This is a genomic window from Streptomyces sp. NPDC059668 (assembly GCF_042734135.1).
In the GTDB taxonomy this organism is placed as follows: Bacteria; Actinomycetota; Actinomycetes; order Streptomycetales; family Streptomycetaceae; genus Streptomyces.
In genome coordinates this window covers 55259-95689 of record NZ_JBHWEL010000029.1, presented here as the reverse complement: position 1 = coordinate 95689, position 40431 = coordinate 55259, and the positions used below count along the sequence as shown (strand labels likewise).

33 protein-coding genes and 1 riboswitch are annotated in these 40431 nt (G+C 73.0%); of the genes, 17 read left to right on the top strand and 16 right to left on the bottom strand.

Annotated features, from left to right (window positions below; all coding sequences use genetic code 11):
- Nucleotides 1-138 precede the first annotated feature (138 nt).
- The gene (locus tag ACFV2J_RS22015; protein ID WP_385096785.1) at nt 139-1551 is read right to left on the bottom strand and encodes a trehalose-6-phosphate synthase; all 1413 of its coding nucleotides are present in this window, start codon (nt 1549-1551) and stop codon (nt 139-141) included.
- Nucleotides 1552-1677: 126 nt separating this feature from the next.
- Nucleotides 1678-2622 (bottom strand): glucosyl-3-phosphoglycerate synthase, encoded by a 945-nt coding sequence (locus tag ACFV2J_RS22010; RefSeq protein WP_385096787.1) that lies wholly within the window; start codon nt 2620-2622, stop codon nt 1678-1680.
- Between the two features lie 167 nt (nt 2623-2789).
- Nucleotides 2790-2946, top strand: a riboswitch (SAM riboswitch).
- Nucleotides 2947-2963: 17 nt separating this feature from the next.
- Between ACFV2J_RS22010 and thrC the strand changes: the two genes are divergently transcribed.
- The 5 genes from thrC (at nt 2964) to ACFV2J_RS21985 (ending at nt 8704) form a co-directional block, all read left to right on the top strand.
- Nucleotides 2964-4283: a threonine synthase gene (thrC, locus tag ACFV2J_RS22005; RefSeq protein ID WP_385096790.1), complete on the top strand. Its 1320-nt coding sequence runs from the start codon at nt 2964-2966 to the stop codon at nt 4281-4283.
- Between the two features lie 123 nt (nt 4284-4406).
- Nucleotides 4407-4682 carry a MoaD/ThiS family protein gene (locus ACFV2J_RS22000; RefSeq protein WP_168528719.1) on the top strand — a complete coding sequence of 92 codons (276 nt, stop codon included), beginning with the start codon at nt 4407-4409 and terminating at the stop codon, nt 4680-4682.
- Nucleotides 4683-5136: 454 nt separating this feature from the next.
- Nucleotides 5137-5343: a cold-shock protein gene (locus ACFV2J_RS21995; protein ID WP_007493268.1), complete on the top strand. Its 207-nt coding sequence runs from the start codon at nt 5137-5139 to the stop codon at nt 5341-5343.
- 388 nt (nt 5344-5731) lie between these two features.
- Nucleotides 5732-7354: a chaperonin GroEL gene (gene groL, locus ACFV2J_RS21990; protein ID WP_385097198.1), complete on the top strand. Its 1623-nt coding sequence runs from the start codon at nt 5732-5734 to the stop codon at nt 7352-7354.
- 228 nt (nt 7355-7582) lie between these two features.
- Nucleotides 7583-8704, top strand: a complete 1122-nt coding sequence (locus ACFV2J_RS21985; protein ID WP_385440115.1) for an NADH:flavin oxidoreductase — start codon at nt 7583-7585, stop codon at nt 8702-8704.
- A 111-nt stretch (nt 8705-8815) separates the two neighbouring features.
- Here ACFV2J_RS21985 and ACFV2J_RS21980 read toward each other — a convergent pair whose 3' ends face one another.
- The 3 genes from ACFV2J_RS21980 to ACFV2J_RS21970 all read right to left on the bottom strand — a co-directional run bounded on the left by ACFV2J_RS21980 (nt 8816) and on the right by ACFV2J_RS21970 (nt 11486).
- A complete protein-coding gene (locus ACFV2J_RS21980; protein WP_385087716.1) occupies nt 8816-9403 on the bottom strand; it encodes a hypothetical protein in 588 nt (195 codons plus the stop codon).
- 58 nt (nt 9404-9461) lie between these two features.
- Nucleotides 9462-10409 (bottom strand): N-acetylmuramic acid 6-phosphate etherase, encoded by a 948-nt coding sequence (gene murQ, locus ACFV2J_RS21975; RefSeq protein WP_385087714.1) that lies wholly within the window; start codon nt 10407-10409, stop codon nt 9462-9464.
- A gap of 153 nt (nt 10410-10562) precedes the next feature.
- A complete protein-coding gene (locus tag ACFV2J_RS21970; protein WP_385087712.1) occupies nt 10563-11486 on the bottom strand; it encodes a MurR/RpiR family transcriptional regulator in 924 nt (307 codons plus the stop codon).
- A 55-nt stretch (nt 11487-11541) separates the two neighbouring features.
- Here ACFV2J_RS21970 and ACFV2J_RS21965 point away from each other — a divergent pair, with 55 nt between their 5' ends.
- Both ACFV2J_RS21965 and ACFV2J_RS21960 read left to right on the top strand, forming a co-directional pair.
- Complete coding sequence (locus tag ACFV2J_RS21965; protein ID WP_385087710.1) at nt 11542-11937, top strand: hypothetical protein; 396 nt, start codon at nt 11542-11544, stop codon at nt 11935-11937.
- Nucleotides 11934-12200 (top strand): DUF4031 domain-containing protein, encoded by a 267-nt coding sequence (locus ACFV2J_RS21960; RefSeq protein ID WP_385087722.1) that lies wholly within the window; start codon nt 11934-11936, stop codon nt 12198-12200. The genes ACFV2J_RS21965 and ACFV2J_RS21960 overlap by 4 nt, the downstream gene beginning before the upstream one ends.
- Nucleotides 12201-12293: 93 nt before the next feature.
- Here ACFV2J_RS21960 and ACFV2J_RS21955 read toward each other — a convergent pair whose 3' ends face one another.
- The 3 genes from ACFV2J_RS21955 to ACFV2J_RS21945 are packed head-to-tail and all read right to left on the bottom strand — an operon-like array spanning nt 12294 to nt 15306.
- A complete protein-coding gene (locus ACFV2J_RS21955) occupies nt 12294-13397 on the bottom strand; it encodes a GNAT family N-acetyltransferase (RefSeq protein ID WP_385440108.1) in 1104 nt (367 codons plus the stop codon).
- A 20-nt stretch (nt 13398-13417) separates the two neighbouring features.
- Complete coding sequence (locus ACFV2J_RS21950; protein ID WP_385087720.1) at nt 13418-14623, bottom strand: Cmx/CmrA family chloramphenicol efflux MFS transporter; 1206 nt, start codon at nt 14621-14623, stop codon at nt 13418-13420.
- Between the two features lie 17 nt (nt 14624-14640).
- A complete protein-coding gene (locus ACFV2J_RS21945) occupies nt 14641-15306 on the bottom strand; it encodes a hypothetical protein (protein WP_385087708.1) in 666 nt (221 codons plus the stop codon).
- Nucleotides 15307-15451: 145 nt separating this feature from the next.
- Here ACFV2J_RS21945 and ACFV2J_RS21940 point away from each other — a divergent pair, with 145 nt between their 5' ends.
- On the top strand, nt 15452-16147 hold the full coding sequence (locus ACFV2J_RS21940) for a copper homeostasis protein CutC (RefSeq protein WP_385087706.1): 696 nt from the start codon (nt 15452-15454) through the stop codon (nt 16145-16147).
- Between the two features lie 451 nt (nt 16148-16598).
- Here ACFV2J_RS21940 and ACFV2J_RS21935 read toward each other — a convergent pair whose 3' ends face one another.
- On the bottom strand, nt 16599-18692 hold the full coding sequence (locus ACFV2J_RS21935) for a HelD family protein (RefSeq protein WP_385087704.1): 2094 nt from the start codon (nt 18690-18692) through the stop codon (nt 16599-16601).
- Nucleotides 18693-19036: 344 nt separating this feature from the next.
- Here ACFV2J_RS21935 and ACFV2J_RS21930 point away from each other — a divergent pair, with 344 nt between their 5' ends.
- Both ACFV2J_RS21930 and ACFV2J_RS21925 read left to right on the top strand, forming a co-directional pair.
- Complete coding sequence (locus tag ACFV2J_RS21930; protein ID WP_356802157.1) at nt 19037-19231, top strand: hypothetical protein; 195 nt, start codon at nt 19037-19039, stop codon at nt 19229-19231.
- 164 nt (nt 19232-19395) lie between these two features.
- The gene (locus ACFV2J_RS21925) at nt 19396-20715 is read left to right on the top strand and encodes a glycosyltransferase 87 family protein (protein WP_385087718.1); all 1320 of its coding nucleotides are present in this window, start codon (nt 19396-19398) and stop codon (nt 20713-20715) included.
- Here the strand turns inward: ACFV2J_RS21925 and ACFV2J_RS21920 are convergent.
- Nucleotides 20673-22316 (bottom strand): DNA repair helicase XPB, encoded by a 1644-nt coding sequence (locus ACFV2J_RS21920; protein ID WP_385087702.1) that lies wholly within the window; start codon nt 22314-22316, stop codon nt 20673-20675. The genes ACFV2J_RS21925 and ACFV2J_RS21920 overlap by 43 nt on opposite strands.
- Before the next feature lie 57 nt (nt 22317-22373).
- Nucleotides 22374-24983 (bottom strand): helicase-associated domain-containing protein, encoded by a 2610-nt coding sequence (locus tag ACFV2J_RS21915; protein ID WP_385087700.1) that lies wholly within the window; start codon nt 24981-24983, stop codon nt 22374-22376.
- Nucleotides 24984-25607: 624 nt separating this feature from the next.
- On the opposite strand from ACFV2J_RS21915, the gene ACFV2J_RS21910 reads away from it, so the two are divergent.
- Both ACFV2J_RS21910 and ACFV2J_RS21905 read left to right on the top strand, forming a co-directional pair.
- The gene (locus ACFV2J_RS21910) at nt 25608-26720 is read left to right on the top strand and encodes a hypothetical protein (RefSeq protein ID WP_385092330.1); all 1113 of its coding nucleotides are present in this window, start codon (nt 25608-25610) and stop codon (nt 26718-26720) included.
- 93 nt (nt 26721-26813) lie between these two features.
- Nucleotides 26814-27440: an HAD family hydrolase gene (locus ACFV2J_RS21905; protein WP_385092333.1), complete on the top strand. Its 627-nt coding sequence runs from the start codon at nt 26814-26816 to the stop codon at nt 27438-27440.
- On the opposite strand, the gene ACFV2J_RS21900 is transcribed toward ACFV2J_RS21905, so the two are convergent.
- On the bottom strand, nt 27416-27682 hold the full coding sequence (locus tag ACFV2J_RS21900; protein WP_385092327.1) for a hypothetical protein: 267 nt from the start codon (nt 27680-27682) through the stop codon (nt 27416-27418). The genes ACFV2J_RS21905 and ACFV2J_RS21900 overlap by 25 nt on opposite strands.
- A gap of 189 nt (nt 27683-27871) precedes the next feature.
- On the opposite strand from ACFV2J_RS21900, the gene ACFV2J_RS21895 reads away from it, so the two are divergent.
- Nucleotides 27872-29494, top strand: a complete 1623-nt coding sequence (locus ACFV2J_RS21895) for a recombinase family protein (RefSeq protein WP_385092324.1) — start codon at nt 27872-27874, stop codon at nt 29492-29494.
- Nucleotides 29495-29885: 391 nt separating this feature from the next.
- A complete protein-coding gene (locus tag ACFV2J_RS21890; protein WP_323138390.1) occupies nt 29886-30269 on the top strand; it encodes a cold-shock protein in 384 nt (127 codons plus the stop codon).
- 38 nt (nt 30270-30307) lie between these two features.
- On the opposite strand, the gene ACFV2J_RS21885 is transcribed toward ACFV2J_RS21890, so the two are convergent.
- Genes ACFV2J_RS21885 through ACFV2J_RS21870 form a run of 4 tightly spaced genes read right to left on the bottom strand, consistent with a single transcriptional unit; the run spans nt 30308 to nt 33882 of the window.
- Nucleotides 30308-31168 carry a 1,4-dihydroxy-6-naphthoate synthase gene (locus tag ACFV2J_RS21885; RefSeq protein ID WP_385092321.1) on the bottom strand — a complete coding sequence of 287 codons (861 nt, stop codon included), beginning with the start codon at nt 31166-31168 and terminating at the stop codon, nt 30308-30310.
- Nucleotides 31158-31886 (bottom strand): futalosine hydrolase, encoded by a 729-nt coding sequence (locus ACFV2J_RS21880; protein ID WP_385440098.1) that lies wholly within the window; start codon nt 31884-31886, stop codon nt 31158-31160. Before ACFV2J_RS21880 ends, ACFV2J_RS21885 begins: the two co-directional genes overlap by 11 nt.
- 26 nt (nt 31887-31912) lie before the next feature.
- Nucleotides 31913-32398: a DUF2771 domain-containing protein gene (locus ACFV2J_RS21875; RefSeq protein ID WP_385092315.1), complete on the bottom strand. Its 486-nt coding sequence runs from the start codon at nt 32396-32398 to the stop codon at nt 31913-31915.
- Between the two features lie 59 nt (nt 32399-32457).
- Complete coding sequence (locus ACFV2J_RS21870; RefSeq protein ID WP_385092312.1) at nt 32458-33882, bottom strand: MFS transporter; 1425 nt, start codon at nt 33880-33882, stop codon at nt 32458-32460.
- Nucleotides 33883-34336: 454 nt separating this feature from the next.
- Between ACFV2J_RS21870 and ACFV2J_RS21865 the strand changes: the two genes are divergently transcribed.
- The 3 genes from ACFV2J_RS21865 to ACFV2J_RS21855 all read left to right on the top strand — a co-directional run bounded on the left by ACFV2J_RS21865 (nt 34337) and on the right by ACFV2J_RS21855 (nt 40313).
- Entirely contained in the window at nt 34337-35263 is a 927-nt protein-coding gene (locus ACFV2J_RS21865) for a DUF3027 domain-containing protein (protein WP_385092309.1), read from the top strand.
- An 851-nt stretch (nt 35264-36114) separates the two neighbouring features.
- Nucleotides 36115-39291 carry a sacsin N-terminal ATP-binding-like domain-containing protein gene (locus ACFV2J_RS21860; protein ID WP_385096043.1) on the top strand — a complete coding sequence of 1059 codons (3177 nt, stop codon included), beginning with the start codon at nt 36115-36117 and terminating at the stop codon, nt 39289-39291.
- Between the two features lie 239 nt (nt 39292-39530).
- A complete protein-coding gene (locus ACFV2J_RS21855) occupies nt 39531-40313 on the top strand; it encodes a hypothetical protein (protein WP_385096041.1) in 783 nt (260 codons plus the stop codon).
- Nucleotides 40314-40431: the final 118 nt, after the last annotated feature.

Genomic DNA, 40431 nt, shown 5'->3' with positions numbered 1-40431 from the left:
GGGGGGGGGGGGGGGGCCCCGCCGGGGGGGGGGCCCGGGGCGGGGCCCCCCCCCACCGGGTGGAGGGGGGGTGACCCCCGCGTGTACGCGATCTCGCCGCCGCCGCGCAGCGGGGGGGCGGGGGCGCCCCCCACGGCCTCACTCCTCCAGCGCGCGCAACTGCTCCAGGAACCACTGCGCCGGAGGCAGCGCCGTCGCCGCCGCGGCGAGCCGCTTCGTGCGTTCGGCCCGCTCACCGGCCGACAGGGACAGCGCCTCGTGCAGCGCCCGCGCGGTGCCCACCACGTCGTACGGGTTCACGACGACCGCGTCCTCGCCCAGCTCCTCGTACGCCCCGGCCTCCCGGGACAGCACCAGCACGCACCCCTCGTCGGAGACGACGGGCACCTCCTTGGCGACGAGGTTCATACCGTCCCGGATGGGGTTGACGAGAGCGACGTCGGCAAGGCGGTAGGCGGCCAGCGAGCGGGCGAAGTCGTCCTTGACGTGGAGCACGACCGGGGTCCAACCCGGCGTCCCGTACTCGGAGTTGATCTCGTCCGCCAGGGTCTGCACGGCGGCCGTGTAGTCCCGGTAGACCGCCAGGTCCTGGCGGGAGGGATAGGCGAAGGCCACGTGGACGATCCGCTCGCGCCACTCCGGCCGGTCCTCCAGGAGCCGCCGGTAGGCCAGCAGGCCCCGCACGATGTTCTTCGACAGTTCGGTGCGGTCGACCCGCACGATCGCCCTGCGGGCGCGGCCGTCGGGGCCCTCGCCGATCTGCTCGCGCAGCGCGGTCATCCGCTCGGCGACGTCCGCCTCGTGGGAGCGCCCGCGCAGGAAGTCCGCGTCCGCGCCGAGCCCGTGCACGCCGATCCGGGTGCCGCCGAGCCCGCCGACGAGCGCCTCGCAGCAGGCGGTGAACGCGTCCGCCCAGCGGTGCGTCAGGAAGCCCAGCCGGTCCGCGCCGAGCATGCCGCGCAGCACCTGCTCGGCGATGTCGTCGGGCAGCATGCGGAAGTAGTCGACCGGCGCCCACGGGGTGTGGGAGAAGTGGCCGATGCGCAGGTCGGGGCGGAGGTCCCGGAGCATGCCCGGGACCAGGGTCAGGTGGTAGTCCTGCACGATCACCACGGCGCCCTCGGCCGCCTCGTCCGCCAGGGCCCGCGCGAACGCCTGGTTGTAGGCCTCGTAGGACGCCCACTGGCGCCGGAACTCCTGGTCGAAGACCGGCTCCAACGGCGTCTGGTACAGCATGTGGTGGACGAACCAGAGCACGGAGTTCGCGATGCCGTTGTACGCGTCCGCGTGCACCGCGGCGTCGATGTCCAGCATCCGCACGCCGTCCTCGCCCACTCCGCGCCGGACCGCCTCGCGGTCACCCTCGCCGAGCGCCGAGCACACCCACAGGGCCCCCGCGTCCGGCCCGATCGCGGAGAGGCCCGAGACCAGCCCGCCCCCGCCGCGCCGGGCCTGGAGGGAGCCGTCCTCAAGCACCTGGTAGGAGACCGGGCCGCGGTTGGACGCGACGAGGATCCGGTGGGCGCCGTGCGATGAAGCCGATGAAGCCATGCCTCGAAACCTAGCCCGGCACGGAAACGCTCAAACGTTCCCGTCGGCCGTATGCGACGAAGGACACGCACCGGTGGGCGGAGGGGCCGGTCGTGCCGCCCGCCGCTCCCTCACCGGGGACGCGGTTCACGCGGCCCGGCGCTCGACGTACTCGGAGATTTCGGCCATCGGGGGGCGTTCCTCCGTGTCCACCGAGTACGTGCGCGGCTCGAAACCGTCCTCGCCCCGCTCGAACTGGGTCAGGGACGGCCGGATGAGGTGACCGCGGGCCAGCCGGAGCTGCGCCGTGCGGTAGATCGCGGCGGACATCCGGCCCAGCGCCTGCCCGTCCTGGTGGCGGTGCTTGCGCTCGCCCACGTCGACCTGGGCGAGCGCGTCGAGGCCCACCAGGTGCAGGGCATCGACGAGCATGCCCAGTTCGACGCCGTAGCCGACGGGGAAGGGCAGCTGTTCCAGCAGCGAGCGGCGGGCCGCGTACTCACCGCCGAGCGGCTGGACGAAACCGGCCAGCTGGGGCCAGTGCATGTTCAGCAGTGGGCGGGCCATGAGCTCCGTGACGCGGCCGCCCTGGCCCGCCGCGCCGGCCAGCGGACGGTCGTACATCCCCTTGACGAGGTCCACGCCCGGCTCGGTGAGCAACGGGCCCACGATCCCGGAGACGAAGTCCGACGAGAACTCCCTCAGGTCCGCGTCGATGAAACAGACGATGTCCCCGCTCGTCACCAGGAGCGACCGCCACAGGACCTCGCCCTTGCCGGGCACGGCCGGGATGCGGGGCAGGATCTCGTCCCGGTGCACGACCCGCGCGCCCGCCGCGGCGGCCACCTGCGAGGTGCGGTCGGTCGAGCCCGAGTCGACGACGACGATCTCGTCGACCAGGGGCACCCGGCGCATCAGGTCGTCGCGGATGACGGCGACGATCTCGCCGACCGTCTCCTCCTCGTTCAGCGCGGGCAGCACGACGCTCACCGTGGAGCCCGAGGCGCGCTTGGCGGACATGATTCTGTGGAGCGGGCGGTCGGCCACGGACCAGGAGCGTGTGTTCAGCCAGCGCTCGACTTCCTTCAGCACAGTCTGCGGCTCCTCACTGTCTGATCACCCGATGTCTCACGGTGTGATCCATCTCGCGGTTCGGACGACTATCTCAACTGTCCTGGCCTTCGGTTACAGTCTTGAACAACGCGGATGACCATCGCATGTCGTAGATCATCCCGGACTGAAGACCAACAACCGAATACCGCTCATCCAGAGGGGCAGAGGGATACGGCCCGATGAAGCCCCGGCAACCCTCCAGCCGGTCTCGTACCGATCATCGCCGATCGCGTCGCGGGGCTCCCGGCTCGGGAAGGTGCCAAATCCGTCTCACGGCGAAGTGCGCCGTGAGGAAGATGAGGAGAAAGGGCCTCGCCTCCATGGCTGCGCAGACTGTTGCAAGCACCGCGGACACCGCGACCTCCGCGAATCCCGCCACGTCCACCGGCTCCGTCGATCTGGGTCCCGCCGCGGCGCTCTCCTGCCGCGAGTGCGGCCACCGGGTGCCGCTCGGCCCGGTCTTCGCCTGCGAGGAGTGTTTCGGACCGCTGGAGATCGCCTACGACTTCTCGGCCTACGACACCGAAGAACTCCGGGCACGCATCGAGGCGGGCCCCGCGAACATCTGGCGTTACGCGCCGCTGCTGCCCGTCCCGGCCGACGTCGCCGACAAGCCGAACATCAACCCGGGCTGGACCAGGCTCGTCAAGGCCGACAACCTCGCCCGCGAGCTGGGTGTCGACCCGGGCAGGCTCTTCGTCAAGGACGACTCCGGCAACCCGACGCACTCCTTCAAGGACCGCGTCGTCGCCCAGGCCATCGAGGCCGCCCGCGCCTTCGGCTTCACCACCCTCTCCTGCTCCTCCACCGGCAACCTCGCCGGCGCGGTGGGCGCGGCCGCGGCCCGTGCCGGTTTCCGCTCCTGCGTGTTCATCCCGCACGACCTGGAGCAGGGCAAGGTCGTCATGGCCGCGGTCTACGGCGGCGAGCTCGTCGGTATCGAGGGCAACTACGACGACGTGAACCGCTTCTGCTCCGAGCTGATCGGCGACCCGGCCGGTGAGGGCTGGGGCTTCGTCAACGTCAACCTGCGCCCGTACTACGCGGAGGGGTCCAAGACCCTCGCGTACGAGATCTGCGAGCAGCTCGGCTGGCAGCTGCCCGACCAGCTCGTCGTCCCGATCGCCTCCGGGTCCCAGCTGACCAAGGTCGACAAGGGGCTCCAGGAGCTGATCAAGCTCGGCCTCGTCGAGGACAAGCCCTACAAGATCTTCGGCGCGCAGGCCGAGGGCTGTTCACCGGTGTCCGTCGCCTACAAGGCCGGCCACGACGTCGTACGGCCGCAGAAGCCGGACACCATCGCCAAGTCGCTCGCCATCGGCAACCCCGCGGACGGCCCGTACGTGCTGGACATCGCGCGGCGGACGGGCGGGGCCGTGGAGGACGTGAACGACGAGCAGGTGGTCGACGCGATCAAGCTGCTGGCGCGCACCGAGGGGATCTTCGCGGAGACCGCCGGCGGTGTGACGGTGGGCGTGACCAGGAAGCTCATCGAGAACGGGCTGCTCGACCCGACGCTCACCACGGTCGTGCTGAACACCGGGGACGGCCTCAAGACGCTGGACGCGGTGGCCGGCACGGGACTGACCGCGACCATCCGCCCCAGCCTGGACTCCTTCCGCGAGGCCGGCCTCGCGTAGCCGCCCGGCCGGGGAGGCCGTTCCCCGGCCGCGGGCCGCCCGTGGGGGCCGGCCACGCAGTTCCGCGCGCCCCCGCCGGGCGCTCCCCAGCCGTACGCCACCATCCGACCGGGAGGTCACCGCATGAGCGTCAACGTCCGCATCCCCACCATCCTGCGCACCTACACCGGTGGCCGGTCCGAGGTGACCGCCGAGGGCGGGACCCTCGGCGAGGTGATCTCCGACCTGGAGAAGAACCACACGGGCATCGCCGCGCGGGTGCTGGACGACGAGGGCAAGCTGCGCCGGTTCGTCAACGTGTACGTCAACGACGACGACGTCCGCTTCGAGCAGGGCCTGGAGACGGCGACGCCGGACGGCGCGGGCGTCTCGATCATCCCCGCCGTCGCCGGAGGCTGAGGCGCGGTTACCCACGGTGAGATCATTACCGTGGGTAATGCCAATCACCGAGAGTTCATCGAATTGCCCCCTCCGTGAGAGAAGCGGAGGGGGCAATTCTGTATGGTTGAGCGGGGTACAGTTGGGGAACCCGCCGCCTTATCCATGCCGGGTGCATATGAGTGCACGCCCGGCCCGCGACAAGAAATGGCCAAAGTGCCCGGCGCTTTTGAGCCTTATGCGGCCTTTATGGGGCCCGAGTTGCCCTAAATCTTCGCGAATTCTCCCTATATTCCCGATCGGGCGTGCCCAGAATTCTCGTCCGATTGACCTGTTGCAGACGGCAGTTGGGCAGATACATTCAGCCGCGGTCGACGCGTTCCGGCGCACACCCCCAATCCGTTGGGGGGTGGAGGTCTGACCCGGGCCCGCGAAGTGCGGTCCTGTGCAAGGGCCAGTAATAGGGGAGTTAGGCATGGCTCAGGGCACCGTCAAGTGGTTCAACGCGGAGAAGGGGTACGGCTTCATCGCGGTCGACGGTGGTGCGGATGTTTTCGTCCACTACAGCGCGATTCAGATGGACGGCTACCGCACCCTGGAAGAGGGTCAGCGGGTCGATTTCGAGATCTCGCAGGGCCAGAAGGGGCCGCAGGCGGACATGGTCCGGCTCGCGACCGGCTGAAGCACGCGCCGACTGACTGTTCGACGTGACGAAGGGCTCGTATCCCTCTGGGGTGCGGGCCCTTCGGTATGTCCGTGAACCGGCGGGGGCCGTCCGTGAGCCCTCCCGAGGACCCGCGCGCGACCCCGCCGGAGCGTCCGCGCGACCCCCTACGGAGGTGGCCGGCCCGCCCTCGTCCAGCTGGGGATCCTCCCGAGTCGCTTGCACTCGGCAGGGGCGAGTGCTAATCATTGCGTTAGCACTCTGAAGGTGAGAGTGATAACGAAGGACCGGGTCGGTGAGGCCCGCAGGCCAGGTGGTGCAAGGAACCACGGGGCAGGCAGGCCGTCCGTCGCGGGCGCCAGCGCGGTCCGGAGCAATCCACCCCAGTCCGGGAGGACCACTTCACATGGCCAAGATCATCGCGTTCGACGAGGAGGCACGGCGCGGTCTCGAGCGCGGGATGAACCAGCTCGCCGACGCCGTCAAGGTCACCCTTGGCCCCAAGGGCCGCAACGTCGTCCTCGAGAAGAAGTGGGGCGCCCCCACGATCACCAACGATGGTGTTTCCATCGCCAAGGAGATCGAGCTCGAGGACCCGTACGAGAAGATCGGCGCCGAGCTGGTCAAGGAAGTCGCCAAGAAGACGGACGACGTCGCCGGCGACGGAACGACCACCGCGACCGTGCTCGCCCAGGCGCTCGTCCGCGAGGGCCTGCGCAACGTGGCCGCCGGCGCCAACCCGATGGCCCTCAAGCGCGGTATCGAGAAGGCCGTCGAGGCCGTCTCCGGTGCCCTGCTCGAGCAGGCCAAGGATGTCGAGACCAAGGAGCAGATCGCTTCCACGGCCTCCATCTCCGCCGCCGACACCCAGATCGGCGAGCTCATCGCCGAGGCGATGGACAAGGTCGGCAAGGAAGGCGTCATCACCGTCGAGGAGTCCCAGACCTTCGGTCTGGAGCTGGAGCTCACCGAGGGTATGCGCTTCGACAAGGGCTACATCTCGGCGTACTTCGCCACCGACATGGAGCGGATGGAGGCGTCGCTCGACGACCCCTACATCCTCATCGCCAACTCCAAGATCGGCAACGTCAAGGACCTGCTCCCGCTCCTGGAGAAGGTCATGCAGTCGGGCAAGCCGCTGCTGATCATCGCCGAGGACGTCGAGGGCGAGGCCCTGTCGACCCTGGTCGTCAACAAGATCCGTGGCACCTTCAAGTCCGTCGCCGTCAAGGCTCCGGGCTTCGGTGACCGCCGCAAGGCCATGCTCGGCGACATCGCCATCCTCACGGGCGGCGAGGTCATCTCCGAGGAGGTCGGCCTCAAGCTGGAGAACGCCGGGATCGACCTGCTCGGTCGCGCCCGCAAGGTCGTCATCACCAAGGACGAGACCACGATCGTCGACGGCTCCGGCTCCGCCGACCAGGTCGCCGGCCGGGTCAACCAGATCCGTGCCGAGATCGAGAACTCGGACTCGGACTACGACCGCGAGAAGCTCCAGGAGCGCCTGGCGAAGCTGGCCGGCGGCGTGGCCGTCATCAAGGCCGGTGCCGCCACCGAGGTCGAGCTCAAGGAGCGCAAGCACCGCATCGAGGACGCCGTCCGCAACGCGAAGGCGGCCGTCGAGGAGGGCATCGTCGCCGGTGGTGGCGTGGCCCTGCTCCAGGCTTCCTCGGTCTTCGAGAAGCTCGAGCTGACGGGTGACGAGGCGACCGGCGCCAACGCCGTGAAGCTCGCGCTGGAGGCCCCGCTCAAGCAGATCGCCGTCAACGGTGGTCTCGAGGGTGGCGTCATCGTCGAGAAGGTGCGCAACCTGCCCGTCGGCCACGGCCTCAATGCCGCGACCGGTGAGTACGTCGACATGATCGCCGAAGGCATCATCGACCCGGCGAAGGTCACGCGCTCTGCCCTGCAGAACGCCGCCTCCATCGCCGCGCTGTTCCTCACCACCGAGGCCGTCATCGCCGACAAGCCGGAGAAGGCCGCCGCGGCCGCTCCGGGCGGCATGCCGGGCGGTGACATGGACTTCTGATCGACTCCGGTCGCTCACTGTCCTTACGTTCCGAGGGCGGTACCCCTTCTTCCAGGGGTACCGCCCTCGGGCGTGTCCGGGGTCACAGAAAGGCCCGCGGAGCCCCGGAATGCCACACCGGCTCCGGCGGTTGAGGGGACGGGCGGTTGATGCGCATGCACATACCGTGTGGAATGCCCGTCAGTCGTCCGCCCGCTGACCGACCGACCTCTCCGAGGAGCTCCGTACGTGACTGCCAACGCCGCCTCCCGCGCCGCCGACATCCTGTCCCGCCCCGTCTCCCTGAACGGCCTGACCGTTCCGAACCGGATCGTGATGGCACCGATGACCCGGCAGTTCTCGCCGGGCGGTGTTCCGGGCGAGGACGTCGTCGGGTACTACGCCCGCCGCGCCGCCGCGGGCGTCGGCCTCATCGTCACCGAGGGCACGTACGTCGGCCACGAGTCGGCCGGGCAGAGCGACCGTGTCCCGCGCTTCCACGGCGAGGAGCAGCTCGCCGGCTGGACGAAGGTCGCGGACGCGGTGCACGCGGCGGGCGGCACGATCGTGCCCCAGCTGTGGCACATCGGCATGGTGCGTGAGGCGGGCCAGCCGCCGTTCGCCGACGCCCCGGCCGTCGGGCCTTCCGGTCTCACCGGCGAGGGTGCCGAGGTCACCGGCAAGGCCATGACCCAGCAGGACCTGGACGACGTCGTCGAGGCGTTCGCGAAGGCGGCGGCCGACGCCGAGCGCATAGGTTTCGACGGTGTCGAGCTGCACGGCGCCCACGGCTACCTGCTCGACCAGTTCCTGTGGTCGGGCACCAACCGCCGCACCGACGCGTACGGCGGCGACCCGGTGGCCCGGGCCAGGTTCTCGGCGGAGATCGCGGCCGCGGTCCGCGACGCCGTCTCGCCGGAGTTCCCGGTCATCTTCCGCTACTCGCAGTGGAAGCAGCAGGCGTACGACGCCCGGCTTGCCGAGACCCCGGAGGAGCTGGAGGCCATCCTGACCCCGCTGGCCGAGGCCGGTGTGGACGTCTTCCACGCCTCCACCCGCCGCTACTGGCTCCCCGAGTTCGACGGTTCCGACCTCAACCTGGCGGGCTGGACGAAGAAGCTGACGGGCAAGCCGGTCATCAGCGTCGGCTCGGTCGGCCTGGACGGCGAGTTCCTGAAGGCCTTCCAGGGCGAGGGATCCTCCGTGCGGGGCATCGACGACCTCCTCGACCGCCTGGAGCGCGACGAGTTCGACCTCGTCGCCGTCGGCCGCGCGCTGCTCCAGGACCCCGAGTGGGCGGCGAAGGTCCTGGCCGGCCGCTTCGACGAGCTCAAGTCGTACGACCCGGCGGCGCTGCGGACGCTCAGCTGACCCCTGCCCGGTCCCGGGCCGGCGCACGGCGCCTGCCCGGCGACGGGAGCGCCCGGGACCGGGAGGGCCCGCCTCCGTACGGCCGGCGGGCCCGGCGGCCCGGGGTCGGGGCTACAGGTTCCCCATCGGTTCGATGTCGACCTTGACCGGGGTGCCCCAGATGCGCAGCACCTCGTAGTCCGTGAACTCGTGGACCAGGCGGTAGGCCATTCCCGGCCGGGGGGTGCGGCGCTCCGCGGCGAGATAGCGCTCCGCCTCCTGGCGGTCGCGGCGCGGGGTGCCGCACAGCGCCCAGACCTGCCCCGTCCACACCTCCGGGAGCCAGCGCTGCTGGGGCTGGGGGCGGTCGGCGCGCACTCCGTACCGGGACATCGTGCGCTCGGGGGACTCGTCCGGGCCGGTGGGGCGGGCGTGCGCGTAGGCGTCGTTGACCTCGGTGCGGCGGGCGGCGCGACGGCGGGTCTCGCAGAGCAGGCAGCGGTCGGCGGCGCCCTCGTCCACCGGGCCGTTCGGGTGCTCGGCGCAGCGGGTCGTGGGCACCGCCGTGGTGACCGTCTCCTCCAGCAGGTCCAGGGCCCGCTTGAGGTCGGCCTTGACCTCGTGCAGCTTCGCGTCGGGCATGTCGGCGTTCAGCGCGTCCCCGTGCTCGCCGAGGACGCGCAGGGCCCGGCCGAGGGCGGTCAGCTGTGCGTGGTTCATGCGTCCACCCTGCCACGCCCCGCCGACAACCCGGCAAGGCCTGTGGAACGGGTGCCGTTCAGCGGGGTGCCGCCGCGAGTGCCGCGCGCAGATGGCCGTCGCTCTCCGCCAGGAGGCGGGCCGCCGTCGGTCCGTCCACGCCGCCGAGGAGGGCGAGGACGGCGTTCTTCACCTCTCCGTCGGTGGCCGTGAGGGCTTGCTCGATCTCGTCGTCCGAGGCGCCGGTCGCCAGCGCGACGATGCGCCGGGAGCGGGCGCGGAGCTTCTCGTTCGAGGCGCGGACGTCGACCATCAGGTTCCCGTACGTCTTGCCGAGCCGGATCATCGTGATCGTCGAGAACATGTTGAGGACGAGCTTCTGGGCCGTGCCCGCCTTCAGCCGGGTGGAGCCCGTCAGCAGCTCCGGGCCGACGACGATCTCGATGCCGTGCTCGGCGGCGGCCGCGAGCGCGCTGTGCGCGTTGCAGGACAGGCCGATGGTCAACGCGCCGCGTGCGCGGGCGTGTTCGACGGCGCCGACGGCGTACGGGGTGCGGCCGGAGGCGGAGATGCCGACCACCGTGTCGTCGGGGGTCAGGGCGAGCGCGTCCAGGTCGGCCGCCGCCAGCTCCTTGGAGTCCTCGGCGCCCTCGACCGAGGTGACCATGGCGCCGGGGCCGCCCGCGATCAGGCCCACGACCTCGGACGGGTCGGTGTTGAAGGTGGGCGGGCACTCGGAGGCGTCCAGGATGCCGAGGCGGCCCGCGGTGCCCGCGCCCGCGTAGATCAGCCGCCCGCCGCGGGACATCCGCTCCGCGATGTCGTCGATCGCGGCGGCGATGAGGGGGAGCCGCTCCGCGACGGCCGCCGGCACGGTCGCGTCCTCGGCGTTCATGAGCTTCGCGATCTCCAGCGTCGGCAGCCGGTCGATCTCGGAGAGTTCGGGGCGGAACGCCTCGGTGGTCAGCGTCTCCAGCTCGGCACGCAGATCGCGGTGGTTGGAGGAGGCGTCGGCGGTGGAGGTCATGTGGAGCGGCTCTTTCCGGTGCGGGGTGACAAGGGTGTGCCCTCTCGGGGCGCTGGGCGGTGACTCGTGCGGCCGGGCCGCGTGGGCGGGCCGGCCGGGAACGGCCGGGGATTCTCGTACGGCCGCGGGCCTCTCCCGGCCCGCGGCGGCGCGCTACCTCGCACGCCTCCGGGGGGTGTGCCGGTGCGCCAGCGCCTCGTACGACGCGGCCAGCGCGGGCGCCGCCGTCTCGTACGTCCGTTGCGCGACCCCCACGAACAGGCAGTCGACCACCAGCAGCTGGCTGGTGCGCGAGGACATCGCCGCGGGGCGCAGCTCGCTCTCGCGGGCCGTGGAGGTGGTGAGGATGTGGTCCGCGTACTGCGTCACGGGTCCGTCCGGGCGGCCGGTGATCGCGATCGTGGTCGCCCCGCGCTCGAAGGCGACGCGCAGCGGCTCGATGACGTCGCCGGTGGAGCCGGAGTGGGTGATCGCGACGGCCACGTCCTTGGCGCGCAGTTGCACCGCGTTGGTGACCGCGAGGTGCGGGTCGCTGTGCGGGTGGGCTATCAGCCCGATGCGCAGGAGTTTCTGGGCGAGGTCCTGGGCGACGAGGCCGGACGCGCCGACCCCGTAGATGTCGACGCGGCGGGCGGCGGCGAGCGCGGTGACGGCCGCGCCGAGCTGGACCGTGTCGAGCCCGGCCGCGGTGTCGGCGAGGGTCTGCTGCTCGTCGTAGGCGAGCTTGGCGACGACGTCGGCGATCGGGTCGTCGACCGCTATGTCGGCGGTGACCGCGGGGGCGCGGCCCGACTGCTGCTGGGCGGCGAGGCCCGCGAGCGCGAGGCGCAGGTCGCGGTAGCCGGGGTAGCCCAGGAGGCGGGCGGTGCGCACGACCGTCGCCTCGCTGGTGCCGGTGAGCTCGGCGAGGCCGGTGACCGTGAGGGACGCGCAGCCGGCCGGGTCCGCGGCGACGGCCTCGGCGACCCGTTGCATGGAGCGGGTCATCGACGGGGCCAGCGTCCGCACCTTGGCCGCGAGGGCGGCCGGGGCGGGCGGAGCCTCACCGGCGAAAATTTCCTTCACTTCTTGGGTCACCTCTGAAAGATATTTTCTGCTGGGGTATCCGGTCAAGAGTGCGCACAATGGGTGCATGCCCCCCCACAGTGATCCCATCAGCCCCTTGGAGCAGGCGTTGCACGCGGCTCGCGCCCTCGTCCTGGCCGACCTGGTCGCCGGGGAGGTGGCGGAGGCGGACGTCGTCTCGCTCGTCGAGGACTCGGTGGTGCAGCGCCGCTGGTGGGTCGAGCAGTGGCCGGAGGGCGTCGGTTATGTCGCCGGGCTGGTCGCCCAGGACGTCCAGGACGCGCTCCTGGAGCGGTACGGACGGTGGCCGCTGTGCCCGGTCTGCGGTTCCGGCGACCCGCACGCGCTCGACGTGGAGCCCGAGTTGGGGCCCGACCCGCACTGGGTGTGCCACAAGGCCGGGGTGAAGGTCGCGTCGGTGGGCACCCTCGGCTCGGCCACCGGCGACCTCCCGTCCTCGTGACCGTCTACATCGACCCTCCCGACTGGCCGGGCCACGGCCGCCTGTGGTCCCACCTGATCAGCGACCTGTCGTACGAGGAACTGCACCGGTTCGCGGCCGGCCTCGGCGTCCCGTCGCGCGCTTTCGAGCGTGATCACTACGACCTCCCGGCCCACCGCTACGCGGACGCCGTGCGCGCCGGGGCGGTGGAGGTCGGCAGCCGCGAGGTGGTGCGGCTGCTGTACGGGGCGGGACTGCGGCGGCGCAAGCACGCCGGTGGGTGAGGACAGGGTCCGGCCCCCGGGCGTGCCGCCGGCCCGTCCGCGGCGCCCGGTCCCGTCGTACGCCATGACGCGGACGGCGCCCGCGGACGCGGGTCAGCCCTCGCGGGCGTAGACCCGAAGGGCCGGGTCGGGGCCCGCCAGTTCGTAGGCGTACTGGTCGGCGTCCTCGCTCACCCGGGTGAAACCGGCCCGTGCGACGACCCGTTGGGAGGCGGCGTTGTCCCGGTCTATGACCGCGAAGAGGACCTTGACGTCCTCGCGGGCGAGGTACCGGGCGGCGAGGGCGCCGAGCGCCTCGGTCGCGTAGCCGTGGCCGCGGGCGTTCTCCGCGAGGTCGTAGCCGACCTCGGCGCGGCCCTCCTCGTCGGGTGCGCCGTGGAAGCCCAGGGCGCCGACGGCCAGGCCGTCCGCGGTCCGGACGAGCACGAACATGCCCCACTCCGGGCGGTGCACGCCGGCCTCGTACCCCTTCACGAGCATCCCGGCGGCGTCCCGGGTGCCCTCGAAGGGGCCGCCCTCGATCCACCGGAAGCCGCCCGTGCCGCCCGCGAGCAGATCGGCGGCGGCCGCGGGCGTGACGCCCCACAGGGTGAGCCGTTCTGCCTCGATCACCAGGTTGTTGTTCCAGCGCCACTCGGTGAGCGGGGCGCGGTCCGGCAGTTCGCCGCGGCCGGTCGCCCACAGCAGGGTGGGCCAGGGGGCGGCGCCGGGCCGTACCTGCGGGAAGATCCGGGCGAGGACGTCCTCGCAGAGCTCGGCCGGGGGCTCGTAGGCGACCCCCAGCCCCTGGGCGATGTCGTGCGTGTGCACCAGCACCTCGGTGACGCCCATCGCGGCGAAGCCCTCGCGGTCGGCGCTGCGGAACGGGTACGGGTGGAAGGCGCGCAGCTCGCGCGGTGCCGTGCGGACGGCGGCGGCGAGCAGGGCGCCGGTCGCCTCGATCACGTCGACGACGGCCGCCGCGTCGGTGCCGTCGTCCATGACGATCTCGAAGGGCAGATAGGCCTCGGTCGCGCGGCCCGCCAACTGGCCCGCGTACGCGATGAGGTCGGACGCGATGTGCTCGGCCGTCCTGCGGCAGCTCCACTCCAGACGGCCCGCCCGGACCCCGTCCCAGTCCCGTCCGGTCACCGTCCGCAGCAGTGCCACGGCCCCGGTGACGGCTTCCTCCACCCGGTCCCCACCCATGTCTCGCATGCGGGTGAGGATAGGCGCGCTCAAGCCTGGGTGCGTACCGGATTGTTCGCGTTGCCGGCCGCCACCACACGGGACGGCCCGCCCCGCCGGTGCAGCCGCAGCGAGACCGCCGCCACGGCCATCCCGGCCACCGTCATCGCGGCGCCCGCCCAGGCCGTCGCGGCGTACCCGAAGCCCGCGTCGATGACCGCGCCGCCGGCCCAGGGGCCCCCGGCGTTGCCGAGGTTGAAGGCGGCCGTGGTGGTGGCGCCGGCCAGGGTGGGAGCGGCGCCGGCGAGGTCGAACAGCCGGGCGTTGAGCGCCGGGGCGGTGCCGAAGCAGGAGACGCCGAGCAGGAAGGAGAGGGTGACGGCCGCGACCGCGTACTGCCCGAGCAGGGCGAGCGCGACGAGGACGGAGGCGGAGGCGGCGATACCGGTGAGGAGCACCCCGAACAGGTGGGCGTCGGCGATCCGGCCGCCGATCGTCGTACCGACGAACGCGCCGACCCCGAACAGTGCCAGGACGCTGGGCACCCAGCCGCCGTCGAGCCCGGCGACGTCGGTGAGCAGCGGCGAGAGATAGCTGAACGCGCAGAAGACGCCGCCCGCGGAGAGCATCACGACGGTGACGGCGAGCCAGACCTGCGGGTCGCGGTAGATGACCACCTCCTGCCGCAGCCGCGGTCTCTCTGCGGGCGGCGGGATGCGGGGGATCAGGGTGACGACGCCGACCAGGGCGATCGCCGAGGCGGCGCCGACGGCCCAGAACGCGGAGCGCCAGCCCAGGTGCTCCCCGAGGAACGCGCCGGCCGGGACGCCCAGGACGTTCGCGATGGAGAGTCCGCCGATCATCACCGAGAGCGCGCGGGCCCGGGCCGTTCGCGGGACCATCGCCACCGCCACCGCCGCACCCACCGCCCAGAAACCCGCACAGGCCAGCGCGCTGACCACGCGGGAGGCGAAGAGCACGGTGTACGTCGGGGCGAGCGCCCCCGCGACCTGCCCCAGACCGAAGACGGCGATGAGGGCGACGAGGGTGGTGCGGCGCGGCAGCCGCAGGGTGGCCACGGCGAGCAGCGGCGCCCCGACGACCATCCCGACGGCGAACGCCGATATCAGCAGCCCCGCCCGCGGGATCGTGACGCCCATGTCGTCGGCTATCGGCGGCAGCAGCCCCGAGAGCATGAACTCGCTGGTCCCGAGGGCGAAGACGGAGAGGGCGAGGATGTGGACGGCGAGGGGCATCCGGGTGCGCGCGCCGCTCATGCGCCGGCCCCGCCGGGCGCGGCCGGGTCCAGCCGGTCCAGTTCGTGCCCGACGTTGCGCCGGGCCCGTTCCTCCCACTCCCGCCGCCCGTACGGCGTGCGGAACAGCCGTGGCAGGTCCAGGAGTTCGCGCAGCAAGGCGGCCCGGCCCGCGCGGAAGGCCTCGTCCGGGACGAAGGCGTACTCCTCGCGGACCGCGGCGGCGTAGGCGGCGTAGGCGTCCGGCGGCGAGGCCAGGACGGCGAGGTCCGCGTCGCAGAGGACGGCGCCGTTGCGGTCCTCGGGGGCGGGGTCGTGGGTGACGGTGAGGCGGACGAGGCGGGCGACCTCCCGCGTGCGCGGGTCGTCGCCGCCCAGTTCGGCGAGGGCGCGTTCGGCGAGACGGGCGGAGCGTTCCTCGTTCTCGGAGCGGTCGGGGTGGTAGACGGCGTCGTGGAACCAGGCGGCCAGCCGCACCAGGTCCGGATCGTCCGCGTGCTTCTCCAGCAGATCGATGTGGTCGAGGACCGCCGTGAGATGCGCGACGGAGTGGTACCGGCGCTGCGGCTCCTGCCAGCGGGCGAGGAGATTGTCCGCGTACGGGGCCGGGTCGGGCCCGCCGGGCGGGCGGGCCCCTTCCAGGGCATGGGTCCAGCGGGCGCGCAGCGCGTCGAGGTCGGGCATGCGCGCATTCTCCCGCGCCGGGGCGGCGGACCACAGGGTGCGGGCGCGGACACCCTCGGGGGGATCTTCTCGCGGCGGCGGCTGTTCCCGGCGTACGCTTGGGATTGGACTAGACCTGTAGTAGCCGTCCGAGGGAAGAGGTCCTATGAGTGAGCGCAGGCGTGCAGTCCTGGAGGTGATCGCCCTCGGTGTGGAGGACGCGGTCGCCGCCCGGGACGGAGGCGCGGACCGGCTGGAGCTGGTCACCGACATGGCCGCCGACGGGCTGACCCCGGCGGTGGAGACCTTCGCCGGGATCCGTGCCGCCGTCGACATCTCGCTGCGCGTGATGCTCAGGCTGGCCGACGGCTTCGCGGCCGGGGACGTCGACGCGCTCGTCCGCGTGGCGGGCCGGATGCGGACCGCCGGGGCCGACGAGTTCGTCCTCGGGTTCCTCGACGAGCACGGCGGACCCGACCTGTCCGCCGTCGAGCGGATCGTCGGCGAACTGGACGGCTGCCCCTGGACCTTCCACCGCGCCATCGACCGCGCCGCCGACCGCGACTCCCTGCGCAAACAGCTCGCCGACCTGCCGGGCCTCGACGCCTATCTGACGGCGGGTTCACCGGACGGCGTGGACGACGGGTTCCCCACCCTCCTCGCCGAGACCGCCCGCGGCGGTGAGCCCGGCTACGGGCCGCGTGTCATGGTCGGCGGCGGCCTGCGCCTCGACCACGTGCCCCGGCTGCGCGCCGCGGGTGTCGACGCCTTCCACATCGGTGGCGCGGCCCGGCCGGGCGGCTGGGCCGGGCCGGTGTCGGCGGACGCGGTACGGCAGTGGCGGACGCTGCTGGACGCGTAGCGGCGGGTTCGCCCGGCCGGCGTCGGACGCGCAGGGGGGCCGGTTCTCCCGGCCGGCGTCGGACGCGCAGGGGCCCGCGGCGCCCCGGCCACCAGTTCCTCCGCGAGCGACGGCCGCCTGTGCGGCCGGTCCCGGGCCGGGCCGCGGGCGGGGACGGGGACGGGGGCGGGGGCGGGGGCGGGGGCGGGACGGGGACGGCTCCCGGACACCCGCCCCGCCGTTCCGGAGCCCCGCCGATCCGGAGCCGCGCCGTTCCGGAGCAGCACCGCCGCGAAGCCGTGCCTTTCCGGAGCCCCGCCACGGAGTTCTCCTGCTTCCGAGCCCGCCGTCGCCGTTCTCGGGTCCGCCGCCCTCGTTCTCGGGTTCGCCGTTCCGGCTTCCGGGTCCGCCGTCCTCGCTGATGCCGTGCACCGCGGACAGGGCGGGCCGCCCCGTTCCCGTGGCCCCCGGACTAACCCAGTTGGGGCGGCAGCGGCGCCGCGTGGGTCACGATCAGTCCCGAGACCGCGCGGGTCAGCGCCACGTACAGACGGCGCAGCCCGGTCCGCTCGTCCGGTTCGCCGTCGACCACGGCCCGCGGCTCGTCCAGGACCACGTAGTCGTACTCCAGGCCCTTGGCCAGGGAGGCGGGGACGAGCGTCAGCCGGGTGTCCGGGGTGGTCTCCTCGCCCGGACCGAGGTACGTCAGACCGGCGGCGGTCAGCGCCTCGGCGAGCACCGCCACGCGGGCGTCGGCGGCGATGAGCCCGACCGAGCCCTCCTGGCGCAGCAACTCCCGGCAGGCGTCGACCACTTCGGGATCGGTACCGGTGGCGCGCAGTTCGAAGAAGCCCGGGTTCTCGCGGACCGACGCCACCGGGGTCAGCCCCGGCGCGATGTGCGGCAGCAGCCGGGAGGCGTAGGTGATGACGTCGGTGGGGACACGGAAACCCGCCGTCAGCTCCTCGACGACGGCCTCCTCCTTGCCGAGATGGGCGAGCGCCTCGCCCCAGCTCCGGGTCGCCCAGGGGGTGGTGCCCTGCGCGAGGTCGCCCAGCACGGTCGCCGAGCCCGTCGTGCAGCGGCGGCCCACGGCGCGGTACTGCATCGGGGAGAGGTCCTGCGCCTCGTCGAGCACCACGTGTCCGAGGGAGTGCGTGCGCTGGACGAGGTCGGTCGCCTCGTCGATCAGCACGGTGTCCGCCGGCGACCACTTGGCGGCCTTCAGGGACCGGGCCGGCCTCGCCCAGAGGATCTCCTTGCGCTCGTCCTCGTCGAGGACACCTTCGGAGTGCGCGGCGAGGAAGTCCGCGTCGCTGAGCAGCCGCAGGACCAGCCGGGCCGGGTCGACGGGCGGCCAGATCGCCTTGACCGCCGCCTTCACCGCGCTGTTGCGGGCGACGGCGTCCTGCACCCGGTCGTCCGGTGCCTCCCCGGCCCGCTCCATCTGCACCAGCACGGCGTGCGCGATCCGCTGCGGAAGAGCCTCGCGGGCGGCGCCGTACCGGATGTCGCGGTCCAGCAACTCCCGGACGATCTGCTCCAGTTCGTACACCGGAACCCGCCAGCGCCGGGAGCCGCGCACCACGACGACCGGCTCGTCCGGCGGGGTCACATGGGCGCGGACCGCGCGCCGCAGCACCTCGGCCATCCGGGCGTCGCCCTTGATGACGGCCGCGGTGGCCGTGTCGGCGCCGCGCACCTCCACATGGGCGACGAGGTCGTCGACCGTGGCCTGCTTGACCTCCAGTTCGCCCAGGGCGGGCAGCACCTGCTCGATGTAGTGCAGGAACGACTTGTTCGGCCCGATGACGAGGGTGCCGGTGCGGGCCAGCCGCTCCCGGTGGGCGTAGAGGAGATAGGCGACGCGGTGCAGGCCGACAGCGGTCTTCCCGGTGCCGGGACCCCCCTGCACGCACACGCTGCCGCTCAGCCCGCTGCGGACGATCTCGTCCTGCTCGGGCTGGATGGTCGCCACGATGTCGCGCATCGGGCCGACACGCGGCCGCTCGATCTCCTGCTGGAGCAGCTTGCTGGTGGCCGCGGTCTCGGAGGGATCGGAGAGGTGCTCGTCCTCGTACGCCGTGAGGTCGCCGCCGGTGTACCCGAAGCGGCGGCGCAGCCCGACGTCCATCGGGTCCTTCTTCGAGGCCCGGTAGAACGGCTGCGACACCGGGGCGCGCCAGTCGATGACCATCGGGTCGCCCTCGGCGTCGTGCACATGCCGCCGCCCGATGTAGAAGCGCTCGCCCTCCGCGCCCTCCGCCCTGTCGGCGCCGGGCGCGTGCAGATAGTCGAGACGGCCGAAGAACAGCGGGGTGTGGCTGAGATCGGCCAGGGCCCTGATCCGCTCGTCCATCTGGCGCTGGAGCACCGCGGCGTTGACCCAGTTCGCGGTGACGTCGCGGATGTCGAGGTTCTCCACGTCCTCGCGCATCGCGCGCAGCGCCGCCCGGGACTCCCCGAGGTGGGTCCGCTCGCGCAGCAGGGGGTCGTCCGGGGTGTCCGGATCACGGCCGGAGCGGTCGGTGGGGTCGGCGTGGGGGTCGGCGGGCGGGGTGGACACGGGGCTGCCTCCGGAGACCTGCGGCGTGACTGGATCCTGGATGTTCCTGGGGCCGGCCGGTTTCCGTCCGGGCGGCGGCACTCCGTCGAGGGAGGCGGGCAAGAGCGGAGATTCTAGGTCAGGGGGGCGGGCGCGGGCCAACCGGTTTTCGCGCTGCTCAAGGACGCGGGTGCCACGGCGGCGGGGGCGCGGGTCCGCGGGTGTCAGGGTCGCGGACCCCTGGTCCCTAGGGGTCGCCGTCCGTCGTGAGGCGTACACCCGAAGGCCCGCGGGTGTACGAGGGGCCGCCGAGGTTCGGTCCATGGACCGACGCCATACGGGGCGGAGGCTCCCATGATGGATACATGAGCGCAGCCACTTTCACCCCAGGTCCAGCCCAGCACGGTCCCGCCGCCCGCGGCGCGACCGCCTTCTCCGTCGGCCACCACCGCCATCTCCTCGGCGACGCCCTGCGCGCCGTCAAGGTCTTCGCGGGCGCGGCCGTCGACGTGGTCATCCTCGGCGAGTACGGCGAGGAGGCGGGCGTACGGCGCCACTGAGCCGCGGCCACCATCACGGCCGTACGCCCCGCCCGCAGCGGTGAGCCGTACGCCGGAGCGAAGTGCCACGGCACTAGGGTCACTCCGTGCTTCAGCGGAACGTGATCACTCGCTCACCCACCGGAGCCGCCGGCCGTCCGCTCACGACCGCCGCCGCGGCCGCCCTGCTCGCCGTCTCCCTCGCCGCCTTCGCCGCGCTGTGCGTCCTCCAGCGCGCACCCATGGCCGACGCGCTCGTCTACCGGGCCGAGGGCGCGGCCGTCGCGCACGGCACGGATCTCTACGGGTTCACCGTCACCGAGTGGCGGCTGCCCGCCACGTACCCGCCCTTCGCGGCGCTCCTCTTCGTCCCGGCCTCCTGGCTCGCTCCACCCGCACTGAAAGTGGCCTTCGTCCTCGGGAACGCGGTCCTGCTCGCGGTGCTCGTAAGGCTCTCCTGCCGTCTCGCCGGCCTCTCCTCGCGGCTCCCCGCGGTCTGCGCCGCCACCGCGCTCACCCTGTGGCTCGAACCCGTCTTCCAGAGCGTCCTTTTCGGCCAGATCAATCTCGCCCTCGTCTGTCTGGTCCTGTGGGACCTGACCCGGCCGCCCGGCGCCCCCGGCAGGGGTGTCGCGCTCGGGATCGCGGCCGGGGTGAAACTGACGCCCGTCGCGTTCATCGCGTATCTGCTGTTCACGGGCCGCCGGAGGGAGGCGGGCACGGCCGCGGGCGCCTTCGCCGGGACCGTGCTGCTGGGCGCGCTCGTGCTGCCCGCGGCGAGCGTGGACTTCTGGACCCGGCGGCTCTACGAGACCGGCCGCGTCGGCAAGCCGTGGATCGTCGACAACCAGTCGCTCCAGGGGCTGATCGCCCGCGCGCTGGGAGAGCCGTCCCCGGGCCCGGCCTGGGTCCTGCCGGCCGCCGTCGTCGGCTGCGCGGGCCTCTGGCTGTCCTGCACCCGCACCGCCGCCACGAAGAGCCCGCCCGCCGGGAAGATCCCGTACGCCAGGAAGATCCCGTACGGCGCTCGGGCGCCGCGCCCCGTGAGGGCCCCGCGCACCTCCGCGCCGGCCCCGGCGACCGTGGCCGCCCCCATGACCGCGCCCGCCTCCGCGACCCTCCACGCGTCGACGACGTACGCCCCGGACCCGGTCCTCGCGCGCGCCGGCCGGCCCGGGCCGGCCGCCGGTCCGCATCCTGACCGCTGGGGTGTGCTCGGCACCGCGTTCACGGCTCTGCTCGTCTCACCCATCAGCTGGTCGCACCACTGGGTGTGGTGCGTGCCGCTGATCGCCGTGCTGTACGCCGGACACGGACCGCGTCCGGCCGCCGCCGTCGCCGCGGTCTTCACGGCCCGCACCCTCTGGCTGATCCCGCACCAGGGCGACCTGGACCTCCGCCTCCCCTGGTGGCAGCAGCCGCTGGCGTCCCCGTACGCCCTGCTGGGGCTGCTGGTGCTGGCTCAGCTGTCGGTCAGCAGCTCGTCCGCGTCCAGGATCCGGTAGGCGTACCCCTGCTCCGCCAGGAACCGCTGCCGGTGGGCCGCGAAGTCCTGGTCGATGGTGTCGCGGGCGACGACCGAGTAGAAGTGGGCCTGGTGACCGTCGGCCTTCGGGCGCAGCACCCGTCCCAGCCGCTGGGCCTCCTCCTGGCGCGAGCCGAAGGTGCCCGACACCTGGATGGCGACGGTCGCCTCCGGCAGGTCGATGGAGAAGTTGGCGACCTTCGACACGACCAGCACGCTGATCTCGCCCTCACGGAACGCGTCGAACAGCTTCTCGCGCTGCGCGTTGCTCGTCTCGCCCTTGATGACCGGCGCGTCCAGGTGCTCGCCCAGTTCGTCGAGCTGGTCGATGTACTGGCCGATCACCAGGATCTGCTGCCCGGCGAACTTCCGTACCAGCGCCTCGGTCACCTTCCGCTTGGTCGCGGTCGTCGCGCAGAAGCGGTACTTCTCCTCGGCCTCCGCGGTCGCGTACGCGAGCCGCTCGGAGTCGGTCAGATTGACCCGCACCTCCACGCAGTCCGCGGGCGCGATGTAACCCTGCGCCTCGATCTCCTTCCAGGGCGCGTCGAACCGCTTCGGCCCGATGAGCGAGAAGACGTCCGACTCGCGCCCGTCCTCACGGACCAGGGTGGCGGTCAGGCCCAGCCGGCGCCGCGCCTGCAGATCGGCGGTGAACTTGAAGACCGGCGCGGGCAGCAGGTGCACCTCGTCGTAGACGATCAGGCCCCAGTCACGGGAGTCGAAGAGTTCGAGGTGCGGGTAGACACCCTTCCGCTTCGTCGTCAGCACCTGGTAGGTCGCGATGGTGACCGGCCGGATCTCCTTGCGCGTCCCGCTGTACTCGCCGATCTCGTCCTCGGTCAGCGAGGTCCGCTTGACCAGCTCGTGCTTCCACTGCCGGGCGGAGACGGTGTTGGTGACGAGGATGAGGGTGGTGGCCTTGGCCTGCGCCATGGCCCCGGCGCCGACGAGCGTCTTGCCGGCACCGCAGGGCAGCACCACGACCCCGGACCCGCCGTGCCAGAAGTTCTCCACGGCCTGCTTCTGGTACGGCCGCAGCGCCCACCCGTCCTCGGCCAGCTCGATGGAGTGCGCCTCGCCGTCCACGTACCCGGCGAGGTCCTCGGCCGGCCAGCCCAGCTTCAGCAGCGTCTGCTTGATCTGCCCGCGCTCGGAGGGGTGCACGGCCACGGTGTCCGGGTCGATCCGGGCGCCGACCAGCGGCGCGATCCGCTTCGACCGCAGCACCTCTTCGAGGACGGGCCGGTCGGTGCTGGTCAGGACGAGCCCGTGCGCCGGGTGCTTGCTGAGCGTGAGCCGGCCGTAGCGGTCCATCGTCTCGGCGATGTCGACGAGCAGCGCGTGCGGCACCGGGTAGCGGCTGAATTCGACGAGGGCGTCGACGACCTGTTCGGCGTCGTGGCCCGCGGCCCGCGCGTTCCACAGTCCGAGCGGCGTCACCCGGTAGGTGTGGATGTGCTCGGGCGCCCGCTCCAGTTCCGCGAACGGGGCGATCACCCGGCGACAGGCGTCGGCCTGCTCGTGGTCGACCTCCAGGAGCAGGGTCTTGTCGGACTGGACGATGAGGGGACCGTTCACGTACGTACCTATCCCTTCCGCACGGCCAAACCTCAAGTGTGCCTTACGGACCGGTGATCACTGCTGGTCGTCCGCCAGTTCCGCGACCCCCGTGACGCGGTGCAGCGGATAGGTGCGGACCTCGTCGGCCGTGTGGTCGTACGCCGTCACGAAGCCGCCCTCGACGCGGATCGGCGCGATCACGCGCTGGCTGGCGGCGCCCTCGGCGTTGACGTACCCGATCCACACGGTCCCACCGGTCATGACGGCGGCCTGCATGGTGGCGAGGGTCTCGGCGGAGCTGGTGCGGGGCAGTTCACCGGTGCCCGGAAGACCGGCCTGGGCCGCCTTGCGCGGGGTCGTGGAGGCCAGGTCACCGGCGCGGATGGCACGGATCGCGGCGCCCAGGAGGGTGGCGTCGGGCACCGGCGGCCCGTCCGGGACGGGGTCGGGGGCGGAGCGCGGCGGGGTGCGGTGGGCGTGCGCGCGGGTGATCAGCACATCGCCCTCGGTGGACTCGGCGGCCGGTGCGAACCCCATGGAGCGCAAGCCCTCCAGCAGGGCGGCCGGGTCGGCCTGCGCGGCGAGCACGGTGGGCGCGAGGCGTCTGAGCCGCAGCCCCTGGGAGCGCTTGTCGGCGAGGATCTCGTTCAGCAGGGCGTCGTCGTCGCAGCGGACGTACGCCGACGCCGCGCCGATCCGCAGATGACCGTGCCTGCGGGCCACGTCGTCGATCAGGTACGTGAGGGGCTGCGGGACGGGGGTGCGGGAGTGCGCCGCGAGGAAGGCGTGCAGGTCGGAGGCCGAACGGCCGGCGTCCAGGGCCCGCCGTACCGACCCCGGGGTGAAGCGGTAGACCGTCGCCCCGCCCTTCGACTCGACGTCCGCGAGCACGCCGAGGGTGTCGGCCAGGGGGCGTTCCAGGGGGCCCGGCGCGACGGCCGTCAGGTCGGCCTGGAGCAGGACGTGGTCCAGGGGCTCCGGGAGCAGCGGCCCCAGGATCCCGGCGGCCCGCGCGGCGGCGGCGGCCTGTTCGGCCGGGGTACGGGGGAGGGGGGCGGCCGGTTCGACGGCGGCGCGGTGGTGCTTGTGGACGGGAAGCTTGGCACCCGCCCCGGCGCCTCTTCCGGCACCCGCGCCGACCTGCCCCGGCGCGGTGTCGTGGGCCGGCGCGGGCGGCAACCCCAGCAGGGCCCGCCCCTGTGCCGACAGGGCGCCCCGGCCGGTGACCCCCAGCAGCTCAGCCTCCGACAGGGTCCAGCGGGCCAGCCGGCCGCGCAGGTCCTCGCCGGCGGTGGTCCGGGGGCCGCGCGGGGGACGCTCCCAGTGGAGCCGGGCGACGACGGAGTCCGGGACGGCGGAGGAGCCCTCCGGGAGCCCGGCGAGGAGGGCGAGGACACGGTGGCGGACCTCGGGAGCCGCGGAGCGGTCCAGGCCCGGTCCCAGCGCCGACAATGTACGGTCCTTCGTGTCCCGTCCGCCGACCAGGCCGGCCGTGCGGGTCGCGGCCAGCCACGCCGAGGCGAGCCGCGCCCAGCGCTCACCGGCGGGCAGCTCCAGCCACTCGTCGTAGCCCGGCGTCGCCGCGTACCGCTCGTCGGCCTCGCCGTCCGCGGCCAGCAGTCCGGCCGCGTAGGCGAGCTCGACCCAGAACGCGGCCACCGGTTCCACCACGTCCAGGGCCACCGCGGTCCGCTTCAGGTCCCGCACGCTCAGACCGCCGGCGCGCAGCACGGACGGCCCGCCCTCGTGCCAGTCCTTGAGCAGTTCCTCGACGGTGGCGAGCGCGGTGTAGGCCTGGCCCGCCGCCGTCGTGTCCACCATCTGCGGACGGTGCGTCCGGGCCGCTTCGAGGGCCGGTGCCACCGGGTCCGTCTCCTGGTGCGCGCGGCCCGCCCGCAGATGCAGGGCCACCTCACGGGGCAGGACGACCGTGCCGGGTGCCGTCGGCAGCAGCAGCGCGTGGTCGATCAACCAGCGCAGATGGTGCGCCGGATCGGCCGTCACCTGACCGAACGGCGGCCCCCACACCAGCCGGGACAGCACCTCGGGCGACTCGGCGGGCGCCGTGTCCAGCAGCGCCGACATCCGCTTCCGGTCGGTGAACAGGGCGGTCAGCGAGGCCACCGCGGAGACGGAGTCGTGGGTGGTCGGCAGACCGCAGGCGGCCACGATCTCCTGGATGCGTCCCGGGGACATGCCGGCCGTGGCCTCGGAGACCGTCGGGCCGAGGCCGGTGGGGGAGGGGTGCTGGGGGCCCGGGGCGAGCAACTCGCGCGCCGTGCGCACCAGCCGGAGACGGTCGTCGGTGCCCCAGACGAGGGCCTGCTCGCGCAGGGTCGCGAGGGCGTGCGGGAACGCCGCCGTGACCGCCGGGTCGCGGTCGTCGCCCGCCATCAGACCCATGAGCTCGTCGTACGTCGCCGGATCCGACGCCACCGCCAGCGCCTCCGCCGTCTGCAGGGCGAACCGGTCCAGGCGCTCCAGGGCCCGCACGACCGAGGCACGGGTGCCGGCGCGGGTGGCGAGTTGCGTCAGGTCGGTGGGGACGGGGGTGATGAGATCCGGGCGGATGCGCAGGAGGGCCGACAGGGAGGTGTCGTCCCTCGTGCGGAGGGCTTCCGCCAGTGAGCGCGGGGGGGTGCCCGCCGGGGCGGGGTCCGGGTCGCGCTGCGCCTCTGTCCTCATCCGCTCAACGGTAGTGGTTCCTCGCGTCCGCCGCTCCTACCCTCCCCCTCTCATCTTGCCCCTGGTGGCTCCGCCCCCGGACCCCCGCCAGGGGTGCTGCGCCCCCTGGACCCCCGCCATCGCCCGAAGGGCTCGTCCTCAAACGCCGGACGGGCTGAGGGTGCGGGCCTGCGCTGAGCGGTGCCGGACGGGCTGGACATGAGGGCCTGCGCTGGGTGGTGCCGGACGGGCTGGACATGCGGGCCTGGGCCGGGTGGTGCCGGACGGGCTGGATGTGCGGGCCTGCGCTGGATGTGCGGGCTGGGCTGGGTGGTGCCGGACGGGCTGGACATGCGGGCCTGGGCCGGGTGGTGCCGGACGGGCTGGACGTGAGGGTCTGCGCTGGATGTGCGGGCTGGGCTGGGTGGTGCGGGGCGGGCCGGAGATGTGCCTCTTGGCTGGGTGGCCACAGTCCGGGCGTCAGCCTGTCGGCGCGGGCCCGCACCCTCAGCCCGTCCGGCGTTTGAGGACAAGGCCCTTCAGGCCGGAGCGGGGGTCCGGGGGGGGCGGCCCCCGGGAGCGGGCCCCGACGCGGTACCGTCGTGGCCACGGGGTATCCAACGCACGCGCCCCGGAGGGGACTTCGTGGGGATTGAGAGCGACCAGCTCGTATTCGACTATCTGAGCCGCGTCGGGGACCTGGCCCAGCAGCACCAGCTGCCCTCGGCCACCCGTATGCGGCTCGTCTCGGAGCTGCGCAACGAGATCGACCGCCGCCGGTCGAAGGCCCCCGTCGACAACCCGGCAGCCGTCCGCCGCATCCTCTCCCGCCTGGGCACACCGGACGAGATCGTCACGTCGGCCCGGCCGGGCGCGTCCGAGCCGGGTGCCGGCACCCGGGCCGCCGTGCCCACCCAGCGGGCCGGTGAGCCGGAGGCCCGCCCGAAGGGCCTGCGCAAGGTCGTCCCGAGGCCGCGGCGCACCTCCGACGCGAACGGTACCGAGGACGCCACCGGCGGCCACCCCTCACCGCCCGACCACGCCGGCTCCTACGAACCGGGCGACGCCTCCGCCCCGACGGACTGGTGGCGCGTGGACGGCGACCCGTTCGAACCCGGGGACAGCGTGCCGGGTTTCGTCGGCGGTGTGGAGATCCCCGGGCTGCTCAAGCCACCGCCCAGGCCCCGGAAGGCCGATGCTGACGCTGACGCCGACGCCGACGCCGATGCCGATTCCGGTGCCGGGGCGGACGCCGGTCCCGGCGAAGAGGCGGACCCCGTACCCCGATCGGCCAGACCGTGGCGGTGGCGGAGCGCACGGGCGAAACCGGTGTCGGCGACGAGGAAGCCCGAGGCCGAGAAGGCGGTCCCCGTCATCGAGGGCGAGGGCCGCACCCCCCGGACGCGGCTCCCCCGCCTCCGTACGTGGAGCAACCCCCTGCTCCTGCTCGCCGCCGTCCTCCTCGTCGCGGGTGCCGCCCTCGGCAACTGGTTCGCGCTCGGGCTCGGCTGGCTCATCGCCTACGGGTCCCGCCGTCTGAGCCCCCACGAGTCGAAGTGGGCCGTCCTCGGGATGCCGGGCCTGGTGGCCGTGGCCGGCATCGTCTGGCTGTGGGGCCGTACCGACGGTCGCTGGGGCCGGCCGATCGCCGAGGGGCACATGGACGAGGCGCTCGCCGACACCTGGCCGTGGGTGGTGCGCGGCGCGGCGATCGCCTCGGCGCTGTACCTGGTGTGGCGCTCGCAGCGCCGCCGCTGAAGGGCCTCGCCCCGCGCCTCCGCGCCGCCCCGCACCACCCCCGGACCGGCCCGCGGCCGCCTGGGCACAATGGTCCATATGCATATCGCACCGATGCCCTCGCGCGGGCTGACCGTCGGCTTCGACCTCGACATGACCCTCATCGACTCCCGCCCCGGCATCCACGCCTGCTACCGGGCACTCTCGGCACGCACGGACACGTACATCGACTGCGACCTCGTCGTCACCCGGCTCGGCCCGCCGCTGGAGGAGGAACTGGTCAACTGGTTCCCGGCGGAACGGGTGCCCGCCGTCGCCGGCCTCTACCGCGAGCTGTATCCCGAGTACGCCATCACCGGCACGCTCGCCATGCCGGGTGCCCACGAGGCCGTCGAGGCGGTGCGGGCGGCGGGCGGACGTGCCGTCGTCGTCACGGCGAAGTGGGAGCCCAACGCCAAGCTGCACCTCAGGCACCTGGGGATCGGCGCGGACGCGGTCGTCGGCGACCTGTGGGCCGAGCGGAAGGCGGAGGCCCTGCGCGCGCACGGCGCGAGCGTGTACGTCGGTGACCACACCGGCGACGTCCGCGGCGCGCGCACCGCGGACGCGTACTCCGTCGCCGTGGCCACCGGGCCGTGCGACGCGGCGGAGCTGCGCGCGGCGGGCGCGGACGTCGTCCTCACCGACCTGACGCAGTTCCCGGCGTGGCTGGGCGGCTACCGCGAGGCCGCGCCCGCCTGAACCGCACGGGCCCGGCGGCGGCCGGCCGCGACCGACCGCAACACCCCGGCTCCGGCGATGAGGAAACCGACGCCCATGAGCATGCTCAACCCGAACATGTAGGTGGGAAAGGGTCTGGTGTCGAGAAGCAGCGGGGTCACGGTGACGAGTGTGGCCACGGCACCGGCAAAGAACACGAGAGCGCCGGCGCGGATCAGCCGGTCACCCGGTTCCGCGGAATTCGGTTGGGTTCTGTCACGCACCGGACCAGGGTAGTTCCCCGCGCGAGGGAACGGTCGGGCGACGCCTCGTCAGCGGTCCGTGGCTCCTCGGCCCTGCCCGGGCGGCTTTCGGAGCGGTACCCGGCGAGTACGGGCGATCATCAGAACAGGGGTGCCTACCGTTCCCGAGTCGCTGGTCGGTCAGGCACAGAATTCGCTAGCCTCGCCCCCATGACACCTGGTCTGCGGTACCTCGCATGCCTGAGGCGCCCCGCCGACGCGGACGGTTCCGCCTCCATCGAGTGGCAGCGCGGCGTGATCCGCCACCATGTGGCCTCTCCGCTCCTGCCCGGCGTCCTGGTGGGCGAGGCGGAGGACGTGGACGTCTCGGGGTCCGTCTCCCCGTTCAAGCGTCCCGGGCTGGGCAGGTGGCTCACGGCCGAGGCCGATGAGTTCGACGTCCTGATCGCGGCCAGGACTGACAGGCTCGCCCGGCGCTCGACGCACTTCGGCGAACTGCTGGAGTGGGCGCGGCGGAACGGCAAGTCCATCGTGTGCGTGGAGGAGGGGTTCGACCTCTCCACTCCTCAGGGAAAGATGATGGCGCGCATGACGGCCGTCTTCGCCGAGGCCGAGGGGGACACGCTCCAAGCCCGCATCGTCAACGGCCTGCCGGCACGCCTGGAGAACCGTTCGTGGCTGACGGGTGCTCCGCCGACCGGCTACAGAATCAAGGCGGTCGAAGGCGGGAAGCGCAAGATTCTGGAGATCGACCAGGAGTACTCCCCTTACGTGGAGGAGATCTTCTCCCGTATCCGCGAGGGCCAGTCCACACACCGGATCGCACGTGACTTCAATTCCCGTGGAATCCCCACGTGGGGTGACCATTTGCGGAAATCGAAGGGGGAGGCCACCAGAGGTACCCGGTGGCAGTCCACCGTCATCAACAAATTCATCCGTTCCCCTTGGGTGCCGGGGTTCTACACCTACAAGGGAGAAGCCGTCCTGGGTGATGACGGAGAGCCTGTGGTCCTCCCTGTCCGCCCGCTGGCCACGATGGACGAATGGACGGACCTGGTGGACCGGATCAAGCCCGCGGGGAAGCCCGCGGGAGTCTCCACGGCGAGCCGTAACGGCGCCAGGAGTCTCCTCTCCGGTGTTGCCCACTGTGGAGAATGCGGAGCGCCGGTCACCTCCCTGCTGGGCTCCGGCCATACCAGGAAGGACGGCACGAAGGTTTCCGGTCACCGGTATTACCGCTGCTCCGACAAGTTCAAGGGCGGAGCCTGTGCGCAGGGTCTCTACGTCCGCGCGGACGTGTTGGACGCATGGGTCGACCAGGAGATCCGGGGAAGCGTGGGTGCGTGGGACATGTACGAGAGAGCGGGAGTCGGCCCCTCTCGGGCGAGGGAACTGCAGTCGGCAAAGGCACGTCTGGAGAAGCTTGAGACCGGGTTCCTGGCCGGGGAGTACGACGGAGAGGGACAGGAGGAGTCCTACCGCCGTATGCACAAGAGCATTTCAGGAAGGGTCGCTCTCCTGGCGAAGCAGGAGGCGGACAGGGCGCACCCGGCTCCGAAAGCCACGGGGAAGAAGTACGGGGAGGTCTGGGCGGTCAAGGACCAGGAGGACCGCAGGGAGTTCCTGCGCACCTATCAAGTCAGGGTCTGGGCCTGGGGCAAGGGAAGGGATGAGAGCGCGGCGGGAATGGTCATGGACCTGGGAGACATCCGCACCATGGCGGAAGAACTCTTCCCCGACCGCCTCGGAAAGGCCGGGATCAAGAGGGTGCTCAGCCGCAACGCCCCGGAGGGGTGCCGGCGTGCGGTCGTGGACGCTCTTGTGGGCCGCTGAGAACACGAGGGAGCCCCTGGCGTCGTCCCAGGTCCGGGGTGCGTAGCAGGGGCTTCCCGCTGCTCCCTGGCACTCCGTCGCGGATCGCGGTCCCGTGCCTTGTGGAGGCGGTGGTCGAGCGCGTGCCTCCCGGCAGGCGACGACGCCGTCCGACCCGGGCCCGGGCCTGCCGCTGCCGACGGCGGACCGTCCATCGACGGATGAAGACCGCGATCTGCGACCGGAGCGTCGGCCGTCCCACTTCTCGCACCACTTTGAGCCTCCGTCATCACGGCAGAGGCTCACTATCGTTTTAAGGCGTGTTCGGTTGGAGAGACCCCCGGTAGGCTGCTTCAACGGCAGTTCAACCGGCGTCCAGGAGCGTCCGGGACCGATAGAGGGAGCGTGTGCCTTGCCGACTGGCCAGGTCAAGTGGTTCAACAGTGAGAAGGGCTTCGGCTTTCTCTCCCGCGACGACGGCGGCGACGTCTTCGTCCATTCCTCGGTCCTGCCCGCCGGAGTCGACGCTCTCAAGCCCGGCCAGCGTGTGGAGTTCGGTGTCGTCGCCGGTCAGCGCGGCGACCAGGCGCTCTCGGTGACCATCCTGGACCCGACCCCCTCCGTCGCGGCCGCCCAGCGCCGCAAGCCGGACGAACTGGCCTCCATCGTGCAGGACCTGACGACCCTCCTCGAGAACATCACACCGATGCTGGAGAAGGGCCGTTACCCCGAGAAGACCTCCGGGAAGAAGATCGCGGGCCTGCTGCGGGCGGTCGCCGACCAGCTCGACGTGTAGCCCCGGCCACGGGAACACCCGGCCACGGGATCACCGGGCTACGGGAAGCTCAGCGCGTCAGGGCCGAGGGGCGGCACCAGTCCCTCGGCCGCGGCGCGCGTGAGCAGGCCGCGGACCGCCGCGTAGCCGTCCTCGCCGAGGTCGGCGGTGAACTCGTTGACGTACAGACCGATGTGCTGGTCGGCGACGGCGGGGTCCATCTCCTGGGCGTGCGCGAGGACGTACGGGCGGGAGGCCTCGGGGTCGTCCCAGGCGGCGCGGACCGAGGTGCGGGCCGCGGAGGCGAGCTCGGTCAGGCGTTCCTGTCCCAGCGAGCGCCTGGCGATGATCGCGCCGAGCGGGATGGGCAGCCCGGTCGTCAGCTCCCAGTACTCGCCCAGGTCGGCGAGCTTGTGCAGCCCGTAGTTCTGGTACGTGAAACGGGCTTCGTGGATGACGAGTCCGGCGTCCACCTTCCCGTCCCGTACGGCGGGCATGATCTCGTGGAACGGCATCACGACGATCTCGCCGACGCCGCCCGGCACCGTGTCGGCCGCCCACAGCCGGAAGAGCAGGTACGCCGTCGACGTCTCGCTCGGCACGGCGACCGTACGGCCCGCCAGGTCGGCCCCCGCCTCCCGGGTCAGCACCAGCGGTCCGCAGCCCCGGCCCAGCGCGCCGCCGCAGGGCAGCAGCGCGTACTCGTCGAGGACGTACGGCAGCACGGCGTACGACACCTTCAGGACGTCGAACTCGCCTCGCTCGGCCATGCCGTTGGTGATGTCGATGTCCGCGAAGGTCACGTCGAGGGCGGGTGCGCCGGGGACGCGGCCGTGGGCCCAGGCGTCGAAGACGAAGGTGTCGTTCGGGCAGGGCGAGTACGCGATCCGCAGGGGCTCGGGCAGCTTCTCAGGGCTCATGTGGGTTCCAACTCTCCAGGACGGGCGCGAGCTTCCCGAAACCCTCGGTGAGGGCCGCGAGAGCCTCGCCGATGCGCCAGGCGGCGCGGTCGCGCGGGCCGACGGCGTTCGACACCGCGCGCAGCTCCAGTACGGGCACGCCGTGGGCGGCGGCGGCCTCGGCCACGCCGAAACCCTCCATGGCCTCGGCGAGGGCGCGGGGGTGCCGGGCACGCAGAGCGGCGGTGCGCCCGGCGGTGCCGGTCACGGTGGACACGGTCAGTACGGTCCCGGCGCGGGCGCCGGTGGCCGCCGCCACCTCCCGTACGAGTGCTTCCGGCGGACGGTGGGTGACGGTGCCGAAGCCGAGCTCCGTCACCGGGAGGAACCCGTCGGAGGTCTCGGCGCCCAGGTCCGCGGCGGTGATCTCGTCGGCGACGACGAGGGACCCGAGGGGTGCGTCCGGCGGGAAACCGCCGCCGATCCCGGCGGAGACGACCAGGTCGTAGGGGGCGCCTTCGAGGGCGCCCGCGGTGAGCGCGGCGGCGACGGAGGCGGCGGCCAGGGCGGGGCCGACCCCGGCTGCCAGCAGATCGAGGGTGGGCCCGGCGGCGGGCGGCGTGACGGCGGAGGCGGGTGACAGCCGGCGCAGGGTCACCCCGGGCAGCCGCACCTCATGGTGCGGGCCCGCGAACGCCCCGGCCACCGCGTCCCGTTCGACCGGAACCGCGGTGGCCACCAGCACCTTCGGCGCAGCGGCAGCGATCAGGCGTCCTTCTTGAGCTTGAACGACCACAGTCCGGTCACCGTCTTGTCGCCCTCCTTGATGGAGACGAGCGTCGAGTTGCCGCTGGCTCCGTACTGGGCGTTGAAGAACACGCTCCCCGGAATCGTCCGGTACGTCTTCTTGCTGGAGTCGGTCAGCGGCTGACCGTTCATCAGGATCGTCCAGCCGTTGTCCGCGATCTTCGGGTCCACGCCGAACCGCACGGTGTCGTCGGGGTCGACCTTGATGGACTTGATGTCCTTGGCCTTGAGGCACTTGGCCAGGTCCGCGCCGCTCACCTCCTTGCCGTCGTTGTAGCAGTCGGTCTCGGAACTCACCGAGCTCTTGCCGACCGTGATCGTGGCCAGCGGCGTCGGCTTGTCACAGGCGGACAGGACGAGAAGTCCGGCGGAAACGGCGCCGAGAGCGGCAACGGCGCGACGGTGATGTCCATTGGCGGCTCTGCCGCGGGGCAGGGAGGTCATGGCCGAAGGCTATCGGGCACGTCCACCGCTCTCCCCACGTGGGGTACGGCGTGCCGCAGTCATGCCACGCGTGGCCGCGCCGTGCCTCCGTGCCGGGCGGCGCCGATCAGCCCCCGGACGGTGGTGAGCCACCCGACGGCGACGATCGCGGCCGCCACGGAGAGGCCCAGCGTGCCGTTGAGGGGCAGCACGATGCCGATCGCGCCGCCGAACACCCAGGCCACCTGCAGCAGCGTCTCGGAGCGCGCGAAGGCGGAGGTCCGCACGAGTTCCGGCACGTCCCGCTGGATCAGCGCGTCCAGGGACAGCTTGGCGAGCGCCTGCGAGAACCCGGCGACGGCCGTCAGACAGGCCACCAGGACGGCCCCGAAGAAGAGGGCCGCGGTGATCGCGGCGCCCAGCACGCACGCCACCACGGTCACGACGATGATCTCGGGGGCACGGGATTTCAGCCAGGCCCCGACCGCGGTGCCGAGCGCGTTGCCCGCGCCGGCCGACACACCCACGATCCCGAGCGAGACGGCCGCGCTCTCGCCGGTGAGCGGGTGCTCGCGCAGCAGGAAGGCGAGGAAGAAGATCAGGAAGCCGGAGAGGCACCGCAGGGCCGCGTTGGCGGCGAGGGCGTGGGTGACCGCCGTACCGACGGTGCGCAGCCCCGGACGCGGTGTCCGCTCCCGCCGGGGCCCGCGCACGTGCTCCTCGTCGGCGGCCAGCAGCGCCCGGTCCTCGCCCTTGGCCGAGTCGACCTTCGGCGGCAGGGTGAACGACAGGAACGTCCCCGCGACGAAGATCGCGAAGGCGCCGTAGAGCGGATAGCGCGGACCGAGTGCCTGGAGTCCCGCTCCCACGGGCGCGGCGACGCCGGTGGCGAGGAGTCCGCCGAGGGTGACCCGCGAATTGGCCTTCACCAGGGAGAAGCCCGGCGGGAGCAGCCGGGGCACGACGGCGCTGCGCACCACCCCGTAGGCCTTGGACGCGACGAGCACACCGAGCGCGGCGGGGTACAGCTCCAGGCTGCCGCTGACGACCGCGCCCGACAGCAGCAGCGCGAGCATCGCGCGGGCGAGCATCGCACCGGCCATCGCGGCCCGGCGGCCGTGCGGCAGGCGGTCCAGGAGCGGGCCGATCACCGGGGCGAGCAGGGTGAAGGGCGCCATGGTGATGGCGAGGTAGAGGGCGACGCGGCCACGGGCCTCGTCGGTGGGCACGGAGAAGAACACGGTGGAGGCGAGGGCGATGGTGATCATGACGTCGCCGGCGCCGTTGACCGCGTGCAGCTCGATCAGTTTGCCGAGGCCCGACTCGCCCGCGCCGTGCGCGTGTGTCGCCTTGCGGATCCCGCGTGCCGTGCCGGTGAACGGGAAGTGCAGGGCACGGCCGACCGCGCGGACGGACCCGCTCATCCGGCCCGGTCCGCCACTTCGGATGTTCCCCTTGGCGCCACGGATTCCGGCGGCTCCTTGGGACGACCTCGCGGCTGCCACTCCGCAATAGTGCCCCGAGAACGGCGTGGGTAGTGCGGTTACCGCGCGTATAGGGGCCGAGTGGGGCCGGTGCGGGCCCGTGGCGGGCCGCCGCGAAGGGGCCGTGCGCGATTTCCGGCCGACCGGGAGCGGCCCGGCGAGGTCCCTTCCGGTGCGGCCGAGAAGGGGCGGACCATGGGAAAACGCCGCCTCGCGGCGGCGAAGAACACCGGCGCGGAGTGCGGAAGCGCCCCGCCGGTGTGGGCGCAGGGCTCAGGAGAAGGTAGCGTGCGTAACGCGCCTGCGGCGGTTGTTCTCGGCCGCGCGCCTCTCGGCCATCCCGCAGAATGGATGGCGTAGGTGCGCCCGAGCGCGATCGGGCGCGGACGTCGACGCGGCCCACCGGTCCGCTCCGTCCGCACCGCCGCCGAGGAAGGGCGCACCCGTGAGACGGCGTAGGAGAGAAGCGATACCTGTGAGCGCAGCGACCACGCGAAGCCGCACCCCCGACCGCCTGTGCGCCGAGGCCGTCGACCTCGCGCGCGCCGCCGCCGAGGAGGCGGCCGCACCCGGCGTCGTCGGTGAACATGTGGGACTGGTCTCCGAGGGGGACCGTGTCGTCACGCACTACTTCGAGTGCAAGGAGTTCGGCTACCGGGGCTGGCGCTGGGCCGTCACGGTCGCCCGTGCCTCCCGGGCGAAGATCGTCACGCTGGACGAGACGGTGCTGCTGCCCGGCTCGGACGCCCTGCTCGCGCCCGAGTGGGTGCCGTGGAGCGAGCGGCTGCGGCCCGGTGACATGGGCCCCGGTGACCTGCTGCCCACGGACGCCGAGGACCTGCGGCTCGAACCCGGTTTCTCGGGTGAGGACGAGCCGGCGCCCAACTCCGCCGTCTCGCAGGACATGGCCGAGCTGGTGGAGGCGGAGGACGCGGAGGTGACGGCCGGCGTTCCCGCGAACCTTCCGTTCGCGCCGCGCCGCGGTTCGATCGCCGCGGTCGCGGAGGAGCTCGGACTGCGCCGGGCGCGGGTGCTCTCCCGGTACGGGCTGCATGTCGCGGCCGACCGGTGGGAGGAGTCGTACGGGCCCAAGACGGCGATGGCGCAGGCCGCGCCCGCGGCGTGCGTCAGCTGCGGCTTCCTGAACCCGATCGGGGGCTCGCTCGGACAGGCGTTCGGTGTCTGTGCGAATGAGTTCTCGCCGGCGGACGGGCGGGTCGTGGCGCTCTCGTACGGGTGCGGGGGGCACTCCGAGGCCGCGGTCATGCCGACGCCGCCGCGGCCGGCGCCGCCGGTGATCGACGAGACCCGGGTCGATCCCTTCCCGCTCCGGCCCTCGCCGGATTCCGGTTCGGTCTCGATCGCCCCGGACGAGCCGTCGTCCGAACTGGGCCACTCGTAACCCCGGTGTCCCGTCGCCGGGGGCTGCCGCCCCCGGACCCCCGCATCGGCCTGAACGGCCTCGTCCTCAAACGCCGGACGGGCTGAACAGCACCCCCGCCGCGGCCGAGGCGCATGCTGCGGTGGCGTCGTCGGATGCCGTGCACCGTGTGACGCGCCTTCTGGACGTCCCCCTGAGGGGCGCGGGGAACTGCGCGCCCAGCCCCTACGGTCCGGCGGCCAAGGCACATGGTGCGGGCGGTAGGCGTGGCGCCGTGCGCCGTTGTGAGGCGCGTTCTCGCGGGGGCTTTGCAGGGGCGCGGGGAACTGCGCGCTCAGCCCCCTCGGTCCGGCGGCCAAGGCACATGCTGCGGTGGCGCCGTCGCATGCCGTGCACCGTGTGACGTGCGCTCTGGACGTCCCCCCTGAGGGGCGCGGGGAACTGCGCGCCCAGCCCCCACCGTCCCGCGGCCAGGACGCTTGGTGCGGGCGGTAGGCGTGGCGCCGTGCGCCGTTGTGAGGCGCGTTCTCGCGGGGGCTTTGCAGGGGCGCGGGGAACTGCGCGCCCAGCCCCCACCGTCCCGCGGCCAAGGCACATGCTGCGGTGGCGCCGTCGCATGCCGTGCACCGTGTGACGTGCGCTCCGGACGTCCCCCTGAGGGGCGCGGGGAACTGCGCGCCCAGCCCCCACCCTCCCGCGGACAAAGGCACACCCGCAGCGACCCGCATCCCACCCAAGCCCCGCAGGGCACCGCAGGGCAACGCGGGGCCCCGTGACCGGGACCGGCCGGAGCCCCCCTCCCCGCACGGTACCTTCGTGCCGCGACCGAGCCCAGCGCTCGCGGTCGCGCGAAGCGAGAGGGAGAGTGAACCGTGAGCAAGTTCGTGCAACCGGCACCCGAGGGCGCGGACCCGTTCGGAACGGCCCGCCTGCGCCGCGGCGTGCTGGACGCCTGGGCCACCAGCCCGGCCCGGTTCCGTGAGGACGCCAACGCCGAGGAGGACCTCGTCCTCGGCGGCTACCGTGACCGTCTCCTCGTCGAGCTCGCCCAGAACGCCGCCGACGCGGCGGCCCGGGCCCACGTGCCCGGCCGCCTCCGGCTCACCCTCCGCGACGGGGTCCTGGTCGCCGCCAACACCGGCGCCCCCCTCGACGCGGCCGGTGTCGAGTCGCTGTCCACCCTCCGCGCCTCCGCCAAGCGCGACGCGCACGACACCGCGGTCGGCCGCTTCGGCGTCGGCTTCGCCGCGGTCGTCGCGGTCACCGACGAGCCCGCCGTGGTCGGCCGGCACGGCGGTATCCGGTGGTCCCTCGCCGAGGCCCGCGAGCTGGCGGCCGACACCGCCCGCCACAGCCCGGGGCTGGGCGACGAGATCCGCCGCCGCGACGGCCATGTGCCACTGCTGCGGCTGCCGTTCGCGGCCGAGGGCACCGCCCCGGACCCGTACGACACCGCCGTCATCCTCCCGCTGCGGGACACCGCCGCCGAGGATCTCGCCGAGCGCCTGCTGCGGGGGCTCGACGACGCGCTCCTGCTCGCCCTGCCCGGCCTGGAGGAAGTGGTCGTCGAGATCGGCGACGGCGGCGCGGGCGGCGAGGTGCGGACCCTGCGCCGCAGGACCGAGGAGCACGGCGTCACCCTGGAGGACTCCCGGGACGGCGCCACCCGCTGGCGCACCGTCTCCCACCACGGCCCCCTGGACCCGGCCCTCCTGGCCGACCGCCCCGTCGAGGAGCGGCTGCGTCCGCACTGGTCGGTGACCTGGGCCGTGCCGGTCGACACCGACGGCACCCCGGGCCGCCCCCGCACCAGCCCGGTCGTGCACGCGCCGACCCCCAGCGACGAGCCCCTCGGCGTCCCCGCCCTGCTCATCGCCTCCCTGCCGCTCGACACCAGCAGGCGGCACGCCGCCCCGGGCCCCCTCACCGACTTCCTGGTGGAGCGTGCGGCGGACGCGTACGCGGAACTGCTCGCCGCCTGGAGCCCGGTGGACGCCGGGATCATCGACCTGGTGCCGGGTCCGCTCGGCAAGGGCGAACTGGACGGCGTCCTGCGCCGCGCGATCCTCGACCGGCTGCCGCGCACCGCCTTCCTGCCGCCGGCCGCCCCGCCGCCGGAGAACGGCGTCCCGGACACCGCCGCCGACTGGCCCGAGAGCAGCGCCGCGGAGCACCCGGCCGCCCTGCGGCCCCGTGAGGCCGAGGTCGTCGAGGGCGCCGGTGCCGAGACCGTACGGGTGCTCGCCGAGGTGCTGCCGAGCCTGCTGCCCGCCGGCCTGGAGCGCCGGGTGGAGCTCCGGACGCTGGGCGTCGCCCGTGTCCCGCTCGCCGAGGCCGTGGACCGGCTGGCCGGGCTGGAGAAGGACCCGGGCTGGTGGTGGCGCCTGTACGAGAGCCTGGCCGGGGTCGACCCGGACCGGCTGTCCGGGCTGCCCGTGCCGCTCGCCGACGGCCGGACGGCGGTGGGGCCCCGGCAGATCCTGCTGCCCGGCTCCGACGACCTGCGGGCCGCCGCCCCCGACACCCTCGCCCGCCTCGGCCTCAAGGTCGCCCACCCGGACGCCGCCCACCCGCTGCTGGAGAAGCTGGGCGCCCTCCCGGCCACCCCCCGCGCGGTCCTCACCACCCCGCAGGTGCGCGCGGCCGTCGCCGCCTCGCTCGACGACGAGGGGGCCGGCTGGGACCAGGAGGCGCCGGACGCCGAGGAGGTGGCGGAGCTGGTCCTCGCCCTGGTCCGGGACGCGGCCCTCGAACCCGGCGACGAGCCCTGGCTCGGCGCCCTCGCGCTGCCGGACGAGGAGGGCGAACTCGCTCCCGCCGGTGAACTGGTGCTGCCCGGCAGCCCGTTCGCCCAGGTCATGCGCGAGGACGAACTGGCCTTCGTCGACGTCGAGTTGGCCGAGCGGTGGGGTGAGCAGCCGCTCGCCGCCTGTGGTGTGCTGGCCGACTTCACCCTGGTGCGCGCCACCGACGTCGTCCTCGACCCGGACGAACTGGAGCCCCGCGACTCCGACTTCGCCGAACCCGACGACGCGGGACTGCTGGACGCCGTCGACGTGTGGTGCGAGGACGTCCTCGACCGGCTGCCCGACACCCCCGTACCGCCCGTCGCCACCGAGATCGTCGCCGTACGGGACCTGGATCTGGTGGACGACGAGCGGTGGCCGCAGGCGCTCGCGCTGCTGTCCCGGCCGCCGCTGCGCGACGCGCTGACCCAGCCGGTGCGCGTCCTGCTCCCGGACGGTACCCACGAGATCGTCCGGCCGTACTCCGCCTGGTGGCTGCGCGGTCATCCCGTCCTGGACGGGCGCCACCCGGCCGGGCTGCTCGCCGCGGGCGGCGACCCGCTCCTGCGCGGGCTGTACGACGAGGCCGACGCGACCGGTTTCGACGACGAGCAGGTGCTGCGGGCGCTGGGGGTCCGCACGTCCGTCGCCGCCCTGCTGGACGAGCCCGGGGGCGCCGCCGAGCTCCTCGAACGGCTCGCCGACCCCGACCGTGAGGTCTCCGGCACCCAACTGCACGCCCTGTACGGCGCGCTGGCCGATCTGGAGCCCGAGCGCGTGACCCTGCCGGACGAGCTGCGCGCCGTGCTGGACGGACGGGTCACCGTCGTGGACGCCGCCGACGCCGTGGTCGTCGACTCGCCCGACCTGCTGCCCTTCACCGGCGGCATGCCCCTGCTCCCCGTCCGCCCGTCCCGCGCCGCCGACCTAGCCGAACTGTTCCAGGTGCGGCGTCTCAGCGAGTCGGTGACCGGTGAGGTGACCTCCGAGGGCGCCGAACACGACGTACCGGAGTCCGTACGGATCCTGCTGGGCCCCTCGACCCCCGCGTCGTACGTCGAACACGAGGAACTCGTCGTCGACGGCACCGAACTGGACTGGCGCCGCACGCGCGACGGAGTGCTGCACGCGTCCACCCTGGAGGGCGTGGCGGCCGGCCTCGCCTGGGCGGCCGGACAGTGGCCGCGCCGATTCGAGGTCGCGGCCCTGCTGGAGGACCCGACCCGCACGGAGGAACTGGCCCGGGACCGCTGGTTCGACTGAGCGGCCGGGGGACCGGTGCGGACGGTGCGAGCCGACCGTCCGTACCGGCCCGGCGGGGCCCCGATCCGGCGTTGGTCATGTACGCACAAAATCCTCACCACGCGTACAACCCTTCACTCCTGCCACCCATCTGATCAAGTGAGTCAAGAGACTCCACATCACTTGGGCCCCGAGTGACGACGAACCGTGAGGAACGACCACCGTAGGGGCCCCTTTCTCCACTTGGGGATCGCATGCGCATGCGCGCTGCCGTGGCCGCCCTCTCCGGCGCCATGGCCCTTTCCGCTTTCGCCGTCCCGGCCGCTCACGCCGCCGCGGCGCCCACGGTCACCTTCTCCAACATGAAGGTGAACAACGCCAAGGCGATCGTCGTCGGCACCGCGAAGACCGGCGTCACGGTCACCTACACCCTCACGCACGCCGCCAACGTCAGCATCGCCCCCGACAAGCTCGGCACCGGCCCGATCTTCTACCGCGGCTCCTCGCTGACGCCGCAGGCCGCGGCCTTCGGCAGTGACGAACCGGGCACCTGCAAGGCCGCTTCGACGACCGTGGCCAACTGCACGGCGACCATGTACTTCCATCCCGGGGCCGACTACGACATCGCCGACACCGACGCCGGATCCTGGAACGTGGGCGGTGTCTCGGTCACGTCGGGCGGCACCGTCAAGTGGCAGGGCGGCCTGGGCACCACCAAGCTCCTGCGGGCCCCCAAGCTGACGGTGAACGCGGCCCCGGAGCCGGTGAAGAAGGGCAAGACCATCACGGTCACCGGTGCCCTGACGCGCGCCAGCTGGAGCACCGGCAAGTACGTGGGCTACAACGGCCAGTCGGTGACGCTTCAGTTCAAGAAGAAGGGCGCCAGCGCCTACACCACGGTCAAGACGGTCAAGACGACCACGGGCGGCGCGCTGAAGACGACGGTCACGGCGTCCGTCGACGGCACCTACCGCTACTCCTTCGCGGGCACCACGACCTCCCCGGGCGTCAGCGCCACGGGTGACGCGGTCGACGTGCAGTAGCGGGACGGTTCGCCGCGGGGAGCGGAACGCTCCGACGGCTCGCTGCGGCCCCGGGGCGGCACGGGCGCCGCCTGACGCGCGGAAGGGGCACAATAAAAACAAAAATGACCGCACCATC

Coding starts and splice junctions, on each gene's coding strand:
- ACFV2J_RS22015 (WP_385096785.1), bottom strand. CDS start 1,551: ATGGCTTCATCGGCTTCATCGCACGGCGCCCACCGGATCCTCGTCGCG.
- thrC (WP_385096790.1), top strand. CDS start 2,964: ATGGCTGCGCAGACTGTTGCAAGCACCGCGGACACCGCGACCTCCGCG.
- ACFV2J_RS22000 (WP_168528719.1), top strand. CDS start 4,407: ATGAGCGTCAACGTCCGCATCCCCACCATCCTGCGCACCTACACCGGT.
- ACFV2J_RS21995 (WP_007493268.1), top strand. CDS start 5,137: ATGGCTCAGGGCACCGTCAAGTGGTTCAACGCGGAGAAGGGGTACGGC.
- groL (WP_385097198.1), top strand. CDS start 5,732: ATGGCCAAGATCATCGCGTTCGACGAGGAGGCACGGCGCGGTCTCGAG.
- ACFV2J_RS21980 (WP_385087716.1), bottom strand. CDS start 9,403: ATGAACCACGCACAGCTGACCGCCCTCGGCCGGGCCCTGCGCGTCCTC.
- murQ (WP_385087714.1), bottom strand. CDS start 10,409: ATGACCTCCACCGCCGACGCCTCCTCCAACCACCGCGATCTGCGTGCC.
- ACFV2J_RS21965 (WP_385087710.1), top strand. CDS start 11,542: ATGCCCCCCCACAGTGATCCCATCAGCCCCTTGGAGCAGGCGTTGCAC.
- ACFV2J_RS21955 (WP_385440108.1), bottom strand. CDS start 13,397: ATGCGAGACATGGGTGGGGACCGGGTGGAGGAAGCCGTCACCGGGGCC.
- ACFV2J_RS21950 (WP_385087720.1), bottom strand. CDS start 14,623: ATGCCCCTCGCCGTCCACATCCTCGCCCTCTCCGTCTTCGCCCTCGGG.
- ACFV2J_RS21945 (WP_385087708.1), bottom strand. CDS start 15,306: ATGCCCGACCTCGACGCGCTGCGCGCCCGCTGGACCCATGCCCTGGAA.
- ACFV2J_RS21940 (WP_385087706.1), top strand. CDS start 15,452: ATGAGTGAGCGCAGGCGTGCAGTCCTGGAGGTGATCGCCCTCGGTGTG.
- ACFV2J_RS21930 (WP_356802157.1), top strand. CDS start 19,037: ATGAGCGCAGCCACTTTCACCCCAGGTCCAGCCCAGCACGGTCCCGCC.
- ACFV2J_RS21915 (WP_385087700.1), bottom strand. CDS start 24,983: ATGAGGACAGAGGCGCAGCGCGACCCGGACCCCGCCCCGGCGGGCACC.
- ACFV2J_RS21905 (WP_385092333.1), top strand. CDS start 26,814: ATGCCCTCGCGCGGGCTGACCGTCGGCTTCGACCTCGACATGACCCTC.
- ACFV2J_RS21895 (WP_385092324.1), top strand. CDS start 27,872: ATGACACCTGGTCTGCGGTACCTCGCATGCCTGAGGCGCCCCGCCGAC.
- ACFV2J_RS21885 (WP_385092321.1), bottom strand. CDS start 31,168: ATGAGCCCTGAGAAGCTGCCCGAGCCCCTGCGGATCGCGTACTCGCCC.
- ACFV2J_RS21875 (WP_385092315.1), bottom strand. CDS start 32,398: ATGACCTCCCTGCCCCGCGGCAGAGCCGCCAATGGACATCACCGTCGC.
- ACFV2J_RS21855 (WP_385096041.1), top strand. CDS start 39,531: ATGCGCGCTGCCGTGGCCGCCCTCTCCGGCGCCATGGCCCTTTCCGCT.